This is a genomic window from Haemophilus sp. HMSC61B11, assembly GCF_001838615.1.
Classification (GTDB): domain Bacteria; phylum Pseudomonadota; class Gammaproteobacteria; order Enterobacterales; family Pasteurellaceae; genus Haemophilus_D; species Haemophilus_D parainfluenzae_AD.
Map to the genome: position 1 here is coordinate 138,266 of NZ_KV837971.1, position 57,671 is coordinate 195,936.

Annotated in this window: 56 protein-coding genes and 2 pseudogenes (2 of these 58 running past the window's edge); 30 read left to right on the top strand and 28 right to left on the bottom strand. The window is 38.2% G+C overall.

All coding sequences use genetic code 11. From position 1 onward, the window contains the following. The 8 genes from HMPREF3263_RS04875 to HMPREF3263_RS04905 form a co-directional block, all read right to left on the bottom strand. On the bottom strand, positions 1-1,249 hold the 5' portion of the coding sequence (locus tag HMPREF3263_RS04875) for a terminase large subunit (RefSeq protein ID WP_070853040.1). It extends 419 nt beyond the left edge of the window; the window shows 1,249 of its 1,668 coding nt (coding positions 1-1,249); the start codon lies at positions 1,247-1,249; the stop codon falls past the left edge of the window. A gap of 7 nt (positions 1,250-1,256) precedes the next feature. Next, positions 1,257-1,625: a phage terminase small subunit P27 family gene (locus HMPREF3263_RS04880; protein WP_005698535.1), complete on the bottom strand. Its 369-nt coding sequence runs from the start codon at positions 1,623-1,625 to the stop codon at positions 1,257-1,259. Between the two features lie 104 nt (positions 1,626-1,729). After that, a complete protein-coding gene (locus HMPREF3263_RS10580; protein ID WP_032804102.1) occupies positions 1,730-2,089 on the bottom strand; it encodes an HNH endonuclease signature motif containing protein in 360 nt (119 codons plus the stop codon). 16 nt (positions 2,090-2,105) lie between these two features. Beyond that, a complete protein-coding gene (locus HMPREF3263_RS04885; protein WP_005698464.1) occupies positions 2,106-2,417 on the bottom strand; it encodes a head-tail connector protein in 312 nt (103 codons plus the stop codon). Next, positions 2,404-2,745, bottom strand: a complete 342-nt coding sequence (locus HMPREF3263_RS04890; protein WP_032804104.1) for a phage head closure protein — start codon at positions 2,743-2,745, stop codon at positions 2,404-2,406. The genes HMPREF3263_RS04885 and HMPREF3263_RS04890 overlap by 14 nt, the downstream gene beginning before the upstream one ends. After that, complete coding sequence (locus tag HMPREF3263_RS04895; protein WP_005698537.1) at positions 2,738-3,964, bottom strand: phage portal protein; 1,227 nt, start codon at positions 3,962-3,964, stop codon at positions 2,738-2,740. The genes HMPREF3263_RS04890 and HMPREF3263_RS04895 overlap by 8 nt, the downstream gene beginning before the upstream one ends. A gap of 1 nt (position 3,965) precedes the next feature. Next, a complete protein-coding gene (locus HMPREF3263_RS04900; protein WP_005698538.1) occupies positions 3,966-4,532 on the bottom strand; it encodes an HK97 family phage prohead protease in 567 nt (188 codons plus the stop codon). 45 nt (positions 4,533-4,577) lie between these two features. Continuing rightward, complete coding sequence (locus HMPREF3263_RS04905) at positions 4,578-5,768, bottom strand: phage major capsid protein (protein ID WP_005698571.1); 1,191 nt, start codon at positions 5,766-5,768, stop codon at positions 4,578-4,580. A 733-nt stretch (positions 5,769-6,501) separates the two neighbouring features. Here HMPREF3263_RS04905 and HMPREF3263_RS10870 point away from each other — a divergent pair. The 10 genes and pseudogenes from HMPREF3263_RS10870 to HMPREF3263_RS04950 all read left to right on the top strand — a co-directional run. Then, positions 6,502-6,784: pseudogene (locus HMPREF3263_RS10870) on the top strand (helix-turn-helix transcriptional regulator); the annotation flags it as partial. A 123-nt stretch (positions 6,785-6,907) separates the two neighbouring features. After that, positions 6,908-7,171: a type II toxin-antitoxin system HicA family toxin gene (locus HMPREF3263_RS04910; RefSeq protein ID WP_005698592.1), complete on the top strand. Its 264-nt coding sequence runs from the start codon at positions 6,908-6,910 to the stop codon at positions 7,169-7,171. Between the two features lies 1 nt (position 7,172). Continuing rightward, a complete protein-coding gene (locus HMPREF3263_RS04915) occupies positions 7,173-7,667 on the top strand; it encodes a type II toxin-antitoxin system HicB family antitoxin (RefSeq protein WP_005698490.1) in 495 nt (164 codons plus the stop codon). Further along, a complete protein-coding gene (locus HMPREF3263_RS04920; RefSeq protein WP_005698580.1) occupies positions 7,648-7,995 on the top strand; it encodes a hypothetical protein in 348 nt (115 codons plus the stop codon). Before HMPREF3263_RS04915 ends, HMPREF3263_RS04920 begins: the two co-directional genes overlap by 20 nt. 618 nt (positions 7,996-8,613) lie before the next feature. Beyond that, entirely contained in the window at positions 8,614-10,797 is a 2,184-nt protein-coding gene (locus HMPREF3263_RS04925) for a TonB-dependent siderophore receptor (protein WP_070853041.1), read from the top strand. A gap of 65 nt (positions 10,798-10,862) precedes the next feature. Next, the gene (locus HMPREF3263_RS04930; RefSeq protein ID WP_070853042.1) at positions 10,863-12,623 is read left to right on the top strand and encodes an ABC transporter ATP-binding protein/permease; all 1,761 of its coding nucleotides are present in this window, start codon (positions 10,863-10,865) and stop codon (positions 12,621-12,623) included. Between the two features lie 134 nt (positions 12,624-12,757). After that, on the top strand, positions 12,758-14,296 hold the full coding sequence (locus tag HMPREF3263_RS04935; protein WP_070853043.1) for a lipopolysaccharide biosynthesis protein: 1,539 nt from the start codon (positions 12,758-12,760) through the stop codon (positions 14,294-14,296). Further along, the gene (locus HMPREF3263_RS04940; protein ID WP_070853044.1) at positions 14,277-15,233 is read left to right on the top strand and encodes a polysaccharide pyruvyl transferase family protein; all 957 of its coding nucleotides are present in this window, start codon (positions 14,277-14,279) and stop codon (positions 15,231-15,233) included. The genes HMPREF3263_RS04935 and HMPREF3263_RS04940 overlap by 20 nt, the downstream gene beginning before the upstream one ends. After that, positions 15,233-15,976: a YdcF family protein gene (locus HMPREF3263_RS04945; RefSeq protein WP_070853045.1), complete on the top strand. Its 744-nt coding sequence runs from the start codon at positions 15,233-15,235 to the stop codon at positions 15,974-15,976. The genes HMPREF3263_RS04940 and HMPREF3263_RS04945 overlap by 1 nt, the downstream gene beginning before the upstream one ends. Before the next feature lie 48 nt (positions 15,977-16,024). Further along, positions 16,025-16,687, top strand: coding sequence for an NAD(P)H-dependent oxidoreductase (locus HMPREF3263_RS04950; RefSeq protein ID WP_070853046.1), 663 nt, complete (start codon positions 16,025-16,027; stop codon positions 16,685-16,687). A 41-nt stretch (positions 16,688-16,728) separates the two neighbouring features. On the opposite strand, the gene zevB is transcribed toward HMPREF3263_RS04950, so the two are convergent. Further along, positions 16,729-17,706, bottom strand: a complete 978-nt coding sequence (gene zevB / locus HMPREF3263_RS04955) for a zinc transporter permease subunit ZevB (protein WP_049371151.1) — start codon at positions 17,704-17,706, stop codon at positions 16,729-16,731. Between the two features lie 2 nt (positions 17,707-17,708). Beyond that, positions 17,709-18,341 (bottom strand): zinc transporter binding subunit ZevA, encoded by a 633-nt coding sequence (gene zevA / locus HMPREF3263_RS04960; RefSeq protein ID WP_070853047.1) that lies wholly within the window; start codon positions 18,339-18,341, stop codon positions 17,709-17,711. A 348-nt stretch (positions 18,342-18,689) separates the two neighbouring features. On the opposite strand from zevA, the gene ettA reads away from it, so the two are divergent. Beyond that, a complete protein-coding gene (gene ettA, locus HMPREF3263_RS04965) occupies positions 18,690-20,360 on the top strand; it encodes an energy-dependent translational throttle protein EttA (RefSeq protein WP_070853048.1) in 1,671 nt (556 codons plus the stop codon). A 56-nt stretch (positions 20,361-20,416) separates the two neighbouring features. Further along, positions 20,417-20,773, top strand: a complete 357-nt coding sequence (locus tag HMPREF3263_RS04970) for a SirB2 family protein (protein ID WP_070853049.1) — start codon at positions 20,417-20,419, stop codon at positions 20,771-20,773. Positions 20,774-20,820: 47 nt separating this feature from the next. Here HMPREF3263_RS04970 and yciH read toward each other — a convergent pair whose 3' ends face one another. From yciH to cmk, 7 genes are all read right to left on the bottom strand, one after another. Then, on the bottom strand, positions 20,821-21,141 hold the full coding sequence (yciH, locus tag HMPREF3263_RS04975) for a stress response translation initiation inhibitor YciH (protein ID WP_005698480.1): 321 nt from the start codon (positions 21,139-21,141) through the stop codon (positions 20,821-20,823). Between the two features lies 1 nt (position 21,142). After that, positions 21,143-21,835 (bottom strand): orotidine-5'-phosphate decarboxylase, encoded by a 693-nt coding sequence (gene pyrF, locus HMPREF3263_RS04980; RefSeq protein ID WP_005695919.1) that lies wholly within the window; start codon positions 21,833-21,835, stop codon positions 21,143-21,145. Positions 21,836-21,856: 21 nt separating this feature from the next. Then, positions 21,857-23,035 (bottom strand): lipopolysaccharide assembly protein LapB, encoded by a 1,179-nt coding sequence (gene lapB / locus HMPREF3263_RS04985; protein WP_005695918.1) that lies wholly within the window; start codon positions 23,033-23,035, stop codon positions 21,857-21,859. Continuing rightward, positions 23,035-23,328 carry a LapA family protein gene (locus tag HMPREF3263_RS04990; RefSeq protein WP_005698462.1) on the bottom strand — a complete coding sequence of 98 codons (294 nt, stop codon included), beginning with the start codon at positions 23,326-23,328 and terminating at the stop codon, positions 23,035-23,037. The genes lapB and HMPREF3263_RS04990 overlap by 1 nt, the downstream gene beginning before the upstream one ends. Before the next feature lie 93 nt (positions 23,329-23,421). Continuing rightward, positions 23,422-23,706 (bottom strand): integration host factor subunit beta, encoded by a 285-nt coding sequence (locus HMPREF3263_RS04995; RefSeq protein ID WP_005695916.1) that lies wholly within the window; start codon positions 23,704-23,706, stop codon positions 23,422-23,424. Between the two features lie 151 nt (positions 23,707-23,857). Next, positions 23,858-25,507, bottom strand: coding sequence for a 30S ribosomal protein S1 (gene rpsA, locus HMPREF3263_RS05000; protein WP_005698518.1), 1,650 nt, complete (start codon positions 25,505-25,507; stop codon positions 23,858-23,860). 96 nt (positions 25,508-25,603) lie between these two features. After that, positions 25,604-26,281, bottom strand: a complete 678-nt coding sequence (cmk, locus tag HMPREF3263_RS05005) for a (d)CMP kinase (RefSeq protein WP_070853050.1) — start codon at positions 26,279-26,281, stop codon at positions 25,604-25,606. Positions 26,282-26,661: 380 nt separating this feature from the next. Between cmk and HMPREF3263_RS05010 the strand changes: the two genes are divergently transcribed. Further along, entirely contained in the window at positions 26,662-29,529 is a 2,868-nt protein-coding gene (locus HMPREF3263_RS05010; protein WP_032804108.1) for a TonB-dependent receptor domain-containing protein, read from the top strand. 97 nt (positions 29,530-29,626) lie between these two features. On the opposite strand, the gene HMPREF3263_RS05015 is transcribed toward HMPREF3263_RS05010, so the two are convergent. From HMPREF3263_RS05015 to dsbC, 4 genes are all read right to left on the bottom strand, one after another. After that, a complete protein-coding gene (locus tag HMPREF3263_RS05015; protein WP_005698486.1) occupies positions 29,627-30,316 on the bottom strand; it encodes a 5'-methylthioadenosine/adenosylhomocysteine nucleosidase in 690 nt (229 codons plus the stop codon). Then, on the bottom strand, positions 30,316-30,987 hold the full coding sequence (locus HMPREF3263_RS05020) for a thiol:disulfide interchange protein DsbA/DsbL (RefSeq protein WP_005698582.1): 672 nt from the start codon (positions 30,985-30,987) through the stop codon (positions 30,316-30,318). The genes HMPREF3263_RS05015 and HMPREF3263_RS05020 overlap by 1 nt, the downstream gene beginning before the upstream one ends. A gap of 38 nt (positions 30,988-31,025) precedes the next feature. Then, positions 31,026-32,753 carry a single-stranded-DNA-specific exonuclease RecJ gene (gene recJ, locus HMPREF3263_RS05025; protein ID WP_005698483.1) on the bottom strand — a complete coding sequence of 576 codons (1,728 nt, stop codon included), beginning with the start codon at positions 32,751-32,753 and terminating at the stop codon, positions 31,026-31,028. A gap of 102 nt (positions 32,754-32,855) precedes the next feature. Continuing rightward, entirely contained in the window at positions 32,856-33,542 is a 687-nt protein-coding gene (gene dsbC, locus HMPREF3263_RS05030) for a bifunctional protein-disulfide isomerase/oxidoreductase DsbC (RefSeq protein ID WP_005698484.1), read from the bottom strand. Between the two features lie 196 nt (positions 33,543-33,738). Here dsbC and HMPREF3263_RS05035 point away from each other — a divergent pair, with 196 nt between their 5' ends. Both HMPREF3263_RS05035 and prfB read left to right on the top strand, forming a co-directional pair. Beyond that, complete coding sequence (locus HMPREF3263_RS05035) at positions 33,739-34,209, top strand: hypothetical protein (RefSeq protein WP_005698570.1); 471 nt, start codon at positions 33,739-33,741, stop codon at positions 34,207-34,209. A 141-nt stretch (positions 34,210-34,350) separates the two neighbouring features. Next, positions 34,351-35,449, top strand: a protein-coding gene (gene prfB / locus HMPREF3263_RS10595) for a peptide chain release factor 2 (protein WP_100207855.1) whose coding sequence is annotated in 2 segments (ribosomal slippage) — positions 34,351-34,425 and positions 34,427-35,449 — 1,098 coding nt in all. Because the reading frame shifts where the segments join, the coding sequence is not laid out codon by codon here. A gap of 49 nt (positions 35,450-35,498) precedes the next feature. Here the strand turns inward: prfB and HMPREF3263_RS05040 are convergent. Continuing rightward, positions 35,499-36,566: a TIGR01620 family protein gene (locus HMPREF3263_RS05040; RefSeq protein ID WP_005698523.1), complete on the bottom strand. Its 1,068-nt coding sequence runs from the start codon at positions 36,564-36,566 to the stop codon at positions 35,499-35,501. Between the two features lie 177 nt (positions 36,567-36,743). Here HMPREF3263_RS05040 and HMPREF3263_RS05045 point away from each other — a divergent pair, with 177 nt between their 5' ends. Genes HMPREF3263_RS05045 through HMPREF3263_RS05055 form a run of 3 tightly spaced genes read left to right on the top strand, consistent with a single transcriptional unit; the run spans position 36,744 to position 38,475 of the window. Then, on the top strand, positions 36,744-37,850 hold the full coding sequence (locus tag HMPREF3263_RS05045; protein WP_005698549.1) for a transglutaminase-like domain-containing protein: 1,107 nt from the start codon (positions 36,744-36,746) through the stop codon (positions 37,848-37,850). Continuing rightward, complete coding sequence (locus HMPREF3263_RS05050; RefSeq protein WP_005698515.1) at positions 37,825-38,187, top strand: mercuric transporter MerT family protein; 363 nt, start codon at positions 37,825-37,827, stop codon at positions 38,185-38,187. Before HMPREF3263_RS05045 ends, HMPREF3263_RS05050 begins: the two co-directional genes overlap by 26 nt. A 9-nt stretch (positions 38,188-38,196) precedes the next feature. Continuing rightward, entirely contained in the window at positions 38,197-38,475 is a 279-nt protein-coding gene (locus tag HMPREF3263_RS05055; RefSeq protein WP_005698512.1) for a heavy-metal-associated domain-containing protein, read from the top strand. 62 nt (positions 38,476-38,537) lie between these two features. On the opposite strand, the gene sodC is transcribed toward HMPREF3263_RS05055, so the two are convergent. Together sodC and HMPREF3263_RS05065 are read right to left on the bottom strand one after the other, a co-directional pair. Further along, positions 38,538-39,098, bottom strand: a complete 561-nt coding sequence (gene sodC / locus HMPREF3263_RS05060; protein ID WP_005695896.1) for a superoxide dismutase family protein — start codon at positions 39,096-39,098, stop codon at positions 38,538-38,540. A 109-nt stretch (positions 39,099-39,207) separates the two neighbouring features. Further along, on the bottom strand, positions 39,208-40,617 hold the full coding sequence (locus tag HMPREF3263_RS05065) for a YcjX family GTP-binding protein (RefSeq protein ID WP_070853051.1): 1,410 nt from the start codon (positions 40,615-40,617) through the stop codon (positions 39,208-39,210). Positions 40,618-40,705: 88 nt separating this feature from the next. Between HMPREF3263_RS05065 and HMPREF3263_RS05070 the strand changes: the two genes are divergently transcribed. The 6 genes and pseudogenes from HMPREF3263_RS05070 to HMPREF3263_RS05095 all read left to right on the top strand — a co-directional run bounded on the left by HMPREF3263_RS05070 (position 40,706) and on the right by HMPREF3263_RS05095 (position 47,137). Beyond that, complete coding sequence (locus tag HMPREF3263_RS05070; RefSeq protein ID WP_070853052.1) at positions 40,706-42,406, top strand: ABC transporter substrate-binding protein; 1,701 nt, start codon at positions 40,706-40,708, stop codon at positions 42,404-42,406. Next, entirely contained in the window at positions 42,406-43,371 is a 966-nt protein-coding gene (locus HMPREF3263_RS05075) for an ABC transporter permease (protein WP_070853053.1), read from the top strand. The genes HMPREF3263_RS05070 and HMPREF3263_RS05075 overlap by 1 nt, the downstream gene beginning before the upstream one ends. Continuing rightward, entirely contained in the window at positions 43,361-44,248 is an 888-nt protein-coding gene (locus tag HMPREF3263_RS05080; protein WP_070853054.1) for an ABC transporter permease subunit, read from the top strand. The genes HMPREF3263_RS05075 and HMPREF3263_RS05080 overlap by 11 nt, the downstream gene beginning before the upstream one ends. A 3-nt stretch (positions 44,249-44,251) precedes the next feature. Next, positions 44,252-45,306 (top strand): annotated as a pseudogene (locus tag HMPREF3263_RS05085) (oligopeptide/dipeptide ABC transporter ATP-binding protein). Continuing rightward, entirely contained in the window at positions 45,306-46,109 is an 804-nt protein-coding gene (locus HMPREF3263_RS05090; protein ID WP_005698532.1) for a peptide ABC transporter ATP-binding protein, read from the top strand. The pseudogene HMPREF3263_RS05085 and the gene HMPREF3263_RS05090 overlap by 1 nt, the downstream one beginning before the upstream one ends. Positions 46,110-46,204: 95 nt before the next feature. Further along, complete coding sequence (locus tag HMPREF3263_RS05095) at positions 46,205-47,137, top strand: bile acid:sodium symporter family protein (RefSeq protein ID WP_005698577.1); 933 nt, start codon at positions 46,205-46,207, stop codon at positions 47,135-47,137. Between the two features lie 61 nt (positions 47,138-47,198). Here the strand turns inward: HMPREF3263_RS05095 and sppA are convergent, their stop codons facing one another. After that, a complete protein-coding gene (sppA, locus tag HMPREF3263_RS05100) occupies positions 47,199-49,061 on the bottom strand; it encodes a signal peptide peptidase SppA (protein ID WP_005698471.1) in 1,863 nt (620 codons plus the stop codon). 110 nt (positions 49,062-49,171) lie between these two features. Between sppA and HMPREF3263_RS05105 the strand changes: the two genes are divergently transcribed. After that, a complete protein-coding gene (locus tag HMPREF3263_RS05105; RefSeq protein WP_005695888.1) occupies positions 49,172-49,726 on the top strand; it encodes a nitroreductase family protein in 555 nt (184 codons plus the stop codon). Between the two features lie 40 nt (positions 49,727-49,766). Here HMPREF3263_RS05105 and HMPREF3263_RS05110 read toward each other — a convergent pair whose 3' ends face one another. Beyond that, positions 49,767-50,852 (bottom strand): homoserine O-acetyltransferase MetX, encoded by a 1,086-nt coding sequence (locus tag HMPREF3263_RS05110; RefSeq protein ID WP_005698566.1) that lies wholly within the window; start codon positions 50,850-50,852, stop codon positions 49,767-49,769. 157 nt (positions 50,853-51,009) lie between these two features. Here HMPREF3263_RS05110 and HMPREF3263_RS05115 point away from each other — a divergent pair, with 157 nt between their 5' ends. From HMPREF3263_RS05115 to yedE, 5 genes are all read left to right on the top strand, one after another. Beyond that, entirely contained in the window at positions 51,010-51,711 is a 702-nt protein-coding gene (locus HMPREF3263_RS05115) for a SanA/YdcF family protein (protein ID WP_083327592.1), read from the top strand. Positions 51,712-51,878: 167 nt separating this feature from the next. Continuing rightward, positions 51,879-53,231, top strand: coding sequence for a lysine-sensitive aspartokinase 3 (gene lysC, locus HMPREF3263_RS05120; RefSeq protein WP_005698544.1), 1,353 nt, complete (start codon positions 51,879-51,881; stop codon positions 53,229-53,231). A gap of 129 nt (positions 53,232-53,360) precedes the next feature. After that, on the top strand, positions 53,361-54,659 hold the full coding sequence (gene purA, locus HMPREF3263_RS05125) for an adenylosuccinate synthase (protein WP_070853056.1): 1,299 nt from the start codon (positions 53,361-53,363) through the stop codon (positions 54,657-54,659). A gap of 64 nt (positions 54,660-54,723) precedes the next feature. Continuing rightward, positions 54,724-55,389 (top strand): DUF484 family protein, encoded by a 666-nt coding sequence (locus tag HMPREF3263_RS05130; RefSeq protein WP_070853057.1) that lies wholly within the window; start codon positions 54,724-54,726, stop codon positions 55,387-55,389. A gap of 146 nt (positions 55,390-55,535) precedes the next feature. Beyond that, positions 55,536-56,597, top strand: coding sequence for a YedE family putative selenium transporter (gene yedE / locus HMPREF3263_RS05135; protein WP_070853058.1), 1,062 nt, complete (start codon positions 55,536-55,538; stop codon positions 56,595-56,597). Between the two features lie 93 nt (positions 56,598-56,690). On the opposite strand, the gene ilvN is transcribed toward yedE, so the two are convergent. Beyond that, positions 56,691-57,182, bottom strand: a complete 492-nt coding sequence (gene ilvN, locus HMPREF3263_RS05140) for an acetolactate synthase small subunit (protein WP_005695880.1) — start codon at positions 57,180-57,182, stop codon at positions 56,691-56,693. Then, a protein-coding gene (locus HMPREF3263_RS05145) for an acetolactate synthase 3 large subunit (RefSeq protein WP_070853059.1) crosses the window boundary here: on the bottom strand, positions 57,182-57,671 show its 3' end. It continues 1,235 nt past the right edge of the window; only the last 490 of its 1,725 coding nucleotides appear in the window; the start codon falls outside the window, past its right edge; its stop codon occupies positions 57,182-57,184. Before HMPREF3263_RS05145 ends, ilvN begins: the two co-directional genes overlap by 1 nt.

The window sequence follows — 57,671 nt, forward strand, 5'->3', positions numbered from 1 at the left end:
TGATTTTGTCGTAGTCGATACAATCGCCTTCCGTTGCTATTAGCCAACCACTGCGCACCCAGTTTCGATACATTGCGCGGTTTTTATTTGCCACGTTGTTAAGCTGAAATTCGGGAATGTAGTGCCGTGTAAGCAATCTAACTTTGTTTCCGTGCGGGAATGTATAACAAAGGCTTGTTAAGTCATTGGTGCTTGATAAATCTAGCCCTAAATAGCAATCTTGATGAAGTAAATCGCTTTCCGTGTACTGCCGTTCGCATTGCACCCAGTTTCCATCACCTAGCCACGGCGTAGAGCCTTGACACCATACATTAAAACGCTTGGTTAGCATTTCTACCCATTCGGAAGGAATACCCCTAGCCTTCTTGATTGTGTTCTCAAAATCAAGGTAAGGAATGGATTTACCTATATTTGGATTTGCTTTTATCCAGTTCTCTTGATTGTCGATTTCGCTTTCTTCGTCTAACTCAAAAATCAACACAAATAGGCTTTCATTCTGCTCATTTCCTTCAAGGATTTGAGCGCAATAATCATAATGCTGTTTACAGGCTGAAATAACGTTACTTCCCGCTGTTGTAATGGCAAAGAGTAAACCTTCAGGGCGTGCGCCTTGTCCTAGCTCTAATGCGCTATATACGCTGTTATCTGTGTGTAGGTGATATTCATCAACAATCGCTAAACTAGGATTTGTGCCTTCAATGGTTGAGGATTTAGCGGCCAATGGTCGCATGATGCTATTGTTCTTAGGGTTGATGAGTTTGTGCTGTTGAATATTGAGCCGTTTTTTTAGTAAAGGCGAAAGTAAGCACATTTGACGCGCATCATCAAAAACGATTCGGGCTTGGTCTCGACTCACGGCTGCCGTGTAAATGTCTTGCTGGCCGCCTTCCATCACCAAAAACCAATTGGCCAAAACGGCTGCCACAGTTGATTTAGCGTTTTTTCTTGCCACTTGAATGTAAGCGGAGCGATATTTTCTTAATCCTGTGTCTTTACGCTTAAAGCCTAGAATGTTGGCAAAGAGAAAGACTTGCCAATCTGAAAGAATAATAGGCTGTCCGCGTAAGTGTCCTTTAACGTGCGGGCATAGTTTCGAGAAAGCTAAAAACTTATTAACTGCTCCATCATCAAAGAAATAATCGGGATTGTTTAAATCGTTAAAATAACGCTCTACGGCTTGTTTTATCTTCTTACAAGCCACTAACTCACCCGATTTGATTTTCTCTGCGTATGCTTGCCATATTTCCATATTTCGCCTACATAGTTAGGATTTCATCTAAGATATCGTTTTCATCTACTTCAATAGGATTTTTTCTGCGGCTTACAGGGTCGAAACCTAGCAATGATGACATCTTAATCATCACCTTTTCGGCATCTGCTTTCGCTGACAAAGCTGGATTTCTTGATTGAGTGCCTTGACTATTAACAATAATGAAGCCATTTTTGGCTAAATCTGCTACGGAATGACGCCAAATTGCGTAGTTTTCGCAATAAATTTCAAGGTTCGTTAAATCTTCTGCCTTAATATCGCCACGCTCTGAAAGTTGTTTAATTCGGCTTTTCCATTGGGTTTTAGCGATACCATCTAAAAAATCAGGGGTTTTATAGTTTCTTCTCTTACTCATACATTTCCTTATTTTCAAAAAAATTGCCTTGCGTAAAAATTGAGTTGGGAGGGCGGTTCTGACGGCTTGAGCCTTTCTTTTTTAAACTCCCCCCACCCGTCTAATCATTCTTTTTTCGCTCCATATCCGCGTTGGTCTATTACTCGTGTTTTGTAACTGTGACAATTTCGGCATAAAGCTTGATGATTAGATTCAACCCAGAATAGAGGGTCTGCCTGTCCGTTCTCTACTGGCTTAATGTGGTCTATTACCGTTGCTGGTGTGTAGATTCCTTTCTCCAAACACATTACACAAAGCGGATGAAAGCGTAAGTATTGCGCGCGGTACTTGCTCCACTTATGGTCATATCCTCGCGCGCTACTGCTGGCTCTTGTGTCTTTGGGCTTATGTTCTTCGCATCTACCGAACTTAACTTTGTTTTTACAGTTAGGATAGCTACATCGTCTTAATGGTTGATATGGCATATCGGTTACTAAATTCTTAGTAAGCGCAAGGCTCACGGTAAACATCCCATAGAGATTTAACAGTCATAGGGATAAGCGTTTGAGGGGCATCCGTTGTTATTTCTCGGTTACTGTATAAATGCCCGATATACATTAAACAGCCCACTTTTATAGCTGGGGTAAAAGGAACGGTGTTTTCTGTTTCTTCACTACCAAAGGTTTTGCCTATATGCTTTTGGCATACTTCAAAGGCTGCTACCTTATAGCTCTCGATTAAGTCATCATCTAAATCATGATCTACGTTTAAATGCTGCTTAATTTCTTCAAGCGTTAAATCAGTTTTTTCCATTGGTTACCTCTTTACAAATAAGTTGTAATTCCCTGTGTGATTCCTTGCTATCAATGATGCTGGTTATTTCTAAGTTGCGATTACCGTATTTCACGCGCATTGTGTTATCCACATTCGTTCCGTATCTAATACGGATTCGCACAATGTTTTCATTCGTTACGCTTGCGCTAGCAAAGAACTCTCTACCCTGTAACGGTTCAACCGCTGCGCGTATATTCGCAACGGTTTTCCACTTACTTACAAATCCGCCATAATCATTAGTTTCGTTTACTTGTTTTTGTAAACTTATCGCCTTGTTATATTTACCGGCTCTAATCATTCTAGGCATCGTTCACCTCGTTTTCGTTTACGCTGTCATTGCGTTTAACTTCTACGGTTTGTTTCCATGCTTGGCTGAATTCATCACCGCCAGCATAAGGCGGCAAGCCTTCACGTCTGCGCACTTCATTAGGTGACATTACGCCCGCTTTAATCGCCACATCATAGCTATTGAAACGTTCGTTTTGACTGGTGCGGAGTAAGTCGCTTGTGTCAAATTCGATTAAGTGCCGTTTCTTGCTACTGCTCGTTAAGTCAATCATTAAGGCATCTTTAAGCTGTTGTTCAAAGTTAGTCAGCCATGGGCGCAAGGTTTGTGATAAGAACGCTCTACTAGCCTCACTGAAATTCGCATAACTACTATTTGAATAGTCTTGTAGAAAAATCGGGCTTATGTTGTAGATTCGGGCTATATCGGAAATTGTGAAGGTTCGACTTTGTAACCATTCGGCATCTTGGTTTGTCATGCCTAATTGTTTGTATTCCATTGAGCCTTCAAGGATTGGTGTTTTGCCCGCGTTCTTCGCGCCTTTGTAACGCTCTAAGGCTTTCACTGCTTTCTGTGCTTTCGCATCGTCTAACCATTCAGCCGTTGAGATTAATCCGCTTGCCATCAATCCGTTTTTCATAATTGATGCGCCGTGTCGTTGTTGTGCTAAACCTAGTCCAATCGTTTCACGGCAAACTGTCACAGGTGAACGCCCCATAAATCCATCAAGGGAACTATGGCGTAGGTGTAACATTTCATCTTGAAGGTAGTTTCTAGTTACTCCGTTTAAGTCCGTTACTTGGTAAATATGTTCGCCTGTTACTTTACGGAAGATATTTACTTCGCTCGGCTGGTAAGGTGTAAGGCTTACAGGCTCGCCCTTGTTATTCCACTCAATCACTGCGTAAGCATTACCAGTTAGCAAACAATGGCGCATCATCGTATATTTGAACTGGTAAGGCGTTTGATTTCGGTTAGGCATTTCATTTAAAAGATATTCAACCGGATGACGGTAGATTCTTTCGCGGCCATCTTCTTTCAGTGCGTACAGATAACAAGGCATAGATGCTACCGCCTCGGCAATCACTGTTACGGCGTTCATAACCGCTGGTAGAGCCTCTGCCGTTTGTGGGCTGACATATTCGCCCGCGCCTGTATTATTTACGCCCATGTAAGATAGGAATTCATCAATAGTGATTGGTTCGCTGCGTTGCTCTTTTCGTCTAAAAGGATTCCACATATTAAGCCTCCGCCACATCAAGCCAGCGTTTTAAGATAGTGTTTGATTTACCCTGTGTTTGTTCTTTTGCTGCGACCATTGAACGCTTAGCGATTTCAACACTGCTTTCCGGATAGGCTGGAATACTTGTTACTGTTACCTCAAAGAGATCTGCTTTAATTACATTTCTTTGATAAGGCTCTACATCAAAATTCCATTCTTCTTTAATCGCTCTGAATCCGAAAGACATCCCTGTAATATCACCGCGGGAAACGCTAACTAATAAATCTTTTCCGATTGTTGTATCGGGCGGAGTTAGTTCAAAGCGTAAGCCGATTGAATCTTCTTCTAGCTTTAATGTTCCCGCACTTGTTCGACCTAGTAACTTGGTGTAGTCATGTTCAAAGAGTGCTCGCACATCTTCGCCACTCGCTAGGCTGTCGCTGAAAGCTTTAGGCGCAAAGGATTCCACAAAATCACAGTAAAGCACTTGTGAAGGGCTATTCCATTTCACCGCATAACCGACTAGCTTTTGATTTTCTTCATCGGCTGAAAGTGTTGCGGAGCGGATTTCAAATTCTTTATTCATATTTCACCTATTAAGCAAAAAAAGGGGCTTTCGCCCCTCTATGATTTATGCTGTTGTCTCAATCACTTTGATAGCGTTTGAATCTACTACGCCACCGCCTAAATATTTATCGGTGTGTACTTTGTAGAATCCCGGTTCGGTTAAGTTGTCCGGACGGGTTCGCACGCCTGTTTCGTGATCTACAATGAAATATCCGCGTTTGAAGTCACCGAAGGCAATTACTGCTTTATTTGCTCCGCCTGTCGGCATTGTTTCTAAGAAGTGGACTGGACGACCTAATAATGTTGCTGGGGCATCGGCTGTTAAACCATCGCGCCAGATATAATCGCCGTTTTTGTTTTTAAGTTTTTGTAATGCTGCTGCAATCGTTGATGACATCACCCAAACCGCATTTTTACGGTATTTGCTATGAAGTGTATAGAACGCATCGATTAAAGTATCCGCATCAATCTTCGCTACGCCAGCTACTTCAATTTTTTGAAGTTTGCCAAATTGGCGTACTTTGTCATCTTCGGTTGTGCGTTGGTAGGTTAAGAAGCCTTTTGATTTCTTGTTACCATCACCGGAAGTTAAATCTGTTTCTTCTGTTTCTGTGAAGGTTTCAGAAATTTCATCAGTTAGCCAACCTAAAACATCAATGCTTGAGAAGTCTAAGATTTCTTGTGTAGTCTTAGGATAAGCATAGATTGAATTTAAAGCGATTGTTACTTCATGAAGTTTCGGGCTTGCTGTGCCGTTGCGTGCTGTGCCTTCTGTTCCGTGTTCTACTGCTGCGCCGCCAGCCGATACTAATTTTTTGTATTCTTTAGCTCCAACCGGTAAGCGTACTACGTTACAAAGTTGGCGCATTACGCTATCGTCTGTTAAGCGTTTCATTACATCTTTGTCTAACTGTGGGATAACTGAATAACCGCCATCTTCACCGTTAGCCGTAGTTAAATTGCGAAGTTCACCAGTTTTCACATAATGGCGTAACTCATCATTTGAAAATTGTTTCATGTTGCGTTGTTCTACCTGTTGAGATTGTTCGTTAAGGTTTCGTTCTTCATCAGCTACTGCCTCATATTTGCTGATTTCATCAGTCATCTGTTTGACTAAATCTTTCAGCTTTTCAAAATCTACTGATTCAGATTCATTCAATGAACGATTTTCTTTTTCTGCTTTTTCAAGCATTGAGCGCATTTCTGCGACTTTTTCCGCCTTTTGTTGGCGTAACTCAATTAGTTTTTTAAACATATTCATCTATTCCTTATGAGATTTCTTAGTCTAAATTTAGACGACTTTTATTAAGTCAAAATATAATATATAGTGTTTTGATTATTAATTAAACACCTTATTTTTCAATAGTTTAGTTGCGTTTAGATACGTTAAGTTAAGATTGTTTGATTGCTTAAATTTTGAACAGGTAGAGAGTAAATATTCTGTATTGAGATATCTTTTTTTGATTGGTGAACAAAGGTGAACAATGGTGAACAGTTGGTGAACAATAAAAAAGAATATAACTATATAATAAATAAAGAGTTTTAAGGATTGGTGAACAAGGTGAACAGTTTTTCTATAAAATTTTTAACACGCGGCTTATTAGTGGTATTATGGCATCAGAAACTATCATTGATTTGTAGTGAATTTGAATTTTAGTAACAAGCTTAGTAACAAGATTTTAGACTTTGAAAAATAAACATTAAAAATCAATATCCTACAAATGAATTCGGGTTCAGCTAGTGCACCACCTATCAAAGCCAGTAAATTTCTACTGGCTTTTTTCTTTCCTAAAATTCACTTCAAAAATCAATCGCTTACCTACAATCAATTCAATCATTCACTAAAATTTCAAGTCTCAAATGTTGCCAACTTTTAGCTATTTTTGTATATTTCTTGTCGTTAATTATGCCCAAATTACGCCTTATTTGGTCTAATTACATCAAAGCGAGCAGATATAACTAATTACTATTGAAAACATGGAGATTAGTACGAAATTACCGTACGTGTGATTGCTAATGGTACTTCTGTGGAACCTGTCATTCGGGATAAAATAACTATATGATATTGATTTGGGCAATAAAACAATTAGAGATAGGAAAATATACGCAATAAACTACAGTGGATTGCTGAGAATAAAACTACTCTACAATATGCCTAATGAGCAAGTTAAAATCCGCAGCTATAACAGCGATAAGCCCCCTGACGAAATATCAGAATTACAAGACATTTCAGTGTTGGGGAATGTGTTTTGGTATTCTGTTCTTTTATAAAAAACAATAGCGGATGGTTGCTGATTTATTTGTGTAGTAACAAAGAATTCGTAATTATTATTACTAATATGTTTACAATATTAATATTCATGGTAATATCTTGTAACTAAAGGTTAGTGACAAATGAGCAAGATTACAAAAATTAAAGATAAGCTCTACAAAGAGCCGCCACCCACTGATTTTACGTGGGACGAGCTGAGAACACTTTTACTTAATTTAGGATTTAATGAAAAACAAGGTAATGGATCTCGTGTGAAATTTGAGCATTCTTCGCTTGATTTCCCGATTAGTATTCATAAGCCACATCCGCAAAATACATTAAAGCGGTATGTAATTATTCAGATAAAAACCGCCCTTGATGAACTCTATGCGCTATTAGGAAATTAATATGGAAACAATGCAATATAAAGGCTTTCTAGGAAGTATCGAAATTTCCAAGGAAGACAAGATATTATACGGCAAGCTATTACATATTAATGGCTTGATAACTTACGAAGCCGAGAATTTTTCAGAATTAGAGGCTGCATTTCATGATGCTGTTGATGATTATCTTGCCGATTGTGAAGAATCCGGCGTCGAACCACAAAGATCTTGTTCCGGTGCATTTAATATTCGGGTAAAACCAGAAAAGCATCGCCAACTCCTATTTATCTCAAGCATACAAAATATAAAACTAAATGCTTTAGTAGCAGAAGGGGTTGACTTGGTCATTACAAAATATGCAACTGAACATGCAAAACTAGAAGCTTACAAAGTATTTAAATTTAACTGGGAACACAATCCAGAAATGAGAAAAAATGCAATTAATTGGACATTAGAAAAAATGTCAAAATCTCAGTTCGTTTCAGGAGAGGAAAATAATTATGAAAATGCAAATCCTTGATCAAGCTATTATGTCTTACTCTTTTAATCTAAAGACTAATAAGGAAAGTAGCGCAAAAGAAGGAAAACTCTCTCTAGGTGTTACATTCCCAAAAGAAGACAGAGCCGACTGTATCCTCCATATTGAAATTGAGACGCCGGATTATGAATTTAAAGGAGAATTTGCTTATCATTTTGAAAAAAATCATCCAAAAGTCTCAGAAGCTAAAAATAGGGAACAAGAGTTTATGGCATCACTTTACCCTTACGCGATGCCATTAGCAAAAAACCTTCTTGCTATATCCGAAGTACCAAGCAATAGCTTGCCTTATTTACCTATTGAAATTTAACTAACAAACCGCCTGTGTGGCGGTTTTCTTTTATTAAGTTTTATTAACTAATTCCAAGAAATCATTTTCTGATAGTATTTTATGTTATAGCCTTTAGAAATTAACTCTTGTGCCTTTATTTCTTTATTACTTAATTCCTTTCTAGCTAATCGGCTCTTGTCTTGAATTCCTTTGATAAGTAATGTCACTTTCTTAGAAACAACATCAACACATCACAACCAACAGAAGTTGCTTTTCTGTTTTCTTTCTTGATATAGATAATTCATCTGTAAATACAACCTAATACATTGTCACAAAAAACGATAAACGAACAGATTAAATGAGAAAACTACACATAAAACATTTGTAATGGGATTTTCAGACTACGCCAAAATTACGCTAAATTTATACTATCCAAATGATTTATAACAAAATTTAACTGTAAGCTAGTGCACCATCTTGTAATCCCAAGCTTTTTAGCTTGGGATTTTTTCTTCTTATCCCCTACTTAATTTAAATGAATATTTTCTGAACAAATCGTATAAGCAAATGAAAATAATTTGTATTGATTGACGTAAACGTTTTCGCTATACTTGCGGCTCTTTTATTATCTATCGGGTTATATATCGAAAAACAATTATGAAATTTAAATTAAGCCTTATTTCAACCGCACTTTTGGCGAGTTTCTCCGCTTCTACTTTTGCAGAAACTGAACAAGCCGCAAATACAAACACCGAAGTGCTTGAGCAAATCAATGTTCAAGATACGGGGATCAAACAAAATGGTTACCAAACGACAGGGACATCTGTCGTATCAAAAGCTGAAGTGCCAGTATTCGACACGCCAAATACAGTAAATATTCTTTCAACTAAACTACTAGAAGATCGCAAACCTGAATCACTCATTGATGCGCTTTATAACGTCAGTGGTGTGAGTCAAGCGAATACGTTAGGTGGTATGTTTGACTCTATTCAAAAACGTGGTTTTGGTGGAAACCGTGACAACTCAATTATGCGTAACGGTTTACAAGCTGGCCCAGCTAAAAACTTTAGTGCGACAACTGAAACCGTTGAAGTTTTAAAAGGACCTGCATCTGTACTTTATGGTATTCAAGATCCAGGTGGTGTGGTTAATATCATTACTAAAAAACCGCAACAAACGCCACGTTATGTCGTTGGTGGAACCTTAGGTAATCATAGCCTGTGGGGAACGCAATTAGATTTTACTGGTGGTTTAGGAAATGGTTTCGCTTACCGCTTTATCTATGATAAACAAGAAAAAGACTACTGGCGTAATTTTGGCAAAGTGAAAAACACGACTTACGCACCCTCTCTTTCTTGGGAAAATGATAAAACTAAAGTGCTTCTTTCTTATGAACACAAAGATATTCTTGAGCCATTTGATCGTGGTACAAATCTTTTAACGGCAACTAATGCATTACCGGATATTCCAGTATCGCGTCGTTTAGATGAACCAAATAATAAAACAACCTCAAAAACCGATAACATTGATTTCAAAATTGAACACAAATTAAGTGATGGTTGGAAATTAAATGCGGGTTATAGCTATGCTCGTTACAAATATTTCTACGATCAAGCTCGTATTACAAATGTTAACGTTAAAACACGTACAGCCCGCCGTACAATTGAACAGCAACAAGGCGATCAACGCGTTCATAGCGGTACATTAAATATCGTTGGTGAATTTGGTATTGGTGATATTGCTAACCGCTTTGTAGCCGGTATTGATGCAATGCGTAATATTCGTGATCTTGGTCCTATTTATAACCAAGGCATCATGAATTCTGATATCAATATTGATAATCCAAACTATACCAGCCCTGTTGCGGAACATAAAAATGGTAACGGCAACGCCTATCAATATAACTATCTCAAAACTGTTGGTGTTTATATTCAAGATACCGCCTACTTTACAGATAACTTTATCATGACGGGTGGTTTACGTTATGAGTACTTTGATCAATTTGCAGGACGTCATTGCTTAAATGCAGCAAACTGTAAAAAAGGTCAAAATCTAACAAAAACCGGAAATACCGATCAGCATGATGGTAAATTATTGTATCAATTAGGTGCCGTATATAAATTTACTCCACATATCGCGACCTTTGCGAACTACTCTGAGTCTTTCCGTCCACAAATGAGTGTTGCAATACCTGTTAGCGGCGATTTAAAACCAGAACAAGGTAAATCTTTTGAAATTGGTGCAAAATATGAAAACTCAGGCTTTAATGCGACACTTGCATTATTTAATATCAGCAAACGTAATGTAGCTGAGGCTGTTGGTTCTGGTTCAAATGCGCAATTAAATATCGTCGGTAAACAACGTTCTCGTGGTGTGGAATTCGATCTTAATGGTCAAATTACGGATAGTCTAAGCGTAGCGGCTAACTATACCTACACCAAAGTAAAATCACTTGAAAATGAGCGCTATCCTGATGCAGTAAATCAACAACTTTCTGGTGTACCAAAACATCAAGCTTCCCTATTCCTAGCTTATAACGTAGGTGAATTTGATTTTGGTAACATCCGTGTTGGTGGTGGTGCTCGTTATTTAGGTTCTTGGCATGCTTATAACAGTGATTACACAAAAGCATACAAATTACCTCATGCCGTGGTATATGATGCCTTTATTGCTTACGATACCAAAATCTCTGGCAAGAAAGTGTCTTTCCAACTTAACGGTAAAAACTTAGCAGATAAAACTTACTATCCATCCACCTCTGGTAACGCAACAAACACGTTAATCCCTGTTGCATTAGGTTATGGACGTGAATTTATCTTCAACACGAAAGTTGAGTTTTAATTGAGCGCACAATACGAGGGCGAATCATTTCGCCCTTTTTTCGTTTTTTACTTTATGGATAATCAATGAATTGGCAAACTGAACTTAACTCAAGTTTAAGCTGGATTTTGACCGCACTTTTCTGGGTGATTGTATGCTTTAGCGTGACGACTCTCGCACTCAAGCAAACCACATTCGGTCAGAAATTTTGGCATATTGCATCCCCTTCGATTAATCGCCGTAACGGCATCAAAATTATCGTTATGCTACTGGTGTTGTTTACGATGATTTTGTTAGAAGTACGCTTCAGCGTACTCAACTCTTTTTTCTACAATGGGCTTTATAGCTCAATGCAGGAATTAGATGCGGATAAGTTTTGGTTCTTTGCAAAACTGAATGCCCTCTTAGTATTGGTACAAGTTATCCACTCCATCGCCGATTATTTCTTGCAACAAGTATTTGAAATCCGTTGGTTGGAAAGCTTGAATAAAGCCCTTGTTAAACGATGGTTAGAAAATAAAAAATACTATCGCCTCAAATACGAAAAAGATCTGCCCGATAATATTGATCAACGTATTGAACAAGATGCACGTGAATTTATCAGTAGTACCGTCAAAATTGTGCGCGGTATGATTAATTCTATTCTGACTACCATTGAATTCACCATCATTCTTTGGTCACTTTCTGGAATATTAAGTCTTTTCGGTTTGAATATCGAAAAAGGCGTCGTTTTCTTTATTTATGCCTTTATTATCCTGGCAACATTAATGTCTGTATGGATTGGTCACCCTTTGATCAAGCTGAACTTCAATAAAGAAAAACTCAATGGTGACTACCGTTATTCTTTAATTCGAGTGCGAGATAATGCGGAAAGTATTGCATTCTATCAAGGTGAATTGCAAGAACAACATTTATTGAAAAACAAATTTGCCGAAATTATTCATAACCGTTGGGCAATTGTATTAAGAATGTTGGGATTAGACGGCTTTAATGGAAGCGTCACGCGCGTTGCAAAACTCTTACCGTTAATGCTGCAAGCACCTCGTTTTTTCACTGGACAAATCAAACTGGGCGATATGCACCAAACTGTGCAAGCATTTAACCGATTAATGACCGCACTTTCTTTCTTCCGTTTGTTCTATGAAGAATTTACGCTCTACCAAGCGCGTTTAAATCGTCTTTATGGTTTTATGACTAAGTTGGATGAATTAGATCATTCAGAGATTCATCAACCCATGAAATGTTCTAACCGTGTTGCATTGTCAAACTTTGGTATTAAAGACGAGCAAGGCAGATTGTTGCTTAATAACTTAAATATTGAACTAAAAAATGGTGATGCTTTATTAATTCAAGGTCCATCTGGCACAGGGAAAACATCTCTATTAAAAGCGATGGCCGGAATTTATCCTTTTGAGACAGTAGGTCTGGTAGAACACCCTTGCGTGACTAGTTTGTTCCTACCACAACGTCCTTATATGCCACAAGGCACGTTACGTGAAGCGATTTGCTATCCAGATATTAATCCTTATCATCCTGAATTGGAAAAAACACTCGCAGATTGCTGTTTGGATAAATATCTTCATAGTCTTGATATAGATAACGATTGGCAAGCTATTTTGTCACCGGGTGAATTACAGCGTGTGGCATTTATTCGAATTTTACTGACGAAGCCTGAAGTGGTCTTTTTAGATGAAACCACATCAGCACTTGATGAGCCAACAGAGTATCTCCTTTATAAAACGATTAAAGAACGTTTACCGGATATGATCATTTTAAGTGTGGGTCATCGCTGTACATTACATCAATTCCATAATAAACAGCTAGATTTAGCGGTGTGTATTGTGTAACCAACCAAAAAGGCTAAATTGATATTTAGCCTTTTCTTTTCCATCCCTTAACAAATGAGTTGAACTTGCACAATGCTTGCTACACACCCCAATCCCCCCTATAATTCCCCCAATTTTTCTAATTCATTTTCACAATGTCAAATAAAACCATTGCTAAAAATACGCTATTTCTTTATATCCGAATGCTTTTCAACATGGGGGCCATGCTGTATATCTCTCGTGTGGTATTACAGGTATTGGGTGTAGAAGATTTTGGTATCTACAACATTGTGATGGGGGTGGTAGTCCTATTTTCTTTTTTTAATGGCACAATGACCGCCACCACACAGCGTTTTATTAACGTAGAAAAAGCCTCGAATGACATCCAACGAGTCAATAAAGTCTTTAATATTAGTATCTTAAATCATCTACTCATTATTTTTATCGTATTCCTGTTAGCCGAAACTGTCGGTTTATGGTTTTTAAATCACAAATTGGTGATCCCCACTGAACGCTTGCAAGCCGCGAATATCGTTTACCAATTAGCATTAATTATTGCTCTCGTTGAAATTATCAAAGTGCCATTCAATGCCATGATTGTTGCACACGAGAAAATGGGATTCTATGCTTGGTTGGGATTAGGTGAAACCATTTTAAAACTGACTTCTGTCTTTATCTTAAGTCATATCACGCATTACGATAAGTTGATTACTTATGGCTGCTTATTGCTTTCAGTCAGTTTAATCGTGCTCTCTCTTTATGTGTTATTCACTAAGTATTATTTCAAAGAAGCCGCACGTTTCCGTTTATATAAAGATTTAAGCAAAACCAAAGAATTGGTGAGTTTTTCCGGTTGGATGCTCATGGGACAAGTTGCCTATGTGGGTTCGACCCAAGGCTTGAATATGGTATCAAACTTATTCTTTGGCGTGGCAGTCAATGCAGCTGTCGCCATTGCGACCCAGGTAGAAGGTGCGGTTTATAGCTTTGTGAATAATTTCCAAATGGCGGCTAATCCGCAGTTAGTGCAGTCTTATGCGGCAAAAGATTACGATCGCAATCGCCAATTAATTCTTGGTATTTCAAAATACTCACTTTATTTAATGGCGATTCTCTCTGCCCCTGTATTGTATTTCACCCATACCTTACTGACATTTTGGCTAGGTGATCATCTTCCGCAATATACTGAGCAACTCGTACAAGCTATTATTGCTTGCTTATTAATCAGTGCAATGGCAGGGGCATTTTGGATGAGTGCATTAGCCATTGGCACATCCACCGTAAAACAATACAATATCATCGTCGCATTAATCGATCTTTGTACGGTGCCTTTGGCTTATTATTTGTTCACACTAGGTTATAATCCAGTATTTGCCTTTGTGGGTAAATTTAGTACGATGGTCATCTCACAACTCTATCGATTATATTTTATTAATAAAAAAATTAAATTTAACCACAAAGAATTTGTCTCATATTTAGTGAATGTCGGCGTGGTGTTTGGCCTACTATTAGGTATCATCTATATATCCGATACCACCCGCAGCTATTCTTTATTGGAATTTATTGGACAATCCATCATTTTAGAAATGGTATTAATCTGTGTCATTTTAATCTTCGGATTAAACACAGCAGAAAAAAATTTCTTGTTTAGCTATTTAAAGAAAAGAGTAAAAAATGAATCAACTCCTTATTGATTTAAAAAACAAACTGAATCCTATTGTCGAACTGATCAAAGATAAAAACGACGTATTTTATTTCGACTACCCACTTCATTTGAACGTGGGCGATTTGCTGATTTATCACGGAGCCGAGCAATTTTTTAAAGATCACCATATTAATGTGACCTTAAAACGTTGCGAATATGATTTAGATCTTGAAGAAGTTAAAGCGAAAATTACACCAAACACCACCATCCTTTTACATGGTGGCGGTAATTTTGGCGATCTTTATCCGCAGCATCAAAAAATCCGCGAAGAAATGGTGACGAATTTCCCGAATAATCGAATTATTGTGTTGCCACAAACTGCTTATTTTAAACACGAAGAAAATCTGCAAAAATCAGCCACACTGTTCCGTAGCCACAGTGATTGCCATCTACTGGCTCGTGACGAAAGAACAGCGAATCTATTTGCACAATTTTCAAATCATGTTTATTTGTCACCGGACATGGCGCATCAGCTTTATGGCACCATGGAAACGAAACAAGGCAAAACTGGTGAGCAGCTTTACTTCCTACGTAAAGATATTGAAGCGAGTGATATCGAGAAAAATATCCTTGCTCAACTGCCTGCTAACAGCAATGTAAAAGACTGGGAAGATATTCTTTCAACAGAAGACGATGTTGTTTTAGCAGTAAGCTGGCGAATGAGTAAAATGGCCAATAAATTTGGTCTGGGTTGGCTGAAAGATCTCTGCCATCAGTTTTGGTATGCCTATACTCAACGCATTGTAAAACGTGTTGCACAAGTATTCTTAGCGAATGATAAAGTCACCACAACTCGCTTACATGGTCATATTTTCTCTTGCTTGTTAGAAATTCCAAATCGTGTTTGCGATAACTCTTATGGTAAAAATAGTAGCTATGCCAAATTATGGACCAAAGAGCTAGATTTTGTTGAATTGGATAAATAATGTTTGAATTGAAAAAACTGATTACAGCCATGATTCTTCCCCCATTTAATATTTTAATTTTATGGGGACTTTCACTTATTCTAGCTAAATTCAATTTCAAAAAATTAAGCCGAATTTCGACCGCACTTGGTTTCTATCTACTCTATCTTTTAAGCATTCCTTACACGGCACAAGTACTTAAAGATAGTCTCATTACTGAAGATCATTTAACACTGCAAGATTATCAACAAGCTCAAGCGATCGTTTTACTTGGCGGTGGTTTACGTGATAGTAAAGAGCTTTATGCGCCATTAGCGTCAACAGGTATTCAACTTGAACGCTTACGCTATGCCGCATTCTTGCAAAAAGAAACGCACTTGCCACTATTAATTACAGGGGCGAGTCCAACTGGCGCCATTGAAGCAAAAATCGCCTCGGAAGAGCTCCAAAACTTCTTTAATGTGCCAACTAAATGGATTGAACCTAAAGCACTGACTACCAAAGAAAATGCGCTTTTCACCAAACAAATGTTGGAAAAAGAAGGTATTCACAAAATTATTTTAGTCACCAATGAATGGCATATGCAACGTGCAAAATTATTGTTCCAACAACAAGGTTTTGATGTGTTACCTGCAAGTGTAGGCGAAGGCATTACGCCTGACAGTTATGGACTCAATATGATGCATTTTATTCCACAAGGTGGCGCGATTACGAAAAATATGCAATTACTCAAAGAGTGGATTGGATATTGGAAAGAGCGCTAAAGTGCGGTCAAAAGATCACAAATTAGATAATGTTAAGAGGAAGAAAACATGAGTCAAATTACACGCGAACAAATGCTTCAAGTATTCGAAAATCGCTGCTCCACACGTTATTACGATCCGAATAAAAAAATTAGCCAAGAAGATTTTGCGGCAATTCTAGAATTTGCTCGTTTATCACCAAGCTCTGTTGGTTCTGAGCCTTGGAAGTTCTTAGTGATTCAAAATAAAGCATTACGCGATAAACTCAAACCTTTTAGCTGGGGTATGCAATATCAATTAGATGATTGTAGCCATTTAGTGATCATTCTTGCGAAGAAAAATGCACGATATGATACACCTTTCTTCCGTGATGTAGCGGTGCGTAGAGGTTTACAAGGTGAGCAGTTAGAAAAAGCCTTGGCAAAATATAAAGGCTTACAAGAAGTTGAAATGAAAACCGCAGAAAGCGAGCGTGCATTATTTGACTGGACAAGCAAACAAACCTACATTGCATTAGCCAATATGCTAACTGGTGCTGCCGCTATTGGTGTAGATTCTTGCCCGATTGAAGGCTTTAACTACGATAAAATGAATGAAGTTTTAGCCGCTGAAGGGCTCTTTGATCCAAATGAATGGGGCGTATCTGTGGCAGCAACATTTGGTTATCGTGCGAGAGACATTACCAAAAAATCTCTTAGACCAATTGAAGAAATCGTTACTTGGGTTGAATAATCTATTTTCAAATAAATGGGCAGCAAACGCTGCCCTTTTCTTTACCCACCAAACAAGGCTGCGCCACCTGTTACAGCCTCCATCGTGCCATATAACAAGCTTAGTGCAAAAAAGATCATAATTGCGCCCGCAATACATTTGATCATGGCCTCACCTTTTTGATTAGACCCCGCTAAACCATACCAATGGCCTAATCGAATCGCAACATTTCTCGCATAGCGTACTAACACTGCAAAAAGCGAAAGCATTAATCCCGTACCCAAAGACATGGCAAACGTAGCTAAAATTCCCCACCAATACAGATCTAGCATATAGGCAAGAAAGAGCACGAAAATAGCCCCACTGCATGGTCGCATGCCAATAGTCAAAATCACTAATAACTGAGATTTTAAATCTCCCGACTGCTTAAGCTGTTGATGATTGGGCAAATGTTGATGCCCACAACTACACTGTGTCTGACTTACTTTTCCTTGCTCATATCGAAAAGGCGAAGCTGTTCCAATCTGTTTTGGTAATGATTGGATCGATGTAATACGAAAATATTGTTTTTTCTTTAAACCTTTCAAGCCTTGAGCAATCCAATAAATCCCTAACAACACTAATAAAATTAGAGCGCTACGTTCCAGCCATAACTGGCTAAGTTTAAAATATTTAGAGGAAAGATTAAGTATCACCACCACAATGGAGGTTGCAGCAACTGCGACAAAACCTTGCATGAGAGAGGAAAGCAAGCTTAAGCGTATGCTGGTCTTAAGTTGACTTTCGTGCGTAGAAAGATAACTAGCGATAATAAATTTGCCATGCCCAGGCCCTAATGCATGTAATACACCATAAGAAAAGGCGGCAAAAATCAACCACAATCCTGCCGTTGATGAATGTGCTTGAATCTGATGGAGATTTTCAGAAATCAACTGATTAAAGGCTTTTTGCCAATCAGCAACTTGCACAAACAACCAAGGTAATAATGCGAAGATAATCGCTAATAAACCAATAAAAAGTGCGGTCAGTTTTAACTTCATTTTTATTCACACTTAATTTTTACTTTCTGCGCAAACAATACACCAAGAGAATCATCTTCATTTTTTTGCGATTTATCCAATGATGATGCGTAAGATTGAATTTTTTCATCGACATTAGGTTCCAGCACCTCGCCTTTGCAGTTTGCAGGAAGTGATGAAAAATCAACCGCTCTTTTGCCAGTTTCTGCATACCGCATTGCCACATAATAAGTGCGGTCATAAGTCATCAGCGTAAATTCATTATTTTGCAAGGCCTGTGGCTGAGCTAAAAGAAAATCAAAATAATATTCCACCTCGTTCCCTTTCACACGCATACCGTAATTTTCAGGGTGTTTTGTGTATTTAATTTTATGATTTTCTTTATCAAAGACATAACTAAAGTAATGTTCATTCACAACGTTCGCCATGACTTCATCAGTTAACTTCTGTTGTGCGGCCTTATCTCCTTTCGCCTGTTTCACATCATACAGGACGGCTGAAGAACTGGCTTCATCCAGTAACCACCGCGTCGAAAAACCAATTAATTGATTATCTTTCACTAAGGGTTTCGTTTGCATATCGATGAATGCGTGGGGATGCGCTAGCGCTGAAAAAGGTGAAATCAGCAATAATCCAAGAAGTAATTTTTTAAACATAAATAAGAAAAAAGAGTGGCTAAATGATTGAATAGACAGATTTTATCACAAGCAGTTCCCAATCAAAATCGAATAAAAATCAGTCTAAAAGTAAAAAATCCTGTGATTTTATTGATTTTTATCAAAAAATGATTCATTCGCATTTCCCTTATAACTGAAATTTATGTACTATCTGTTTCGTCAAGTGATTGCTTGATATTCATAAAGTTCCTAAATAAAATAATCATAAATATAGCTAAACTACTTTCCTACCACCCTGTATGGGTGGTTTTTTTTGCCTTTCAAATAGCTTATTCCCTAAACATCAAGTAAAATAGCCGCACTTTTATTCATAACATCGAGAGAATTATGTCAACGCAATTTGTATATACGATGCACCGTGTCGGCAAAGTGGTGCCACCGAAGCGTCATATTTTGAAAGATATTTCTTTAAGCTTCTTCCCTGGAGCTAAAATCGGGGTGCTAGGCTTAAATGGTGCGGGTAAATCAACCCTGTTACGCATTATGGCGGGTGTGGATAAAGAGTTCGAAGGTGAAGCGCGTCCACAACCAGGTATTAAGATTGGTTATCTTCCACAGGAACCAAAACTTGATCCGCAACAAACTGTGCGTGAAGCGGTAGAAGAAGCCGTTTCTGAAGTAAAAAATGCACTGACTCGTTTAGATGAAGTTTACGCACTTTATGCAGATCCTGATGCGGATTTCGATAAACTAGCAGCTGAACAAGCAAACCTTGAAGCGATTATTCAAGCACACGATGGACATAATTTAGATAACCAATTAGAACGTGCGGCTGATGCATTACGTTTACCTGATTGGGATGCCAAAATCGAACATTTATCTGGTGGTGAACGTCGTCGTGTGGCGCTTTGTCGTTTATTACTCGAAAAACCAGACATGCTCTTATTGGACGAGCCAACCAACCACTTAGATGCAGAATCTGTAGCATGGTTAGAGCGTTTCTTACATGACTACGAAGGTACTGTTGTGGCGATTACCCACGACCGTTACTTCTTAGATAATGTTGCAGGTTGGATCTTAGAGCTTGACCGTGGTGAAGGTATTCCTTGGGAAGGTAACTACTCTTCTTGGTTAGAGCAAAAAGAGAAACGTTTAGAGCAAGAACAAGCGGCTGAAAATGCGCGCCAAAAATCGATTGCGAAAGAGTTAGAATGGGTACGACAAAACCCTAAAGGTCGTCAATCGAAAAGCAAAGCTCGTATGGCACGCTTCGATGAGTTGAACTCTGGTGAATACCAAAAACGTAACGAGACCAATGAACTCTTTATTCCACCTGGTCCACGTTTAGGTGATAAAGTGATTGAAGTAGAACATCTTACTAAATCTTACGGCGACCGTACTCTAATTGATGATTTATCATTTAGCATTCCTAAAGGTGCTATCGTGGGTATTATCGGAGCGAATGGTGCGGGTAAATCAACCCTATTCCGCATGCTTTCAGGTCAAGAACAACCCGATAGCGGCTCAATTACAATGGGTGAAACGGTTGTACTTGCTTCTGTGGATCAATTCCGTGATTCAATGGATGATAAGAAAACCGTATGGGAAGAAGTGTCTAACGGACAAGATGTTCTCACTATTGGTAACTTTGAAATTCCAAGCCGTGCCTATGTTGGTCGCTTTAACTTCAAAGGCGTAGATCAACAAAAACGCGTGGGCGAATTATCTGGTGGTGAACGTGGTCGTTTACACCTGGCTAAACTTCTACAACGTGGTGGTAACGTACTGTTACTGGACGAACCGACCAATGACTTAGACGTTGAAACTTTACGTGCGTTAGAAAATGCGATCTTAGAATTCCCTGGTTGTGCCATGGTGATTTCCCATGACCGTTGGTTCTTAGACCGTATTGCGACTCATATTTTAGATTACGGTGATGAAGGTAAAGTGACTTTCTATGAAGGTAACTTCTCTGACTACGAAGAGTGGAAAAAGAAAACCTTAGGTGAAGCCGCAACACAACCACATCGTATTAAATATAAGCGTATTGCAAAATAAGAAATTAAAGTGCGGTTATTTTTGACCGCACTTTTCCTTTTACATCTGGAGTGATTATGTTAGTTTATTTGCACATTGTTTGTGCATTTTTAAGTTTAGGATTATTAATTATCCGTGGGGGAATGCAATTAAGTGGGAAAGATTGGCGAGCGATTAAGCTGCTAAAAATTTTACCGCACTTAGTTGACACACTTTTAATCGCGAGTGGCTTAACGATTTTTTTCTTGGTCGGTTATCAGTTACAAAGCTGGCTCATCATGAAAATTATCATGCTTGTGCTTTATATTTTCTTCTCGGCTAAATATTTTAGTCGCAAAGCTACAAATCCAAATAATGTATTTCTGGCATTTGCTGTATTAAGTTTCTTGGGCGCAATTTTCTTTGCTTACCAACCAAACTTTATGGAAGGCTAATTATGAAAAAATCCATCTTCAATTGAAGAGGGATTTTTTGTCTTATCTTAACCACCGGCTAATTTTACTTTAAACCCTTTTTGTTCTAAAAGTTGTTTAATTAAATCGCGTTTTTCACCTTGAATCTCAATGTTGCCGTCTTTAACCGAACCACCGCAACCACAACGTTTTTTAAGTTCAGCGGCTAACTTTTTCAATTCATCATCAGCTAAATCTAGCCCAGTAATCACTGAAACGCCTGCGCCTTTTCGACCACTGGTTTGTTTTTGGATGCGAACCACACCATCACCTTTAGGGCGTTGTACCGGCTCTTTTTGCACTTTAATTCGACCGACTTCGGTAGAATAAACTAATGTACTCTCAGCCATATTACTCAATTGATGCATTAATTGAACGAAGCACTTCAGCTGGGTTTTCAGCTTGCGTAATTGGACGACCGATTACTAAATAATCAGAACCAGATCGAATAGCTGCAGCTGGTGTCATGACGCGACGCTGATCTCCAAAATCACTACCAATAGGACGAATCCCTGGGGTGACTAATTTAAAATCAGGACCACAAGTATTGCGTAAAATCTCCACTTCTTGTGGTGAACAAACGACTCCATCTAATCCCGCACGCTGTGTTAAATGCGCAAGACGTAAAACGTGTTCGAGTGGTGAAGAATTAATGCCAATTTGTAATAAATCTAAATCTTCCATACTTGTCAATACGGTCACTGCAATTAATAAAGGGGCATCTTTTCCATAAGGTTCGAGAATTTTTTTCGCCTCTTCCATCATTTTTAAACCACCACTAGCATGGACATCCACCATCCATACGCCTAAATCAGCCGCAGAGCGCACTGCTCTTGCCACAGTATTCGGAATATCATGAAATTTAAGATCGAGGAAAACATCAAATTGACGCTCGTGCAATTGCTTAACGAAACTGGTTCCTAGTGTAGTAAACATTTCTTTACCCACTTTTAAACGGCATAAGCTTGGATCAATTTGATCCACGAGGGATAGTGCTTGTGCTTCCGTTTCGTAATCCAATGCAACGATTATTTTGCTATTCATAATTTTACCTCACTGTGTCAATTAATTATGTTCTGGTTTGATGGATTCCCACTGTTTGCAAGAAGGACAATTCCACATTAATTTATGGGTCTGATAACCGCAATTTGAGCAACGGTAGCCAAAGCCTTGCTTAATTCTCTCACCGACCATTTTATGTAGCAAAATTAAGCTTTCTTTACCTCGTCCTTCCTCTGCATCATCAATTTGGAATTGAATAAAACGGTGGAAAATAGATGTACTTGGATGTTTTGTGAGTTGTTGATAAAGCTTTGATTGCGCTGCACTCTTACCATCTTTCTCTTCAATCACGCTTGCTAACATTAAATCTACTTTCGTATTGTTAATCTGCTGGCTGGCTCGAATCAAGAATAACTCAAAGTTATCTCTCTCTCCTAATTCATCATAGCAATATTTGAGTGTTTTCAACACTTCTCCAATGTAAATTGGATTTTGATTAAGAATATTCTCCAAAAAATGAATGGCTTGACGGTAGTTTTTATCTGCCATTTCTAAATCAGCAAGCAGCATTGATGCTCTCACACTGGTTGGAGATACATTCAACGCTTTTTGTAAAATACTGCGTTTTTCGACCACACTTTCAAGTTCACCACTTAAGGAATATTCACAATAACATTGTGCTAATTCCACATCATTTTCTTTAGGGGAAATTTTGGCTAGTTTTTCTGCAATATTAACCGCTTTTTTCCATTCTTTTGTTTTTTGGTAAATCACTAAAAGCTGTTGTAGTGCATTTTCAGCGAATTCAGGCTCATCTACCATGATTATGTAAAGGGCTTCTGCTCGGTCATAAAAACCCACCGCCATGAAATCCTTAGCGAGTTGCTGTTTAGCTAATAATTTTTGTTCGAAAGAGTAATTGGGACTACGATCGAGGGCTTGATGGATACGTAAAGCACGATCCACTTCACCTCTAGAACGGAAAAGATTACCGAGCGTTAGCTCAGCCTCAAATTGTGAATTGCTTTCAATTTCATTTTCGGTTTCTTGTTTTTGTAACATATCAAGAAACAAATCAACAGCTTTATCCGTTTGATTAGAAAGCAAAAAATTGACCCCCGTGACATAATCACGGGAGAGTTTATTATTAATATTTTCCTGATCTTTCTTGGCACTCCGATGCCCCATATACCAACCATAAGCGGCGGCTATTGGCAGAAGCAGAAAGAGTAATTCAAGCATTATACTGCCTTATCGCGGGTAGTAGTTAATTCGTTAATTTGTAAGGTTTGACGTTTAACTTGACGCGCTAACGACATATTTTTGAATTTTAATTTTAAGTAGAATAATCCAGTAATTAACCAACCTAAAATTAATCCAAAACCAAATAAAATGGCAACTAATGTTGAAAGTTGGAATTGGCTTTCAGCAACAATATAGTTAAAGGTGATTACTTGATCATTATTCGCCCCTATAGTTACCGCAACGAGTACAATAGCCAGCACAATAATGAGTCCGAGAATATATTTAATCATCACAATCTCCTTTGTTAAGAATAGGTTCATTATGCCAAAATTTGTAATAAAAAACGACACCTAAGTGTCGTTTTATTGATATCGATTGAATGTTTAAGCAAAAACATTTACGCGATCTTTTAATTCTTTACCCGCTTTAAAGTGCGGTACAGATTTAGCATCTAGTTTTACAGAATCACCTGTTTTAGGATTACGACCTACTCGCGGTTGACGATGGTGTAAAGAGAAGCTACCAAAACCACGAACTTCAATACGATTACCCTCTTCTAAAGATTGTGCAATGAGCTCAAGAATATCTTTTACAATACCTTCTACTTCTTTTGCGGATAAAGTTGGGTGCTTTGTTGATAGATTTTCAATTAGTTCAGATTTAGTCATCGTCAACTCTCCTTTAAATTTATACTTAAACTTGTTATTAAGACTTACAGGTAATGTATTAGTTCATAATAAATTACCGCTAAATCCTTGTTAATTATAGTGGGTAGTAATAAGGCTGAGCCAACGACCCAGCCTTATTTATGTGAATTAATTATTCACCTTTAGCTGCTTTGAAAGCTTCAGCCATTGCGTTTGGAATAGCAACATCTTCTTGTTTGTTATTCACGTTTGCAACTGCAGCTGCTTCTTCAGCTTGATCTTTCGCTTTTACAGATAAGTGAACGATACGTGCTTTACGATCAACACCTGTGTATTTCGCTTCAACTACATCACCCGCTGCAACTTCATTTGTTAAGTCTGCTGCACGGATATAACCTTCAATGCCACCTGCTAATTCAACTTTAGCACCTTTAGCGTCAGCTTCAACAACAGTTGCAGAAACTACTGCACCTTTTTTGTTAACTGCTACGAAGTTGTTGAATGGATCATCTTCAAGTTGTTTGATACCTAAAGAAATACGTTCTTTCACTGCATCTACTGCTAATACTACTGCAGAAACTTCGTCACCTTTTTTGTAGTTACGAACTGCTTCTTCACCTGCAACATTCCAAGAAATGTCAGATAAGTGAACTAAACCGTCGATACCACCTTCAAGACCGATGAAGATACCGAAATCAGTGATTGATTTGATTTTACCAGTAACTTTGTCGCCTTTGTTGTGAGTTTCAGCGAATTGAGTCCATGGGTTAGGTTTGCATTGTTTTAAACCTAAAGAAATACGACGACGTTCTTCGTCAACTTCTAATACCATTACTTCAACAGTATCGCCAAGGCTTACAACTTTAGATGGGTGGATGTTTTTGTTAGTCCAATCCATTTCAGAAACGTGAACTAAGCCTTCAACACCATCTAAGATTTCAACGAAACAGCCGTAGTCTGTTAAGTTAGTTACTTTACCTGTTAATTTGCTGTTTACTGGGTGGTTTTCAGCAATAGCAACCCAAGGATCTTGACCTAATTGTTTTAAGCCTAAAGATACGCGAGTACGATCTTTGTCAAATTTTAATACTTTAACAGTTACTTCGTCGCCTACATTCACGATTTCGCTTGGGTGTTTAACACGTTTCCAAGCCATATCAGTGATGTGTAATAAACCGTCAACGCCACCTAAATCTACGAATGCACCGTAGTCAGTTAAGTTTTTAACGATACCTTTAACTTCTGAACCTTCAGCTAGGTTCTCAAGGATTTGTTCACGTTCTTGGCTGTTTTCAGATTCGATCACTGCACGACGAGAAACAACAACGTTGTTACGTTTTTGATCTAATTTGATTACTTTGAATTCTAATTCTTTACCAAGTAAGTGATCTGCTTCACGTGCTGGACGAGTGTCAACTAATGAACCTGGTAAGAATGCACGAACACCGTTTAACTCAACTGTGAAACCGCCTTTCACTTTACCGTTGATTAAACCGATAACGGTCGCTTTATCTTCGTAAGCTTTTTCTAATTCAATCCAAGATTCGTGACGAACAGCTTTCTCACGAGAAAGTTTAGTTTCGCCGTAACCATCTTCAACTGCATCTAAAGCTACGTTTACTGTGTCGCCAACTTTAACTTCAAGTTCACCTTGAGCGTTTTGGAATTCAGCAACAGGAATTGCAGATTCAGATTTTAAGCCTGCATCAACAAGTACAAAGCCTTTTTGAATAGCAACAACAGTACCGCTAACGATTGAACCTTGACGGGTTTCAAGGCCTTTTAATGATTCTTCAAAGAGTTGAGCAAAAGATTCTGACATATAAATAATCTTCTTAATTTAAGTTAATAACATCCACATTAAGATCCATAAAATGCGGGGTTGAGGATAAATGTCTATTCTTCCTTGAATAAACAGTTAAATCGAAATTGACGCTTTTTGTTGAATATAATCCAACGCTTGAGCAATGACCTCATCAATACTCAATGTTGTGCTATCTAACAATAAAGCATCGTCAGCCGGTTTCAATGGCGCAACCTCACGATTTCTATCGCGAAAATCACGTTCTTGTATCTCGGCTAAAATCTGTGCAAAGTTACCATTAATTCCCTTATTTTGCAACTGTTTATAGCGTCTTTTTGCACGTTCTTCCGCACTTGCATCTAAAAACAGTTTAACTTGTGCATTTGGGAAAACCACGGTTCCCATATCTCGACCATCCGCAATCAGTCCATCATTTTTACCAAAATCCTGCTGAAGTTGCAGTAAAGCTGACCGCACTTTTGGGAAAACCGCTACTTTTGAAGCTGCTTCCGCCACTTCTTGCGTACGGATTAAATGACTCACATCCATCCCTCCAAGAAGCACATCGACTTCTCCATTCTTTGGAATGAACTGAATATCTAAATGACGCGCTAACTCCGCTAATCCTTCTTCATCGGTTAAGTCTGCATGACGTTTCAACGCAGCCAATGCCGTCACGCGATAAATGGCACCACTATCTAATAAGGTAAAACCTAACTTTTCTGCCAATGCGTAACAAAGTGTTCCTTTCCCTGCCCCACTTGGACCATCAACGGTGATAATTATCCCCATCATCTCTATCCTTTTACTTTTCAAAAACCGATATATTATAGACATAAATAATTTATTTCACTAAAGATTCTTTTGCCAAATGTTAAAAATAATCACCTATCACAGTTCTAAATAAACATTGATAATTCATATAAAATTTAAAGAAAAAATATCAGCTCTTAATCCTCTCCTATAATATCAAGGCAAACTCCACGGATACAAAGAAAAACTTCAATAATCGTTATTATGTTTTCAACAAAAAAGGAGAATTAAAAATTTCATCATATATAACATGAAAATTATTCTTTAATTCTTATATAAATTTCATGATCTCATCCCTTGAATTCTCCCACCCAGAAGAAGATAATAAGAATCTTTCTCAAAAAATAAGGAGGTAACAAATGAAGAAAGAAATAAAATTAAACTTAGTTACATTTTGCCTAATAAATGCAATGAATATTAATATTGCTGAAGCTCAAACAGAAGAAATACTTGATCAAATAAATGTGGTCGAAAAAAATGTGGCTAATGATAAGAAACCATTCACAGAAGCAAAAGCTAAAAGTACAAGGGAGCATATTTTTAAAGAAACACAGACTATCGATCAAGTTATTCGAAGTATCCCTGGTGCTTTTACTCAACAAGATAAAGGCTCGGGCGTAGTTTCTGTGAATATTCGTGGCGAAAATGGGTTAGGTCGAGTCAATACTATGGTTGATGGCGTAACGCAAACTTTTTATTCTACCTCAATGGATTCAGGTCAATCAGGCGGTAACTCTCAATTTGGTGCCGCGATAGATCCTAATTTCATTGCTGGTGTCGATATCAATAAAAGCAATTTCTCAGGTTCCAGCGGTATAAACACATTGTCTGGTAGTGCTAATTTTAGAACATTGGGGGTTAACGATATTATCACGGATGATAGACCTTTTGGTTTAGTTGTTAAAGGTATGGCTGGTAGCAATGAAACTAAGTCGAATTTTATGACCACAGCTGCAGGCAGAAAATGGCTTGATAATGGAGGGTATGTCGGTGTGGCATATGGCTATAGTCAACGTGAAGTCTCACAAGATTATCGTATCGGTGGAGGAGAACGATTAGCTACACTTGGGCAAGATATTCTTGCCAAAGAAAAAGAAGCTTATTTCCATAATGCCGGTTATACTTTAAATTCTACAGGACAATGGACTCCCGATTTAAACAAAAATCATTGGTCTTGCAATGCGCCAACCCCAACATTTAACGGAAATACAGATCCAATTACAACTACAGATGAATTGACTGGAGTGACTGAAACAAGAACACCAGGATGTATTACTCGAGTAGAAAGAAAAGAAGAAAATTATGATTATATTAGTGAAGAAGATACGCCTAACGAACCTCGTTACAATACATCTAGCTATCAACTTAATACTTATAAAAATGAAACTAGAAAAAAAATTCTGAGAGAATTAGAAAATGGTGTGCCTCCCAAAGATATCCCCGAATTACAAAATGATGTGGATTCAACAAATAACTCATTTGAACGTAATAAGGATCAATACAGTGTTGCCCCTATTGAGCCTGGCAGTTTGCAATCTCGTTCTCGTAGCCATTTATTAAAATTTGAATATGGTGATGATCACCATAATTTAGGTGCACAAATTCGTACCCTCGATAATAAAATTGGTTCTCGAAAAATTGAAAATCGTAATTATCAATTAAATTATAATTTTAATAATAATCGCTATCTTGATCTCAATTTAATGGTAGCACACAACTTAGGTAAAACCATTTATCCTAAAGGTGCATTCTTTTCTGGTTGGCAAGTAGAAGATAAATTAATTACGAAGAATGTGGCAAATATTATTGATATTAACAATAGCTATACTTTTTTATTGCCAAAAGAAATCGATTTAAAAACCACATTGGGCTTTAACTACTTTATTAATGAGTATAGTAAAAACCGTTTTCCAGAAGAATTAAGTTTGTTTTATAACAATGAATCACACTCCCAAGGAAACTATAGTTATTTAGGTCGCTTCCAAGGAAGCAAAAGCGGATTACCACAACGTTCAGTGATCTTACAACCTTCTGGTAAACAAAAATTTAAAACTGTTTATTTTGATACCGCACTTTCTAAAGGAATTTACCATTTAGACTATAGTGTCAATTTTACGCATTATGCATTTAACGGTGAGTATGTAGGTTATGAAAATACACCAACACAAATTAATGAACCGATTTTGCATAAATCAGGACATAAAACAGCGATAAACCACTCAGCAACGCTTAGCGCGGATATCAATGATTATTTTATGCCGTTTTTCACCTATTCGCGCACACATAGAATGCCAAATATTCAAGAAATGTTCTTCTCTCAAGTATCTGATGTTGGCGTAAATACGGCATTAAAACCTGAGCGAGCAGAAACTTATCAACTAGGGTTTAATACCTATAAAAAAGCTATTTTTACAGAAGAAGATGTTCTAGGTTTAAAACTAGTGGGATATCGTAGTTTCATCAAAAATTATATTCATAATGTATATGGTGTATGGTGGAGAGATGGCGTTGTTCCTGACTGGGCTGCTGATAATGGATTTAGATTTACCATTGCTCATCAAAATTATAAGCCTATTGTGAAAAAGAGCGGCGTCGAGTTAGAAATTAACTATGACATGGGACGTTTCTTTGCAAATCTGTCTTATGCATATCAACGAACAAATCAGCCAACCAATTATGCAGATGCAAGTCCACGTCCTAATAACGCATCAAAAGATGACATTCTAAAACAAGGTTATGGTCTATCTCGTATCTCAATGTTACCTAAAGATTATGGAAGATTAGAACTTGGCTCTCGCTGGTTTGATCAAAAATTAACTGTTGGTATCGCTGCTCGTTACTATGGGAAAAGCAAACGAGCAACCATTCAAGAAGACTATATTAACGGTTCTGAATTTGAATTAAATACTAGTCATGAAAGAACTTATTATGCAATTAAGAAAACAGAAGAAATTAATAAACAACCGATTATTTTAGATTTGCATATAAGTTATGAACCTATCAAAGATTTGATTATCAAAGCTGAAGTACAAAACCTACTAGATAAACGTTATGTTGATCCTTTAGATTCTGGCAACGATGCGGCATCTCAACGCTATTATTCAAGCTTAAATGATTCCATTTGTAGCAAAAATGATACTTGCGATAACGGAATAAAAGATAAATCTGTGCTTTACAATTTTGCACGAGGAAGAACTTACATTCTCAGTTTAAACTATAAATTCTAATGGGTTTATATAAAAAGGCATAGTCAATTAACTATGCCTTTTTAAATAATGTTTATGATTCAATTTTAGAATTTATTATCTTATTAAAAGATTATTACTACAGTCTGTCTATCATCCCTAATACTAATGCCGAAGACTGTTTTGCAGCTAACGGTAAGAACTCTTCAAAAGACATACTCGCTTCGCCATCGCCTGCATCCGAAATTGCCCGAACGACCACAAAAGGTACGTTAAAGGCATGACAAACTTGCGCAATCGCCGTGGCTTCCATTTCTACTGCAGTCACATTTGGGAAATCAACTTTAATTTGAGCAATTTTTTCTTCGCTATTAATAAAACTATCACCAGAGCAAATTAAACCGCGTTTTACATTTTGTCCTTGTGATTGGGCAATTTCATCGGCTAAATCTGCTAATTGTTTATCTGAAAGAAAAGCAGCTGGATTTGCAGGTAATTGACCTTTTTCATAGCCAAAAGCTGTCACATCGGCATCGTGATATCGGGCTTCATCTGAAATAACGATATCCCCCACTTTTAAGCCTTTCGCAACACCACCCGCTGAGCCCGTATTTAAAACCACATCCGGTTTAGCCAATTGTAATAAAGCTGTGGTACCAATAGCTGCCGCGACTTTACCAATCCCAGATTGCAATAACGCGATCTCTTTGCCATTAATTTTGCCTTCAAAAATGACCGCACTTGCAACTTTTGTCTCTTTTTTATCTGTCATTAATTGGGATAAAATCTCCACTTCTTGTGCCATTGCACCAACAATCCCGATTTTCATTAATTTTTCCTTTCTTGTTCGAGTTTATTCACTAAGAAATCTAATACTGCCACTCCATAATCATCGTTATACAGCGTACTTGCGGTGAGAACATATTTCCCACCTATAACTACATAAGGAAAAGTAAAAACACCATATTCTTCCGTCAAATTAATAGCGTTACTTACATCCTTTTTCACTTCTGAAGAATGCACAACTTTGTTAAATTCAACTTTACTAATTCCTTGCGAGATTACCCATTCACGCATCTTATCTAATGTAGATAATTCGGTATAACGCGCCTTTTCAGAAGTTTCAAATAACAGCGTATCCGATAACTCGCCCACTTTTAAACGCTGTAATGTATAGAATATTGTCGCTGAAAATCTAGCCTCATTCGTGGCGACAGGATATTCTTCTAATTCCACCTTATTAGGGCGAATTTGGCTATAAAGTTGCAAGATATCTTGAGCTGAAGAACAAACCCGACAGTCGTAATCAAAGAAAAATTGGATAGGAATTCTACTATCACTTCTTCTAATCTGCTCAATAGGTTCTTGATATGAAAAATAATCTCTACCGTCTTCAAACTGTGTCACATTTGCAGGCGGTAAGTGTGGTGAATTTTTGGCGGAAAAATCCTTCGCATTGACTTCACCGGATGCGACATTTGTCACGCTCAGCAACATCATTGCAAATGATCCTTTAAATGTATTCTGCCAAAATTTTTTCATAAACTAACTGGCTCAATATAATCGACTAATAATTGGACGTTTCGATTTCCTCGAAACTCATTAATTTCTAATTTATAAGCAAATTTTGCCTGTTTAATAGACAAATCGGGATAATACCGAGTATCAATATTAAACGCAATGGCATCTAATAATGGACCGCCATTTCTAGGCTCAACAAGCATTTTTAAATGATTTTGATTTTGCCCAATAGTACGTTGCTCAAAAATTTTAAATTCACCATCAAAAACAGGCTCAGGAAAAGCTTGACCCCAAGGTCCACCAGATTTTATCACTTCTGCCGTTTCAATACTAAATTCATTTGCTTGAAGTTCGCCATCCGTCCAAATCACTCCTTGTAATTGATCTTCATTTAACCAATCTTGTACCGTTTGATTAAAAATCTTTTGAAAATCAGGGAAAAAGCTTTCTTTAATGCTTAATCCTGCTGCCATAGCATGACCACCAAATTTTAAAATCATATCCGGATGTTGAGAATGGATGCGTTCTAATACATCGCGCATATGCAAGCCTTCAATTGAACGTGCAGAACCTTTTATAATACCTTCTTGATCTTGTGCAAAAGCAATGACTGGTCGATGGTATTGCTCTTTAATACGAGAAGCTACAATGCCTAATACACCTTGATGCCAATCTTTCTGAAATAAGGTTATTCCCACCGGTAATTCATCGGAAAGTGCGGTGAGATTGCGGCAAATTTCTAAAGCCTCGAGCTTCATGCCTTGTTCAATTTCTTTTCTAGCCTGATTTAAGCTGTCCAAATCCAAAGCTTGTTCTCTTGCCTCTTGCATGCTTTCTGCAAGTAATAACTCCACACCAACAGACATATTATCTAATCGCCCTGCAGCATTTAAACGGGGTGCTATCGCAAAGCCCAAATCAGCCGAACTAAGTTTTTCGACTTCTCGATTAGCCACTTCAGCGAGAGCAATAATTCCTGGTCGACAACGCTTTGCACGAATTCGCATCAACCCTTGATGGGCTAAAATACGGTTATTTTGATCAAGGGGAACAACATCCGCAATTGTGCCGAGCGCGACTAAATCCAGTAATTCAGTAAAATTAGGCTGTGTTTCAGCCGTAAAGATACCTAACTCGCGAAATTTGGCTCGTAAAGCGAGCATTAAATAAAACGCCACGCCCACACCGGCTAAACATTTTGAGGGGAAATCACATTGTTGCAAATTTGGATTAACAATAGCATCAGCATTCGGCAGTATTTCTGGTGGCAAGTGGTGATCGGTAATCAGCACCTTCACGCCCTGCTCTTTTAAATATGCTACGCCCTCAAAGGATGATACCCCGTTATCTACTGTCATCAATAACTGCACGCCTTTTTCCATTGCCATTTCAGCAACAGGCATACTCAAACCATAGCCTTGCTCAAAACGATTCGGCACAAGATATTCCACATCAGTAAAGCCAAGCATACGCAAAGCTAATACTGAAAGTGCCGTACTCGTTGCCCCATCAGCATCAAAATCACCTACTATAACAATCTTTTGTTGCTGTTGATAAGCATCAACCAATAAATCCACGGCTTGTTGAATACCATATAATTGATTGGGATTCAGCATTGATTGCAAAGTTCGGTCTAATTCTTGGCTGTTTTTAATATGGCGAGAACGATAGAGACGATCGAGTAATGCATTATCTGAAACAGGATTTCCGGCTGGAATTTCACGACGTTTGATGAGTTTTTTCACGGTATTTCGTTATTTTAAATGACCACTAAAGGAACATTCGATATGCGCTTTCATGATATGAATATTTTAAGGGCGTATATCATACGCCCTCACTACTAACAATTATTGTGCTGATTCTTGTAATACAGCTAATAAATCTTGAGGTTTTAAATATCCACCAAGCATTTCACCTGTTGATGTCACAATACTTGGCGTACCTTTCACACCAAGTTGTACACCTAAATCATAATGTTTTTTCATAATGTTAGGTGTTTTCAATTCTTTCGGTAAGTTACCTTTTTCTGCTTCGTTCAATGCAAATACAGGATCTTTTGCCGTCCAAATTGCTTCCATTTGGCGAGCAGTTTCATTCATTCCTGCTCGAGGAAATGCCAAATAACGAATAGTAATACCTAAATCATTATACTCTTTTATTTGTTGATGGAGTAAATGACAATAATGGCAAGTGATATCCATGAATACTGTCACAACATGTTTTTCATTTTTTGCCGGATAAACAATCATTTCATTTTTTAATGCGTTCACTTTATCCGCTAGAAATTTACTCGCTACATCAACAGGACCTTTATTCGTTAATTCATACATTTTACCTTGCAAAACATATTGACCATTTTCACTCACATATAAAATACCTTGATCTGTCACAGCAGTTTTAAGGCCTTTTACAGGCGAATCTTTTACTTCTATATTTTTCGCACCTAATGCCTGCAATTTTGATTTAATCGTAGCATTATCTGCCATTGCGTTAACCGAAACCATAACTAAAAGTGCGGTCAGTAATTTATTCATACTCGTTGTTCCTAATTTATTATGAAAATGAGCCTGAATTATAAAGTAATTGATGATTTATGCAAAACTGTTATTTTTTCTAAATAGCATACCAAAAAGATCAACTAAATACTTGATCAAATAACTATACTTTATTACAATACCAAATGTACCCATTCTGGTACAATTTTTAATTCTACTCAAAGAGGATATCTCAATGAAAAACTTATTGAAAATCACAGCTATTGCAGCATTAACCTTCAGCTCTATTAATGCATTTGCTGCATCTCAACAAGCTGAAGAAGTGAAAAAATTTAAAGCGTGGGAAGAAACAGCTGGCCAAAAACTTGAAGCAAGTTTTGATGCAATTGCTACAGCCTCTTCAAGTAGCAATGTGGCCGCAACTGAAACTGCTGTTGCAGAATTTGATAAAAAAGCAGCAGAACATGTAGCCGAATTAGAAGCATTAGGCATTAAAAGTGAAGAAGTTTCACCACTTGTTTCTATGTATAAAGAATATGTAGATGCTGAAAAAGAAGTGGCTCAACTAATTTTATCTCAAGTCAAATCACCATCTGCTGACAATGCAGGTAAAGTTCCTGAAGCTGTCGCAAAAGCAAACGCAAAAGACGATGCTATTGACAAATTAGCAGATCAATTAGAAGAAAAATTCCCTGCAGAGGAATAATTTCATCCTTTTTAATTATATTAAGAACCTTATTTATTCTAAAAATAAATAAGGTTTTTTATTGCTCAATAATCTACCCAATCCTCTGTAGTTCCTTTATAATTTCATTTTTAATTTAACTTAAAAGCTCAATTAGTCATTATGTTTGAAATTAATCCAATCAAAAACAAAATTGCCGACCTTTCCGAGCGCACCTCCGTGCTTCGGGGGTATCTTTGACTTCGATGCCAAAGTTGAGCGTTTAGAAGAAGTCAATGCCGAATTAGAACAACCTGATGTATGGAACGAACCTGAAAAAGCCCAAGCGCTTGGTAAAGAACGCGTTTCACTTGAACAAGTAGTTGATACCATCAAAAACTTAGAACAAGGTTTAGAGGATGTTGAAGGTCTTCTTGAATTAGCCGTTGAGGCGGAAGATGAAGAAACCTTCAGTGAAGCCGTTGCTGAATTAGACGAACTTGAACAACAACTTGCCAAATTAGAATTCCGACGCATGTTTAGTGGTGAACATGATGCATGCGATTGTTATGTCGATTTACAAGCGGGATCAGGCGGTACAGAAGCACAAGACTGGACGGAAATGTTACTTCGTATGTACCTTCGCTGGGCTGAAAGCAAAGGCTTTAAAACAGAATTAATGGAAGTCTCTGATGGCGATGTGGCGGGTTTAAAATCAGCGACAATTCGTGTCAGTGGAGAATATGCTTTCGGTTGGTTACGCACAGAAACCGGTATTCATCGTTTAGTGCGCAAAAGTCCATTCGACTCCAATAACCGTCGTCATACATCATTTGCAGCAGCTTTTGTTTATCCTGAAATTGATGACGATATTGATATTGAAATCAATCCGGCTGATTTACGTATTGACGTTTATCGAGCATCAGGTGCGGGTGGTCAGCACGTCAATAAAACTGAAAGTGCGGTGCGTATTACTCACATGCCAAGTGGAATTGTTGTGCAATGTCAAAACGATCGTTCTCAACACAAAAATAAAGATCAAGCCATGAAGCAGTTAAAAGCAAAATTGTATGAGCTTGAGTTACAAAAGAAAAATGCGGACAAACAAGCGATGGAGGATAATAAATCTGATATCGGCTGGGGTAGCCAAATTCGTTCTTATGTGTTAGATGATGCACGTATTAAGGATCTCCGCACAGGCGTTGAAAATCGTAATACACAAGCTGTACTGGATGGCGATCTTGATCGATTTATTGAAGCAAGCTTGAAGGCAGGACTTTAATCATATCTTGATACAAAAAAGTGCGGTCAATTTTAACCGCACTTTTTTATTACACCTCTTCTTTTTCTTTCAGTTTATTCTTGCCTAGCACTGTATCCTTCATCACTGTCAGCAATTCTTTTTGAATATGAGAAAGCTTTGGTTTTTCTGCTTTATCAAACGCCAGTGGGCGACAAAACTCCATAGCTTTAATGCCCAATCTAGCCGTCAACAATCCCACGCCAATCCCCTGCGCTGCTCGTGCAGAAAGTTTCGCGGTAATATCTTGCGAAAGCCAATCCATCCCTAAATCTTGCACGATTTCAGTTGCACCCGCAAAAGCAAGATTCACCAATACCATTCTGAGCAAACGAAGACGGGTAAAATACCCAAGCTCAATCCCATAAATCGCTACAATTTTATTGATTAAACGAATATTGCGCCACGCAATAAAAAACATATCAATCACAGCTAAAGGACTAATTGCCACAATCACCGCGGATTCTGCCGACATTTTCGTAATCAGTTTTTTCGCTTTTTTATCAAAAGACTGTAACACAGTTTTACTAAACAAATGGGTGACTTCACGAGCAGAATAACTTTCATTCAGCTGTTTTTCCCATTGAACAATAGAGGGATGTTGAGAATCCAATTTTAAGGTATCAGCAATCGATAAACACAAGGCTTTTCCTTTCTCGCTATCCTGTTCAGAAAAAACTTGATGATTTTTAACCGCACTTTCACCAATTAATCGCTGACTTTGTTCTTGTAAATTCAAACGCTTTTTGAGTTTCACCAAACGTCGCCATTCTGCGATGATTTCAGATAAACCAAACAGCACTACCACAAAACTTACCAAGGCAAAAGCAAGGTAAATCCATTGTTGGTTTTGATAACTGTCCCAAATCCATTGAACAGATTGCGCAACCGTCGCACCTAAAAATAAAAGTGCGGTCAATTTCAACGCTGTTTTCCAACCACTGGATTTAGGCTTCACAATTTGCTCAAATTGCTCGTCCAACAACTCCCCTTCTAAAGGTTCATTATCGATAGTTGTTTCAACATTATAAAATTCCTGCTTAGGCAGAATTTCTTCCTCTTCGGGTTGTTGAGATTGTGTGAAAATTTGTTTTGTCATTATTCTTTCCAATAAAAATAGAAACGGTATTTTACTTCAAATTTCTTTAGCAAATCTTAAATGGCTGAAATAAAAAAGCAATATTGACTAGAAAATAAAATGAGCTACTATAGTCATGTCCACAATTAGTTTATCTAATGTGTTAAGTTTTAACTGTTAACTAAGAAGGATCTTTTCATGAAGAAATTTATCGCCACTGCGGTGCTCTCCGCATGTTCTATGGCTTATGCCAATACCGACATTCCAAACTACAATACCGATTCTCATCTGTATGAATTCACTCAAACTTATGATTTAGTTGCGCCAAAAGGTTCGCAAGGACAAGCGAATCTGTGGGTGCCTTTACCGTTTAATGGCGAGTATCAACAGGTAAAATCTATCCATTTTGAAGGTAACTATTTGGATGCCTATGTGACAGAAAACAACAAATATGGTGCGAAAACGCTCTTTGCGACTTGGGATAAAGATGCACAAAAACGCGATTTAAAAATCACAATGGTGATCGAAACCAAAGATCGTGAGCCAATGGTTAAAGGTGCATTAACGAATTACAAGCCACCAAAAGATGTTCAGTATTCTGTTGATGTACAAGAATATTTAAAACCGACTCAACATATTAAAACTGATGGTATAGTGAAACAGTTCGCTGATAAAATTGTGGGTACTGAAACTAATCCATTGAAAAAAGCTGAGTTGATTCACCAATGGATTGTCAATAATATGGAACGTGACAATTCTGTTTTAGGCTGTGGCGATGGTAATGTAGAAAAAATTCTAACCACGGGTGTGTTAAAAGGTAAATGTACTGATATTAACTCCGTTTTCGTTGCACTTGCTCGTGCCAGCGGTATTCCTGCTCGTGAAATTTTCGGTATTCGTTTAGGTGCGGCAGATAAAATGGGCAAATATTCCAAAGGTGCATTCGGTAGTGCGGACGAACATGGCGTAGCAAACGTAAGCGGTGGTCAGCATTGTCGTGCTGAATTCTATCTTGCTGGATTCGGCTGGGTGCCTGTTGATTCTGCCGACGTGGCAAAAATGCGTTTAGCGGAGAAAAAATCTGTTGATGATCAGGATACACAAGCTGTTGCCAAATACTTATTCGGTAACTGGGAAGCAAACTGGGTTGGCTTTAACCATGCGCGTGACTTCGATTTATATCCGCAACCAGAACTTGCTCCACTCAATAACTTTGGCTATCCGTATGCCGAAGTCGGTGGTGACCCGTTAAATTCCTTTGACCCGAAAGAATTTAAATATGACTACATCTCTAAAAAGCTCTAATAAATCTTTTTGGGTTGCGATTGCCACCGCGCTAAGTGCTGCGGTGGCTTCAACATTGTGTTGTATTGCGCCTTTAATCTATTTAGTATTTGGCGTGTCATCCACATGGTTGATTGGCTTGGGTCAATATGATTATTTACGCATTCCGATGCTTATCGTTTCATTATGCGCCTTTGCCTACGGTTTTTGGTTGTTAATGTTTTCCAAAAAAATCATTTGCAGCAAATACATTTCCCGTAAAAAGCTCATTGTTTTGTATTGGATTGTATTTATCGTCATGCTCTTTTTCTTAACTTATCCAACCATTTTACCGTGGATTTTAGAACTGGCTAACTAGGAACAAAAAATGAAGAAATTAACGACCGCACTTTTACTTTCATTATTCACCTTCTCTATCGCTCAGGCGGAAGAAACAAAGCAAGTTGTGCTAAAAGTGAATGAAATGAACTGCCAGCTTTGTGCTTATTTAGTAAATAAAGAGTTACGCAATATTGATGGCGTGATTTCCACTAAAGCCTCCATTAAAGATAGAACTGTGAGTGTTGTGGAAGATCCAAAAGTTTCTGATGAGCAATTGATTAATGCGATTCATAAATTGGAATATACGGCGGAAGTGATTAAGTAACGTGATAAAAAATAAAAATGCGGTCAATTTTGACCGCACTTTTTTATCTTTCGATAATCGACTTATTTAATCACGCCACATGCCATACGTGGGCCGCCACCGCCAAGTGGAGCTGGATGATCTGAGTGGTTATCGCCACCTGCGTGAATCATAATAGAATGGCCACGAACTTCATCTAATTTTTTAAGACGTGGCGCTAAAACAGGGTTAGTTGCTGTACCATCATGTAATACAGTTAAAGCCGGTAAGTCACCTAAGTGAGCATCATCTTGCCATGGGTAACCATGTTGTTTTGCGCCTTTAGGATCCCAGTGACCGCCAGCTGCTAAACCTGCTGTTAATTTACCGTCTTTTTCTTTTGGATCACAGCTTGGATTTTCATGAATGTGGAAACCATGTAAACCTTCAGCTAAACCTTGTAGATTTGGTGTAAACACTAAACCATAATTTGATTCAGTAATAGTTACAGTCCCTACATCCTTGTTACCATTTGCAGGATCTAATTGTTGTACTTTTACTTCGATTGAAGGACCTGCTGGTTTTGCCATATGGTCATGTGCATTTGCCACGCCAGCAGCACAAATTCCGCTGATTGCTAATGCTAAGAGAGTTTTCATTTTCATTATAAGCTCCTTTACTTTAGAAAGACTCAAATTAATTCTACCTAAATACCAATAAAAAAATAGTGGTTTATATTAAGAATTTGACAATTAAATTTATTTGATTTTTCTATCAATCAAACCTATCCGCCAATAAAAACTGTAAGACGGCATCCATTCTTAAATGCGGGATGCTTTCACCTTGTTGTAAAACTTGAGGTTCGAAGGAATCGAAATCAAAAGATTGTTTTGACCAGAACTCTGCACTAGGTAGTTTACTTGGTACAGACCCTGGATAAAGCGTAATCAGTTGCTTATCTACAGAACGCACACCTTGAATAGCTTTAATTTGTTTACCGTTTTGATTAACTAAAACCTGTTTCGTCGCTCGAATCGCAGCAATGGCTGTGTATTCTGTATCAATTCCTTCAAATTCAACATGACGACCGCCCTCTTGCACCAATTGACGCATAAGGCTAATTAAGTTTTGAATTTGATCTGTCGTGATATGATCAGCTTTTGTTGCCACAAACATGAGCTTATCAATATTTGGGGAAAACAAGCGATTAAGTAAATTGCGCTTCCCATAATGGAAATTTTTGAAAAGCTGATTAAGCCCTGTTTGCATATCGATAAAAGCTTGTTGGCTATGATTTAGTGGCGTTAAGCAATCGGCTAAAATCACTTGGCGATCAAAAGTAGAAAAATAATTTTCATAAAAGCCTTTCACCACCTTATTACGATAATAATCATATCGCTTATTCAACACGGCAAAATAGCTATTAGATTTCGCTTCTTTTTTCAGTTTTAACCATTGTTCTTCCGACAAATGCAATAATGGGAAAAATTGTAATACCGGTGCACCTTCTAATTCTCCAGGTAAGACAAATCGGCCAGGTTGAATAAATTGCATTCCTTCAGCTTTGCAGGCAAGTAAATAATCGGTATAAGATTTTGCAATCTGCGCTAAAACATCTTCATTGACGACCGCACTTAGGTCGAGCTTTTTCAGTTTATCCAACCAATCTTGTGCAAACTGTTGGCGAATATCCAATGTAATTTTGGCTTGTTCAAGTGACCATTGTTGCAAGTCTAGATTTAGCAAAGGTAAATCCAATAGCCATTCACCAGGATAATCAAAAATATCTAAATATAATGTGCCACGTTCTTTAAAATGGCGAAGCAAGCCTGATTGGCGCTCAAAACGAATAGCAAGGCGTGTTTCACTCACGCCTCGAGTAGATTGGCACCATTGTGGAGGATTATTCATTAAATCATTGAGATTCGCTTCATAATCAAAACGTGGAATACTTAAATCCTGCTGAGGAACACGTTTTATCGCTAAAATAGATTGATTTCGAGCAGCCTCAAATAAAGGAAGATGTGCATTTCCCTCTTGATTAATATGTAACAATTGATTAATCAAGCTCGTAATAAAGGCTGTTTTACCGCTTCGACTTAGCCCTGTCACAGCTAAACGTAAAGTGCGGTCAAATCCACGATTGATTATTTGATTAATTTCCCGATTAATTGATTTAAACATATCCTAAAAATCCAATAACTAGCCATTTTTGCCAAGATATTTTACAATTCACTCAATTTATCACAAAACGGTCTTTAATAATAAAGCTATGTTACGTCGAAATGTCACTTTTTGTTTTTTATTGTGTGGGTTGAGCCAAATTAATCTGGCACAAGCCGCGCCAAGCATACCCAAAATGCTGACAGAAAACGGCTTAACATACTGCACGAATGCATCGGGTTTTTCCTTTAACCCGCAAACTGCAGACGCCGGCACCAGTATGAATGTGGTGACGGAGCAAATTTATAACAAACTATTTGATATTAAAGATCATAGTGCAGCGCTTGTTCCGGTGTTAGCACAATCCTATTCTCTTTCATCTGATGGTAAACAAATTCTCATTAATCTTCGTAAAGGGGTGAAATTCCATCGTACCCCTTGGTTTACACCAACTCGTGACTTTAATGCAGAAGATGTAGTCTTTTCGATTAATCGTGTTTTAGGGCATGATACTTATCTGCCGACACTTTCAGATGATGTGGTAACTTATAAAAATCCACAATATAGAATCTTCCACGAGCAAGCCAAAAAGGTTCACTTTCCGTATTTTGAAAGTATTAAGCTGAATCAAAAAATTAAAAGTATCACGGCAACGAATCCTTATCAGGTCAAGATTGAGCTGTTTGAACCCGATGCCTCAATTCTGTCGCATCTTGCCAGTCAATATTCTATTATTTTCTCGCAAGAATATGCGTACCAATTAAGTGCCGATGATAACCTCACCCAATTGGACACACACCCTGTTGGTACGGGGCCTTATCAAGTGAAAGATTACGTTTATAACCAATATGTTCGCTTGGTACGCAATGAGGATTATTGGAAAAAAGAAGCCAAAATCAAAAATATTATTGTGGATCTTTCGGCGGATCGTACAGGGCGTTTAATTAAATTCTTTAATAATGAATGTCAAATCGCGTCTTATCCTGAAGTCAGCCAACTCGGTTTATTAAGTGAAAAGGACGACCGTTATTATCTGCAATCTACAGATGGAATGAACTTGGCCTATTTGGCTTTCAATTTTCAAAAGCCATTAATGCAGGATAAAACCATTCGCCAAGCCATTTCACAAAGCTTAAACCGTTTTAGAATTGTGCGAAATATTTACCACAACACAGCAACGGTGGCGAATAACATTATTCCTGAGATTTCTTGGGCTTCTGCAATTAATACGCCTGATTTTCCTTATGATTATCAACCCTCAGAAGCGGAAAAAACATTACGTGATAAAAAACTCGCGTTAAAGATGTGGGTAATAAACGAAGAACAAGTATATAACCCTGCACCAATTAAAATGGCGGAGCTCATCAAATGGGATTTAGCCAAAGCGGGAGTGGATGTTAAAGTGCGGTCAGTAACACGCACGTTTTTAATCGAACAATTACGCAAAGGCACGGAAGATTACGATTTAATCTTAACGGGTTGGCTTGCTGGAAACCTTGATCCTGACGGTTTTATGCGTCCGATTTTAAGTTGTGATACACAAAAGGAAATCACTAATCTATCCAATTGGTGTAACCCTGAATTCGATAAGATGATGGATCGCGCACTATCCACCAATCATTTATATGAACGGTCTAAAGCGTATAACAATGCGCAAGAGCTCATTTTAAACGAATTACCTATTGTGCCAATTGCAAACGTAAAACGACTTTTAGTCGCACGTGGTAATGTAAAAGGAATTGAAATGACCCCATTTGGTAGCATCAATTTTTCTACCTTATATTTCATGAAAAATAAGGAGAAAAAATAATGTTCTTTTCAGTAATTCGCCATATGGTTTGGGTAACTATTTTATTGTTTATTCTGTCTGTATTGAGTTTCGTTATTTTAATGCGGGAACCGCTCAATGCCGATCTTGTCACAAATAACATTTATAGTGCCTATTATCATTACCTTACATCATTGTTACAGGGCGATTTAGGGATTACCTATAACGGTGGAGAATCGTTAAAAGATTTAATTTTTACGGTATTACCCCCTACATTAGAACTCTGTTTTACCGCACTTTTATTGGCTTGTATCTTAGGTATTCCTCTCGGCGTATTAAGTGCGGTTTATAATCAACGTGTTTTTTCACGTACATTGCAGAGTATATCCAATGTTGGTTTGTCTATTCCGATTTTCTGGTTTGCGCCGATTTTGCTTTACGTAGCAGCGATTCAAAGCTGGGAGATCGCCGCTATTGGGCAATACAATTTACTCTATGAAATCAAACCCATCACGGGCTTCCCTATTATTGATATGTGGTTTGTCGATATTCCTTACCGAACTAAAATTGTGCAAAATGTTTTACAGCATTTAGCCTTACCTACATCAGTGCTTTGTATTCTGCCAACAATGGAATTTATCCGCATTATTCAGCAACGAGCTGATTATTTACTTCAACAAGAATATGCTAAAGCGGCAGCAACGCGTGGCTGGTCAAAATGGACGATTTTAAGACGTTATGTTTTCCGCAATACTTTTCCGTTATTAATTCCACAACTTACGCGTGTATTTACCTTAGTATTAACGCAATGTATGTTGGTTGAGACGGTATTAGGCTGGCCGGGAATTGGACGTTGGTTGATTGATGCCGTAACCCAACAAGATTACAACAGTATTTCTGCTGGCGTGGTAGTAATTGGTATTTGTATCATTATTATTGATACGTTCGCCAAGTTGCTCATGTTTGTATTAGATCCATTTAATAAGAAGGGCTGGTATGCAAGATAGAGAACCTGATGAATTTCGTGAAAGCACCTCCTTCTTTCAGATTTGGTTGCTTTTCCGTCAGAATCGTGTGGCATTATTTAGCTTCTATTTATTTTGCCTCCTGATTTTGACCGCACTTTTCCCGAAACTTATTATGCCTTATAGCGAAAACATGGAATTCGTCGGAGAAGAACTCATGCCACCATCTTGGGTAGAAAAAGGGCGCATCGCCTTTTTCTTTGGTACGGATGATCTTGGTCGTGATGTACTCAGTCGATTAATTATGGGGACACAATATACTCTCGGTTCCTCTCTTTTAGTGGTCATTGCTGTGGCGACTATGGGTGGAGCATTAGGTATTCTTGCTGGCATGTCTGAAGGAATTAAATCTCGTTTTTTAGGTCATTTTTTTGATGCGTTTTTATCTATCCCCATTTTGCTGATTGCCATTATCATTTCTACGCTAATGGAACCTAGCTTAATGAATGCTATGTTTGCCACTATGTTGGCTATTTTGCCGTATTTTGTACATGCCATTTATCAAGCAATTCAGCAAGAGCTAAAGAAAGACTACGTCCTCTTGCTGAAATTAGATGGTATTTCAAACTGGGAATTATTAAAAACCACAATCTTACCAAATATTAGTATCGTCTATACGCAAGAAATTTCTCGTGCATTTGTGGTCGCTATTTTAGATATTACAGCGCTCAGCTTTATTTCTCTTGGTGCACAACGTCCAATGCCAGAATGGGGTGCAATGATTAAAGATTCATTGGAGTTAATTTATCTTGCCCCTTGGACGGTTTTATTACCCGGTTTTGCTATTATTTTTACCATTTTATTAAGCATTATTTTTACTAACGGATTGTGTAAAGCAATCAATAAATATTACGAGTAACCCATGGCGCTGTTAGATATTCGCAATCTAAATATTGAAATTCAAACACCAAACGGTCGCATGAAAATTGTGGACGGCGTCAATCTTTCACTTAATGAAGGGGAAATTCTAGGACTTGTTGGTGAATCAGGTTCCGGTAAAAGTTTAATCGCTAAAGTAATCAGTAATTCCATTAAAGATAACTGGATTGTCACGGCTGATCGTTTTCGTTTTAATGATGTTGAATTGCTTAAACTGACACCGAATCAACGTCGAAAAATCGTTGGAAAAGAAATTTCAATGATCTTCCAAAACCCATTAAGCTGCCTTGATCCAAGCCGAAAAATTGGTAAGCAGCTTATCCAAAGTATTCCCAACTGGACCTTTAAAGGTCGCTGGTGGCAATGGTTTGGCTGGAAAAAGCGCCGTGCAATTGAGTTACTACACCGTGTAGGGATTAAAAATCACCAAGACATTATGGCAAGTTATCCTACTGAGATCACTGAAGGTGAAGGCCAAAAAGTGATGATTGCGATAGCGGTGGCGAATCAACCTCGTCTCTTAATTGCGGATGAACCCACTAATTCGTTGGAATCCATTACGGCTTTGCAGATTTTCCGCTTGCTTTCAAGTATGAACCAAAACCAAGGAACGACAATTTTATTAGCGAGTAATGATCTTAAAAGTATCAGTGAATGGTGTGATAGCATTTCCGTCCTTTATTGTGGGCAAATACGGAATCAGGACCGACTGACCAAATATTGGATATGCCTCACCATCCTTATACGCAAGCATTACTTTATTCTGTGCCGGATTTTAGTCACCCCTTAGGTTTTAAAAGCAAATTAGGCACACTAGAAGGCACAGTGCCGATTTTAGAACAAATGCCGATTGGTTGTCGTTTAGGACCTCGATGCCCTTTTGCGCAACGGGAATGCATTCAAAAGCCAAGCCGATATCGTATTAAACAGCATGAGTTTTCCTGCCATCATCCGATTAATCTTCGAGAACGGCAGTTTAAAGATAAAATTGAAACTTCACCGCTTACGCTCAATACCGACTCAAAAGGAAACGAATAATGCCATTATTACAAGTGGAAAATCTCAGTAAAACCTTTGATGAACCCACCAAACTTTTGGGCTCAGAGCAATTTTATGCGGTAAAAGACGTCAGCTTTACACTTAACCGTAAAGAAACCCTTGCGATTATCGGTAAAAATGGTTCGGGTAAATCAACATTAGTGAAAATGATTGCAGGAATTACCCCTCCTACATCAGGGAAAATCTTATTTAATGGTTTACCATTACAATTTGAAGATTTTCACTATCGTGCACAGCATATTCGAATGGTTTTCCAAGATGCGAATTCAGCGTTTAACCCTCGCTTAAATATTGGGCAAGCCTTAGATGCACCACTACGATTAATTACCGATTGGGATGAAGAAACGCGTAATGAAAAAATCTTTGAAACGCTTTCATTAGTCGGACTTTATCCTGATTATACAAATCTTAAAATCAAGCATTTATCTGTCAGTCAAAAACAACGGATCGCCTTGGCTCGTGCACTGATTCTTCAACCCGAGATCATTATTATTGATGATGCATTGAGTACATTAGATGCCTCTGTGCGTATTCAATTGCTTAATCTGATTTTAGATTTACAAGAACATTTAGGCATTTCCTATATTTATATTGGACAAAATTTAGGCATTATCAAACATATTGCAGATCAAGTTTTGGTGATGGATGATGGTGAAATTATCGAATCTGGTAAACCAAGAGAGATCTTTTCTAATCCTCAAAACAATATTACTCGCCTACTTGTAGAAAGCCATTTTGGTCAATTGCTTGATGAAAATGCTTGGCAAACAACGACTTCCTAATTCTCTTTAAAATAAGTTAGGCATAGACATCTCAAAAAAACGTCTTTAAAATTGACCGCTCTTTTCACTCTTTTTAACAAAACAGGAAAGCAATTATGCAAGCGTTATTAAAACTCACTAACTTTATGAGCAAAACTTTCGCATTATGGGCGATTGTTTTTGCTCTTCTCGCCTTTATCTTCCCTGAGCAATTCAAAATTTTTGCACCATGCATTCCTTACCTTTTAGGTTTGGTGATGTTTGGTATGGGAATTACCTTAACTTTTGCTGATTTCACTGAAGTGGCTAAACACCCTAAATCAGTATTCATTGGTGTAGCAGGGCAATTTATTATTATGCCGGCTATTGCCTTTGGATTAGCAAAAGCCTTTGATTTACCGGCTGATTTAGCGGTGGGAGTGATTCTTGTGGGGTCTTGCCCGGGGGGGACTTCATCAAACGTAATGACTTACTTAGCAAAAGGTAACACCGCGCTTTCTGTCGCTTGTACGACAATCTCAACCTTACTTTCGCCAATATTAACGCCTGCTATTTTCTATGTATTAGCAAGCCAATGGTTAGATATTAATGCGGGCGCGATGTTTATGTCTGTATTACAAATGGTATTATTCCCAATTTTCTTAGGTTTAGTCGTTCATGCACTTTTCAAAAAGCAAGTGGAACAAGCTAGCCAAACTATGCCATTAGTCTCTGTTATTTCTATCGTCGTAATCTTGGCAGCTGTAGTGGCAGTAAGCAAAGATAAAATCATAGAATCAGGCCTATTAATTTTCAGCGTGGTAGTTTTACATAACTGCTTAGGCTATTTAATTGGTTACTTTGCGGCAAAATTATTCAAACTTAATACGGCGGATAGTAAAGCGGTGGCAATTGAAGTGGGGATGCAAAACTCTGCTTTAGGTGCTGCACTGGCTGCTGCACATTTTAACCCAATTGCTGCAGTACCAAGCGCTTTATTCAGTTTTTGGCACAATGTATCGGGTCCAATTTTGGCGAATATTTTCTCTAATATCAAAAATGAAAAATAAGCTATTTGGGTAAAAAAATAAGGGCGGAAATTACATTCCGCCCTTTTTATATTTTACTGTTTTACTTAACCGAACCACAATTTAAACAATACAAATACTGCCCTTTTGGATCATTAAATTTGGTTAACACATTCAGTTGTTTTTTCACTTGATGTACTTCCTGTGGCAATCCCAACCAATTTGTCAATAATACTTGCCCTTTTTGCTTAAGCTTGTGATCTAATTTTGCTAAGAAGCTATCATCTTCATCAACTAACCATTGCACACTAAAGCTATCCATATATTTATCTGGATTTTGGTTTACTAGGGCACCAGCTTTCTCAATGGCTACATCTATATCGCCTAATTCATCCACCAAACCATTTTTATGTGCATCTTGCCCTAACCAAACTTGGCCTTGAGCAATTTTATCTACTTTATCTTTTGATAATTGACGACCACGGCTTACCACATCTAAGAAACGATCATAACCATTTTCAATACTAAGTTGGTAAATATCCTGAGTATTTTTACCCAATGGACTTAAAGCTGACGTTTCCGCGAGATCCGTTGTCGATACGCCATCGGTACTCATTCCCATTTTTTTGATTGTATTTTCAAAGGTTGGGAATAATGCAAAAATCCCGATTGAACCCGTAATCGTATTTTTATCTGCCACGATATAGTCAGCAGTTGAAGAAATCCAATAACCACCAGAGGCTGCCATCCCCCCCATGGATACCACAACAGGTTTGCCTGCTTTTTGAAGATTTTCAGTTTCCTGGCGAATAATTTCAGATGCAAAAGCACTACCACCAGGAGAGTTAACACGGAGAACAACCGCCTTTACTTTCTCGTTATTGTAGGCTTGTCTCAATAACTTCGCGATGGTATCGCCACCAGCTGATTCCTCATCACTTTCCCCATCAATAATTGTCCCTTCGACATTCACTACCGCAACAATATTTTTTTCATTTGGATCAACAGAGAAACGATCACCTAAATCAGATAAATAATCTTCAAAATCTAATAATTTAGTATTTCCCTCTGCATCTTGACCAAAAAATGCGGTCAATTTTTTATCTAAATCCAATCTTGTCGCAAAATGTGTCACTAACTGACGTTTTTTCACATAAGCCGTTTCATCACCCTTTAACGCTTTTAAATCACTAATATATTTTTGTGCATTCGGTAATACATCATTAGCGGTAATATGACGATTAACCATTAACGTTTGCATGTAGTTTTGCCACATACCCCCAAGCCATTTCTGCATATTCGCTCGTGCTTCTGGTGACATATCATCACGCAAGAAAGGTTCTACCGCGGACTTATAAGTCCCTACACGGAAAATATGAGGTGTGATTTCAAGTTTTTCGAGCATGGATTTAAAGTAAAGATTTTCCTGACGTAAACCTTGAATACCGACTTGTCCAATCGGATTGAGATAAATTTCATCCGCAAAACTCGCAAGAAAATATTGTGACTGTGTGTAATTGTCAGCATAAGCAATAACTGGCTTTTCTGATTCTTTAAAACTTTGAATGGCCTTTCCTACATACTCTAATGATGGAAGATCCCCCCCTTCAAAGTCATTTAAATTCAACACTAAACCACGAATTCGTTCATCATCTTTCGCAGATAAAATACTTTGCACCACGTCAAAGGTTGAATATTTATAAGAGACTTTTTCATTATTTAAACGTTGGAGTTCCTTTTCCCAACTCAACATATCTTCCGTGTTATCCGCAAGATAGCCCGTTAAATTTAAATATAATGCACCTTGATCACCTGATAAGACTTGGCTTTTCTTACCATCCCCAAAAAGACCGACAAGAAAAATCAACGCTAAAACAAATAATAAAAACACAAAATTCATCACAAGATTTCGGATAAAATTGAGCGCTTTACAACAAAATTTCAATACGCTTAAGATGTTATTCATGCGAAATTAAACCTTTAAAATAGAAATAAAAATTGTGCGTAGCCTATCATAAAGTCCCATGAAAAACTATGCTATAATCAACCGCACTTAATTAGAAGAAGGAAAATACTATGGATGCATTAACTCTTTTAACACAACGTAAATCCAATAAAAAATTAACGGCACCAGCCCCTAGCCAAGTACAATTAGAACAAATGTTTCAAGCCGCTTTACATGCACCTGATCATGGTAAGCTTGAGCCTTATCATTTCGTGGTAATTCAAGGCACAGGTTTAAGTAAATTGGAAAGCTTGCTCAAAGCTGCAGTAGCTGAATTTGAGTTAGGTGAAGAGCGATTAAAAAAAGCAGAGAATTTTGCACGCCGTGCACCGATGGTCATTGCGGTAATTGCTAAAATTAATCATGAAGTGAAAAAAGTACCAGGTTGGGAACAAATGCTTACTGCAGGTGCAGCAACTTATGCGATTCAACTTGCGGGCAACGCACTGGGTTTTGAAAGTTTTTGGGCAACTGGTCCTCTCGTTGAAGGGCGTGAATTACGTGAAGCGTTTGGTTGCGACAAAAATGATAAGATCGTTGCCTTATTACAAATTGGTACGGCCGCTGAAAAATTAGAAAGAGACTGTAAACCAAAAGATTTATCACGTTTCGTGACCCATCTATAACGATCAAAAAAGGCGGAGATTTCCGCCTTTTCTATTGTTCTTATTCAAACTCGCCTTCTAATCCACTTCGGATTTTATTTTCAAACGCTGTATAGTCCACTAAAAATGCATCGTGACCATAATCCGATGGGAATTCGTAGAATCTTAAATCCACGCCAGCTTGCTCTAAAAGCTGTTTACTTTTATGCAAATCAATGGATTTAAATAGTTGATCTGTTGTCACTGAAACTAATGTATAACAGGCTTTAATTCGGGATAAGGCTTCTTTTACATCTGTATACCCTACGCTTGGATCATACAGATCGAGCGCACGCAATAAATACAAATAGGTGTTGGCATCAAAACGCTCTAAGAATTTTTTACCTTGATAACTCAAATAGGATTCCACTTGAAAGTGATCACCCCAAAATTGTCCTTCAGATTTAGTCGCTCGTCCAAATGCCTTGGCTAGCTGTACATCGGTCCGATAAGTTAACATTCCCAACATACGAGCAATGGAAAGCCCTTGATTAGGCGGTGTCCCCTCATAATAATCGCCATTATTAAAATTGGGATCATTAATGACAGCCTGACGCATCACATGATTAAACCCTATGGCTTCTGCACTAAAGAAGATAGAAGAACAAAGATTCACAATATTATCCATAAAATCTGGATAATCAATTGCCCATTGTGTAGCTTGCATACCGCCAAAGGAGCCACCCACTATTGCTTTTAAATGCGTAATGCCAAGATAGTCAAGTAACGCTTTTTGTACTTTGATAATATCTTGAACAATAATATTGGGGAACTGGCTACCGTAAGGTTTTCCTGTAGTGGGATTAATTGAGCTTGGTCCCGTTGTTCCTTTACACCCGCCTAATACATTTGAACAAATGAAAAAATATTTAGATGTGTCAAATGCAAGGCCATCCCCCATAAAATTTTGCCACCAACCATCTTTATTCGGTTCATCAAAATAAGGTTCGGCATCTCCTGTTAAGGCATGACAAATCAATACAGCATTGCTTTTATCTGCATTTAAAGTGCCGTAAGTTTGATATGCGACATTAATAGGCGAAAGCTGCCCACCCAATGTTAATTGGAGGGGATTGTCTTGAAAAAGCACGGCATTTTGCACAGCCATTGAAATAATAACCTTTTAAATTGGTGATTCGCCAATTATCAACAGCTTATTTTTTTTGTCAAGAAATTTTAGCCGTTTAGACGGCCAAATTTCATTCTATCCATTTCCTAGATAAATTGCACTTGAACTTACTTTAATTTTTAAGTATGTTGGTTAGATGCAACTACTCTCTCAAATGCTATCAAAAATGACCGCACTCTTAGCTTCGTTACGCCTTCCTTTAAAAAAGCTCCTTAGCTATGTCTTGGGGTTCTCTTTGGTTGCATTAATAAGTTGTTTCATAATTGATCGTGCCGTAAGTTTCTACGTACAGGATCGCGTATATGAAGACGTCGAAATACTTCCTCATCGCCATTACGCATTGGTACTAGGCACGTCTAAATATGTCACCAAAGGAAAAACCAATAAATATTATGACTATCGCTTAGAGGCATCAAAACGCTTAATCGATCAAGATAAAGTCGATTATTTACTGCTAAGTGGCGATAACCGCACGATTCAATACAACGAACCACGTACCATGTTTTTGGATCTACGTAAAATGGGCGTGTCTGAAAGCGTCATGTTTAAAGATTTTGCAGGATTCCGCACTTTAGACTCTGTTGTGCGAGCAAATAAAGTTTTCCAAGTTCCTTCCTTTACGATCATCAGTCAAAAATTCCATTGTGAACGCGCGCTGCTTATTGCTAAACATTACGATATTGATGCCATTTGTTTCACCGCAAAACAGCCAGAAGTTTATTTTGGGACACGTGTCCGCGAAATGTTTGCTCGCGTGAAAGCCGTATTAGACTTAATTATCGGAGTAAAACCCTACTTTCTCGGCACACCAGAACCGCTACCAATACCTGCTGAATAGTTAACTATTCTTTAATTTTTACCCTATTTAATCAAAAAAGATCTAAATAAAAAGATTTTTATACGATTTTTTATCATATTTATTTGACAATTTTTACTTAAATCGCTATTTCTAATAGCTATCATAAAACACAACATCTTACTTTTTCATTTTTAGAGGATTATCTTATGTCTCATTTATCGGTAGCAAAATTTGGCGGTACGTCTGTCGCAAACTATTCCGCTATGCAAGCTTGTGCCAAAATCGTTATTGCAGATCCTAATACTCGCGTTGTCGTGCTTTCTGCCTCTGCTGGTGTAACAAACTTATTAGTTGCCTTAGCCAATGGCGTAGAAGCTGAAGAACGCGCAAAATTAATTGGTGAAGTCCGCCAAATTCAAGAAAATATTTTAAATGAATTAAAAGACGACAGCCGTGTTCGCCCTGTCATTGAAAAATACTTAGAAAATATTACCGCACTTTCTGAAGCCGCTAGCCTTGCGACATCACTTGCTTTAACTGATGAGCTCATTAGTCATGGTGAAATGATATCAACGCAAATTTTCATTGAAGTATTAAGAGAATTACAGACATCTGCAACCTGGGTTGATGTACGTACTTTAGTGGCAACTAATGATAACTTTGGTAAAGCCGCACCAGATGATTCACAAACTCAAGCGAACTGCGATAATTTATTAAAACCATTAATCGATCGAGGTGAATTAGTTATCACTCAAGGCTTTATCGGTCGTGAACCAAGCGGTAAAACGACTACTTTAGGCCGTGGTGGTAGTGACTACTCTGCTGCACTTTTAGCTGAAGTATTAAACGCAAAAGATGTCTTAATTTGGACTGATGTGGCAGGTATTTATACGACCGATCCACGTGTCGTACCAAATGCACAACGTATTGATACAATGAGCTTTGCTGAAGCAGCCGAAATGGCAACCTTTGGGGCGAAAGTATTACACCCTGCGACATTGCTTCCTGCCGTTCGTAGTAATATCCCTGTTTATGTGGGTTCAAGTAAAGCACCTGAAGCTGGTGGTACTTGGGTAACACGAGATCCGCAACCTCGCCCAACATTCCGTGCAATTGCATTACGTCGCGATCAAACCCTACTAACGCTTTCAAGTCTCAGTATGCTACATGCACAGGGCTTCCTGGCGAATGTATTCACTATCTTAGCGAAATATAAAATTTCAGTCGATACGATCACAACCTCTGAGGTAAGCATTGCATTAACCTTAGATAAAACTGGCTCAGCGTCATCTGGTGTAGAATTACTTTCTCCGGAATTATTAGAAGAATTAAGTCAATACTGCACTGTGAAAGTTGATACAGGCTTATCTCTTGTCGCATTAATTGGAAATGATTTACACCTTGCTTCAGGTGTGGCGAAACGTATTTTTGACACCCTTGAAGGCTATAACATCCGCATGATTAGTTATGGTGCAAGCACCAATAACATTTGTATGCTCGCGATGAGCGACAAAGCAGATGACGTGGTTCGTTCATTACATAAATCGTTGTTTGAATAAAAAATTTACTAAAAGTGCGGTTAAAAATAACCGCACTTTTTTACGTTTAAAATTTGAGATTACGGCTAAAAAAGAGTAAAGTAATCGTTTGTCTGATTTATAAACTTACGCAAACTTAAGGCGGAAATTATGGGAAAAAGTGTTGTTGTTCTTGGCGCTCAGTGGGGCGATGAAGGGAAAGGCAAGATCGTTGATTTATTAACAGATCGCGTTAAATATGTGGTGCGTTACCAAGGTGGTCATAACGCAGGCCACACGTTAATTATTAATGGTGAAAAAACCGTATTACGCTTAATTCCATCAGGTATTTTACGTGATAACGTGACCTGTTTAATCGGTAACGGCGTGGTGCTTTCTCCTGCCGCATTAATTCAGGAAATGGGCGAATTAGAAAACCGTGGCGTCAAAGTGCGTGAACGTTTATTAATTTCAGAAGCTTGTCCATTAATTCTACCTTATCACGTTGCAATGGATCTCGCGCGTGAAGCTGCATTAGGCAAAAAAGCTATTGGTACAACCGGTCGTGGTATCGGCCCAGCTTATGAAGATAAAGTGGCTCGTCGTGGTTTACGCGTGGGCGATTTATTCAATCGTGAAGCCTTTGCTGAAAAATTAAAAAATATCCTTGAATACTATAATTTCCAATTGGTGAACTACTACAAAGTAGAACCTGTTGATTATCAAAAAACATTAGACGACGTGTTCGCAGTAGCCGATATTATTACTGGCATGGTGGCAGATATCACAACCATCTTAGATACTGCTCGTAAAAATGGCGACAACATCCTATTCGAAGGTGCACAAGGTACCATGCTTGATATCGACCACGGCACCTATCCATATGTGACCAGTTCTAACACCACGGCAGGTGGCGTAGCAACAGGTTCTGGTTTCGGTCCTCGCAACCTTGACTATGTGTTAGGTATCATCAAAGCATACTGTACACGTGTTGGTGGCGGTCCATTCACCACAGAATTATTCGATGAAACTGGTGCTGAAATTGCTCGTAAAGGTAACGAATTTGGTGCGGTAACCGGTCGTCCACGTCGTTGTGGTTGGTTTGATGCTGTAGCGATTCGTCGTGCAATTCAACTTAACTCGATTTCTGGTTTCTGTATGACCAAGTTAGACGTATTAGATGGTTTCGATGAAGTGAAAATCTGTACGGCTTATAAAATGCCAAATGGTGAAATCGTTGAATATGCGCCATTAGCAGCGAAAGATTGGGAAGGCGTAGAGCCTATTTACGAAACCTTGCCTGGTTGGAAAGAAAACACCTTCGGAGTGACTGATGTAAATAAATTACCGCAAACTTGCCGTGATTACATCAAACGTATCGAAGAAGTAACTGGCGTACCGGTTGCTATCCTTTCAACGGGTCCAGATCGTGTTCAAACAATGATTTTACGCGATCCATTTACAGCCTAAAATAGCATAAAAATAAACCGCACTTTGGCACAGCCAAGTGCGGTTATTTTTTAAGGAGTTTTTGATGACTGAACAAGATATTGCTGACTACCTAAAAAATCACCCTGATTTTTTTATCCATCGTCCTGAGCTACTTCAACAGCTTACCATTCCACATAGCCATGAAGAAGGGACAATTTCATTAGTCGAAGCACAACTTGCTCAGCAACGAGAACAAATCAAAACGCTTACTCAACTCCTCGAAAAATTTCATCTGCTTGCTCATCAAGAAGCGGATATCTTCTTTGCTCTTCTGCCTTTGCAGAAAAAACTATTTCAAACAGAAGACTTTATCGTCATCAATGAAAAGTTAGATGACTGGGCAAAAGGTTATGAGCTAGAAGGTGCCAAAATCTTACTTTTTACAGACAGCTGGAAAAAAAATAGCACTATTCCTGAACAACATTGGTTAGACAGAAAAGCCTTTGAACTCATTCGCTTAGAGCGTATGGGCTTACGCCAATTCTATTTAGGCGATCTCTCCAATAAAGAAAAAGCCCTGATGTTCCTTCCTGAAGAGCTCCCTATCGGCTCTGTGGCGATTTGCCGTTTAGGTGGAACCTCTCAAAAACCAACCGCACTTTTACTCTTCAAATCTCGAGACACTGACCGTTTCCATAACGATCAAGACACCACATTCCTTCGACATTTAGTTGATATTGTAGAATTGCATTTGGGAAGATGGATTTAAAGGTTACTAATATCAATTAATTGATCCCGCTCACAATTTCAAGAAAATAAACTTTCTTTATTTTTCAACTCTTTTTACAATACCTTTGTTTTTATTATTAAAAACAAACAATTCAATTTAACTTCAGATATCACAAGGGTCTAATTATGAAAATTTTAACTTGGCCTGTGGTTGCAGGTGCTGCACTTGGTATCGTTGCGCCACTTCTCACTTACAATGGCAATCCTGGTAATATGGGATTTTGTGCGGCTTGTTTCTTACGAGATACAGCCGGATCGCTTGGATTACACCACGCTGCCCCATTACAATACCTTCGCCCAGAACTCATTGGATTAGTTTTAGGAGCACTCGCCAGTGCATTCTTATCTAAGGAATTTAAACCTCGTGGAGGCTCTGCCCCACTCGCTCGTATTAGCTTAGGCTTTTTTGCGATGCTTGGTGCGCTCATTTTCTTAGGTTGTCCATGGCGTGCTTATTTACGATTAGGTGGCGGTGATCTCACTGCAATTGCCGGTATCATAGGATTATTTGCCGGTGTATTAGGTGGCATTTTCCTCGCTAATCGAGGATTCTCATTAGGTAAATCGAAGGAACAAAGCCAATCTTCTGGCTTAATCGGTCCAATCTTTGCCGTGATTTTGCTTGTTTTAGCCTTAACCCAATTTAAATTTGGTGAAAATCTAGCAATTTACACCTCTGAAAAAGGCCCTGGTGCACAACATGCGGCTATTTGGATGTCACTTGCTGGCGGATTACTTCTCGGTGTGCTGATGCAAAAATCACGTTTTTGCACCATTGGGGCATTCCGAAACTTTGTCCTCTTCCGTGATGCGCATTTATTAAATGGCGTGATTGCATTGATTGTCTTTGCGGCAATAACCAATGCCTTATTAGGTCAATTCCATTTGGGCTTTGAAAAACAACCTATTGCGCATAATGACTATCTCTACAATTTCCTTTCTATGGCGCTTTGCGGTCTTTGCTTTGCATTAGGCGGTGGTTGCCCTGGTAAGCAATTAGTCAATATTGGTGAAGGGAACAATGACTCGGCATTATTTGTGCTCGGTATGCTACTGGGCGCAGCAGCGGCACATAACTTTGGTTTCGCAGCAGCTCCTACTGGCGTTCCAATCTTTACGCCTTATGTTTTAATTGCCGGTTTTGCAGTTTGTTTATATATCGCATTCACTAATAAATCGGAAGCTTAATATTCATTCAGAATAAACAAAAAGGAAGTCAATTATGACTTCCTTTTTTTGTTTTCAAAAGTGCGGTTATTTTTAACCGCACTTTCTACATCATTAGAGAATATTTTTCTCACCACGAGAAAGGCTAATTAAGCCTGAACGAACAATCTCAAGTAATGTACTTTCTTCCTTCACAGCCTCAACAAAAGCATCTAATTTGTCTTTTGTACCCGTTAATTGAATCGTGTAGGATTTTGTTGTTACATCCACAATCTGACCACGGAAGATGTCTGCTAAACGTTTTAGCTCATCGCGTGATGAACCCGTTGCTCGCACTTTCACTAACAACACTTCACGCTCAACGTGCTCATGTTCACTCAAGTTAATAACTTTAAATACATCCACTAATTTGTGAAGTTGTTTTTCGATTTGTTCGAGCACTTGCTCATCACCCACCGCTTCAATCGTCATACGAGAAAGCGTTGGATCATCGGTTGGTGCCACAGTTAAGCTTTCAATGTTAAATGCACGTTGGGAAAATAAGCCGACCACACGAGATAATGCACCGGATTCATTTTCTAATAAAACAGATAAAATTCTACGCATTATTCTTTCTCCTCTTGTGGTTTGCTTAAAATCATCTCATTCATCGCCCCGCCGCGAACTTGCATTGGGTAAACGTGTTCGGTTTCATCAACGTTAATATCAACAAAGACCAATTTATTTTTAATACTGAAGGCTTCTTTTAATTTGCTTTCTAATTCATCTGGTGTAGAAATTTGAATTCCCACATGACCATAAGATTCCGCTAACTTCACGAAATCCGGTAAAGAATTCATATAAGTTTGAGAATGGCGGCCTGAGTAAATCAAATCTTGCCATTGTTTTACCATGCCTAAGAAGTGGTTGTTCAAGCAAATTATCACAACAGGAATACCATATTGTGTTGCTGTTGAAAGCTCTTGAATATTCATTTGAATACTGCCATCACCCGTTACACAAACCACAGTTGCTTCAGGATGCGCAAGTTTTACCCCTAATGCAGCTGGTAAACCAAAGCCCATGGTACCCGCACCACCCGAATTGATCCAACGA

Excerpts from the sequence above, each read along its gene's own strand:
- HMPREF3263_RS04880 (WP_005698535.1), bottom strand. The coding sequence starts at position 1,625 with ATGAGTAAGAGAAGAAACTATAAAACCCCTGATTTTTTAGATGGTATC.
- HMPREF3263_RS10580 (WP_032804102.1), bottom strand. The coding sequence starts at position 2,089 with ATGCCATATCAACCATTAAGACGATGTAGCTATCCTAACTGTAAAAAC.
- HMPREF3263_RS04885 (WP_005698464.1), bottom strand. The coding sequence starts at position 2,417 with ATGGAAAAAACTGATTTAACGCTTGAAGAAATTAAGCAGCATTTAAAC.
- HMPREF3263_RS04890 (WP_032804104.1), bottom strand. The coding sequence starts at position 2,745 with ATGCCTAGAATGATTAGAGCCGGTAAATATAACAAGGCGATAAGTTTA.
- HMPREF3263_RS04895 (WP_005698537.1), bottom strand. The coding sequence starts at position 3,964 with ATGTGGAATCCTTTTAGACGAAAAGAGCAACGCAGCGAACCAATCACT.
- HMPREF3263_RS04900 (WP_005698538.1), bottom strand. The coding sequence starts at position 4,532 with ATGAATAAAGAATTTGAAATCCGCTCCGCAACACTTTCAGCCGATGAA.
- HMPREF3263_RS04905 (WP_005698571.1), bottom strand. The coding sequence starts at position 5,768 with ATGTTTAAAAAACTAATTGAGTTACGCCAACAAAAGGCGGAAAAAGTC.
- HMPREF3263_RS04910 (WP_005698592.1), top strand. The coding sequence starts at position 6,908 with ATGAGCAAGATTACAAAAATTAAAGATAAGCTCTACAAAGAGCCGCCA.
- HMPREF3263_RS04915 (WP_005698490.1), top strand. The coding sequence starts at position 7,173 with ATGGAAACAATGCAATATAAAGGCTTTCTAGGAAGTATCGAAATTTCC.
- HMPREF3263_RS04920 (WP_005698580.1), top strand. The coding sequence starts at position 7,648 with ATGAAAATGCAAATCCTTGATCAAGCTATTATGTCTTACTCTTTTAAT.
- HMPREF3263_RS04925 (WP_070853041.1), top strand. The coding sequence starts at position 8,614 with ATGAAATTTAAATTAAGCCTTATTTCAACCGCACTTTTGGCGAGTTTC.
- HMPREF3263_RS04930 (WP_070853042.1), top strand. The coding sequence starts at position 10,863 with ATGAATTGGCAAACTGAACTTAACTCAAGTTTAAGCTGGATTTTGACC.
- HMPREF3263_RS04935 (WP_070853043.1), top strand. The coding sequence starts at position 12,758 with ATGTCAAATAAAACCATTGCTAAAAATACGCTATTTCTTTATATCCGA.
- HMPREF3263_RS04940 (WP_070853044.1), top strand. The coding sequence starts at position 14,277 with ATGAATCAACTCCTTATTGATTTAAAAAACAAACTGAATCCTATTGTC.
- HMPREF3263_RS04945 (WP_070853045.1), top strand. The coding sequence starts at position 15,233 with ATGTTTGAATTGAAAAAACTGATTACAGCCATGATTCTTCCCCCATTT.
- HMPREF3263_RS04950 (WP_070853046.1), top strand. The coding sequence starts at position 16,025 with ATGAGTCAAATTACACGCGAACAAATGCTTCAAGTATTCGAAAATCGC.
- zevB (WP_049371151.1), bottom strand. The coding sequence starts at position 17,706 with ATGAAGTTAAAACTGACCGCACTTTTTATTGGTTTATTAGCGATTATC.
- zevA (WP_070853047.1), bottom strand. The coding sequence starts at position 18,341 with ATGTTTAAAAAATTACTTCTTGGATTATTGCTGATTTCACCTTTTTCA.
- ettA (WP_070853048.1), top strand. The coding sequence starts at position 18,690 with ATGTCAACGCAATTTGTATATACGATGCACCGTGTCGGCAAAGTGGTG.
- HMPREF3263_RS04970 (WP_070853049.1), top strand. The coding sequence starts at position 20,417 with ATGTTAGTTTATTTGCACATTGTTTGTGCATTTTTAAGTTTAGGATTA.
- yciH (WP_005698480.1), bottom strand. The coding sequence starts at position 21,141 with ATGGCTGAGAGTACATTAGTTTATTCTACCGAAGTCGGTCGAATTAAA.
- pyrF (WP_005695919.1), bottom strand. The coding sequence starts at position 21,835 with ATGAATAGCAAAATAATCGTTGCATTGGATTACGAAACGGAAGCACAA.
- lapB (WP_005695918.1), bottom strand. The coding sequence starts at position 23,035 with ATGCTTGAATTACTCTTTCTGCTTCTGCCAATAGCCGCCGCTTATGGT.
- HMPREF3263_RS04990 (WP_005698462.1), bottom strand. The coding sequence starts at position 23,328 with ATGATTAAATATATTCTCGGACTCATTATTGTGCTGGCTATTGTACTC.
- HMPREF3263_RS04995 (WP_005695916.1), bottom strand. The coding sequence starts at position 23,706 with ATGACTAAATCTGAACTAATTGAAAATCTATCAACAAAGCACCCAACT.
- rpsA (WP_005698518.1), bottom strand. The coding sequence starts at position 25,507 with ATGTCAGAATCTTTTGCTCAACTCTTTGAAGAATCATTAAAAGGCCTT.
- cmk (WP_070853050.1), bottom strand. The coding sequence starts at position 26,281 with ATGGGGATAATTATCACCGTTGATGGTCCAAGTGGGGCAGGGAAAGGA.
- HMPREF3263_RS05010 (WP_032804108.1), top strand. The coding sequence starts at position 26,662 with ATGAAGAAAGAAATAAAATTAAACTTAGTTACATTTTGCCTAATAAAT.
- HMPREF3263_RS05015 (WP_005698486.1), bottom strand. The coding sequence starts at position 30,316 with ATGAAAATCGGGATTGTTGGTGCAATGGCACAAGAAGTGGAGATTTTA.
- HMPREF3263_RS05020 (WP_005698582.1), bottom strand. The coding sequence starts at position 30,987 with ATGATGTTGCTGAGCGTGACAAATGTCGCATCCGGTGAAGTCAATGCG.
- dsbC (WP_005698484.1), bottom strand. The coding sequence starts at position 33,542 with ATGAATAAATTACTGACCGCACTTTTAGTTATGGTTTCGGTTAACGCA.
- HMPREF3263_RS05035 (WP_005698570.1), top strand. The coding sequence starts at position 33,739 with ATGAAAAACTTATTGAAAATCACAGCTATTGCAGCATTAACCTTCAGC.
- HMPREF3263_RS05040 (WP_005698523.1), bottom strand. The coding sequence starts at position 36,566 with ATGACAAAACAAATTTTCACACAATCTCAACAACCCGAAGAGGAAGAA.
- HMPREF3263_RS05045 (WP_005698549.1), top strand. The coding sequence starts at position 36,744 with ATGAAGAAATTTATCGCCACTGCGGTGCTCTCCGCATGTTCTATGGCT.
- HMPREF3263_RS05050 (WP_005698515.1), top strand. The coding sequence starts at position 37,825 with ATGACTACATCTCTAAAAAGCTCTAATAAATCTTTTTGGGTTGCGATT.
- HMPREF3263_RS05055 (WP_005698512.1), top strand. The coding sequence starts at position 38,197 with ATGAAGAAATTAACGACCGCACTTTTACTTTCATTATTCACCTTCTCT.
- sodC (WP_005695896.1), bottom strand. The coding sequence starts at position 39,098 with ATGAAAATGAAAACTCTCTTAGCATTAGCAATCAGCGGAATTTGTGCT.
- HMPREF3263_RS05065 (WP_070853051.1), bottom strand. The coding sequence starts at position 40,617 with ATGTTTAAATCAATTAATCGGGAAATTAATCAAATAATCAATCGTGGA.
- HMPREF3263_RS05070 (WP_070853052.1), top strand. The coding sequence starts at position 40,706 with ATGTTACGTCGAAATGTCACTTTTTGTTTTTTATTGTGTGGGTTGAGC.
- HMPREF3263_RS05075 (WP_070853053.1), top strand. The coding sequence starts at position 42,406 with ATGTTCTTTTCAGTAATTCGCCATATGGTTTGGGTAACTATTTTATTG.
- HMPREF3263_RS05080 (WP_070853054.1), top strand. The coding sequence starts at position 43,361 with ATGCAAGATAGAGAACCTGATGAATTTCGTGAAAGCACCTCCTTCTTT.
- HMPREF3263_RS05090 (WP_005698532.1), top strand. The coding sequence starts at position 45,306 with ATGCCATTATTACAAGTGGAAAATCTCAGTAAAACCTTTGATGAACCC.
- HMPREF3263_RS05095 (WP_005698577.1), top strand. The coding sequence starts at position 46,205 with ATGCAAGCGTTATTAAAACTCACTAACTTTATGAGCAAAACTTTCGCA.
- sppA (WP_005698471.1), bottom strand. The coding sequence starts at position 49,061 with ATGAATAACATCTTAAGCGTATTGAAATTTTGTTGTAAAGCGCTCAAT.
- HMPREF3263_RS05105 (WP_005695888.1), top strand. The coding sequence starts at position 49,172 with ATGGATGCATTAACTCTTTTAACACAACGTAAATCCAATAAAAAATTA.
- HMPREF3263_RS05110 (WP_005698566.1), bottom strand. The coding sequence starts at position 50,852 with ATGGCTGTGCAAAATGCCGTGCTTTTTCAAGACAATCCCCTCCAATTA.
- HMPREF3263_RS05115 (WP_083327592.1), top strand. The coding sequence starts at position 51,010 with ATGCAACTACTCTCTCAAATGCTATCAAAAATGACCGCACTCTTAGCT.
- lysC (WP_005698544.1), top strand. The coding sequence starts at position 51,879 with ATGTCTCATTTATCGGTAGCAAAATTTGGCGGTACGTCTGTCGCAAAC.
- purA (WP_070853056.1), top strand. The coding sequence starts at position 53,361 with ATGGGAAAAAGTGTTGTTGTTCTTGGCGCTCAGTGGGGCGATGAAGGG.
- HMPREF3263_RS05130 (WP_070853057.1), top strand. The coding sequence starts at position 54,724 with ATGACTGAACAAGATATTGCTGACTACCTAAAAAATCACCCTGATTTT.
- yedE (WP_070853058.1), top strand. The coding sequence starts at position 55,536 with ATGAAAATTTTAACTTGGCCTGTGGTTGCAGGTGCTGCACTTGGTATC.
- ilvN (WP_005695880.1), bottom strand. The coding sequence starts at position 57,182 with ATGCGTAGAATTTTATCTGTTTTATTAGAAAATGAATCCGGTGCATTA.